Source organism: Paramagnetospirillum caucaseum, assembly GCF_000342045.1.
Taxonomy (GTDB): Bacteria; Pseudomonadota; Alphaproteobacteria; order Rhodospirillales; family Magnetospirillaceae; genus Phaeospirillum; species Phaeospirillum caucaseum.
In genome coordinates, this window is record NZ_AONQ01000016.1 from 1 (window position 1) to 57671 (window position 57671).

49 protein-coding genes (1 of these 49 running past the window's edge) are annotated in these 57671 nt (G+C 65.9%); 12 read left to right on the forward strand and 37 right to left on the reverse strand.

The features are described 5' to 3' along the window. Positions 1-391: YggS family pyridoxal phosphate enzyme (locus tag H261_RS07590; RefSeq protein WP_008616095.1), on the reverse strand; the 391-nt coding region annotated here is incomplete at its 3' end. 29 nt (positions 392-420) lie between these two features. Between H261_RS07590 and H261_RS07595 the strand changes: the two genes are divergently transcribed. After that, positions 421-1014: a thiamine phosphate synthase gene (locus tag H261_RS07595; RefSeq protein ID WP_008616096.1), complete on the forward strand. Its 594-nt coding sequence runs from the start codon at positions 421-423 to the stop codon at positions 1012-1014. Here H261_RS07595 and H261_RS07600 read toward each other — a convergent pair. Together H261_RS07600 and H261_RS07605 are read right to left on the reverse strand one after the other, a co-directional pair. After that, positions 1001-2527 carry a tetratricopeptide repeat protein gene (locus H261_RS07600; RefSeq protein WP_008616097.1) on the reverse strand — a complete coding sequence of 509 codons (1527 nt, stop codon included), beginning with the start codon at positions 2525-2527 and terminating at the stop codon, positions 1001-1003. The two genes, H261_RS07595 and H261_RS07600, sit on opposite strands and share 14 nt — an antisense overlap. Positions 2528-2594: 67 nt before the next feature. Next, on the reverse strand, positions 2595-3881 hold the full coding sequence (locus H261_RS07605) for a porin (RefSeq protein ID WP_008616098.1): 1287 nt from the start codon (positions 3879-3881) through the stop codon (positions 2595-2597). 345 nt (positions 3882-4226) lie between these two features. Between H261_RS07605 and H261_RS07610 the strand changes: the two genes are divergently transcribed. The 11 genes from H261_RS07610 to H261_RS07655 all read left to right on the forward strand — a co-directional run bounded on the left by H261_RS07610 (position 4227) and on the right by H261_RS07655 (position 19200). Next, the gene (locus tag H261_RS07610; protein WP_008616099.1) at positions 4227-4745 is read left to right on the forward strand and encodes a DUF3576 domain-containing protein; all 519 of its coding nucleotides are present in this window, start codon (positions 4227-4229) and stop codon (positions 4743-4745) included. A 70-nt stretch (positions 4746-4815) separates the two neighbouring features. Further along, positions 4816-7404: a leucine--tRNA ligase gene (gene leuS, locus H261_RS07615; RefSeq protein ID WP_008616100.1), complete on the forward strand. Its 2589-nt coding sequence runs from the start codon at positions 4816-4818 to the stop codon at positions 7402-7404. Then, positions 7391-7963: an LPS assembly lipoprotein LptE gene (gene lptE / locus H261_RS07620; RefSeq protein ID WP_040475955.1), complete on the forward strand. Its 573-nt coding sequence runs from the start codon at positions 7391-7393 to the stop codon at positions 7961-7963. Before leuS ends, lptE begins: the two co-directional genes overlap by 14 nt. After that, positions 7960-8982: a DNA polymerase III subunit delta gene (gene holA, locus H261_RS07625; RefSeq protein WP_008616102.1), complete on the forward strand. Its 1023-nt coding sequence runs from the start codon at positions 7960-7962 to the stop codon at positions 8980-8982. Before lptE ends, holA begins: the two co-directional genes overlap by 4 nt. Next, positions 8982-10037, forward strand: a complete 1056-nt coding sequence (locus tag H261_RS07630) for an SGNH/GDSL hydrolase family protein (RefSeq protein ID WP_008616104.1) — start codon at positions 8982-8984, stop codon at positions 10035-10037. The genes holA and H261_RS07630 overlap by 1 nt, the downstream gene beginning before the upstream one ends. Before the next feature lie 116 nt (positions 10038-10153). Further along, a complete protein-coding gene (locus H261_RS07635; protein ID WP_008616106.1) occupies positions 10154-14953 on the forward strand; it encodes an NAD-glutamate dehydrogenase in 4800 nt (1599 codons plus the stop codon). A gap of 30 nt (positions 14954-14983) precedes the next feature. Continuing rightward, on the forward strand, positions 14984-15562 hold the full coding sequence (gene gmhA / locus H261_RS07640; protein WP_008616115.1) for a D-sedoheptulose 7-phosphate isomerase: 579 nt from the start codon (positions 14984-14986) through the stop codon (positions 15560-15562). Positions 15563-15633: 71 nt separating this feature from the next. Continuing rightward, positions 15634-16068, forward strand: a complete 435-nt coding sequence (locus tag H261_RS07645) for an SxtJ family membrane protein (RefSeq protein WP_008616116.1) — start codon at positions 15634-15636, stop codon at positions 16066-16068. Positions 16069-16078: 10 nt separating this feature from the next. Then, positions 16079-16228 (forward strand): DUF5989 family protein, encoded by a 150-nt coding sequence (locus tag H261_RS25755; RefSeq protein ID WP_008616124.1) that lies wholly within the window; start codon positions 16079-16081, stop codon positions 16226-16228. A 12-nt stretch (positions 16229-16240) separates the two neighbouring features. Beyond that, positions 16241-18079, forward strand: a complete 1839-nt coding sequence (locus H261_RS07650) for a carbamoyltransferase family protein (RefSeq protein WP_008616126.1) — start codon at positions 16241-16243, stop codon at positions 18077-18079. A gap of 8 nt (positions 18080-18087) precedes the next feature. Then, on the forward strand, positions 18088-19200 hold the full coding sequence (locus tag H261_RS07655) for a radical SAM/SPASM domain-containing protein (protein ID WP_008616128.1): 1113 nt from the start codon (positions 18088-18090) through the stop codon (positions 19198-19200). Here H261_RS07655 and H261_RS24745 read toward each other — a convergent pair. The 34 genes from H261_RS24745 to H261_RS07820 form a co-directional block, all read right to left on the reverse strand. After that, a complete protein-coding gene (locus H261_RS24745) occupies positions 19100-20533 on the reverse strand; it encodes a hypothetical protein (protein WP_152426765.1) in 1434 nt (477 codons plus the stop codon). The genes H261_RS07655 and H261_RS24745 overlap by 101 nt on opposite strands. 21 nt (positions 20534-20554) lie before the next feature. Next, a complete protein-coding gene (gene cysC, locus H261_RS07660) occupies positions 20555-22456 on the reverse strand; it encodes an adenylyl-sulfate kinase (RefSeq protein ID WP_008616132.1) in 1902 nt (633 codons plus the stop codon). After that, the gene (gene cysD, locus H261_RS07665) at positions 22456-23352 is read right to left on the reverse strand and encodes a sulfate adenylyltransferase subunit CysD (RefSeq protein WP_008616134.1); all 897 of its coding nucleotides are present in this window, start codon (positions 23350-23352) and stop codon (positions 22456-22458) included. The genes cysC and cysD overlap by 1 nt, the downstream gene beginning before the upstream one ends. After that, positions 23349-24566, reverse strand: coding sequence for an O-antigen ligase family protein (locus tag H261_RS23275; protein WP_161625013.1), 1218 nt, complete (start codon positions 24564-24566; stop codon positions 23349-23351). Before H261_RS23275 ends, cysD begins: the two co-directional genes overlap by 4 nt. A gap of 44 nt (positions 24567-24610) precedes the next feature. After that, the gene (locus H261_RS07675) at positions 24611-24850 is read right to left on the reverse strand and encodes a glycosyltransferase (RefSeq protein WP_008616145.1); all 240 of its coding nucleotides are present in this window, start codon (positions 24848-24850) and stop codon (positions 24611-24613) included. Between the two features lie 76 nt (positions 24851-24926). Next, on the reverse strand, positions 24927-26627 hold the full coding sequence (locus H261_RS07680) for a heparinase II/III domain-containing protein (RefSeq protein WP_008616147.1): 1701 nt from the start codon (positions 26625-26627) through the stop codon (positions 24927-24929). After that, positions 26624-28216 (reverse strand): hypothetical protein, encoded by a 1593-nt coding sequence (locus H261_RS07685; protein ID WP_152426766.1) that lies wholly within the window; start codon positions 28214-28216, stop codon positions 26624-26626. Before H261_RS07685 ends, H261_RS07680 begins: the two co-directional genes overlap by 4 nt. Before the next feature lie 10 nt (positions 28217-28226). Beyond that, positions 28227-28988, reverse strand: coding sequence for a class I SAM-dependent methyltransferase (locus H261_RS07690; RefSeq protein ID WP_161625014.1), 762 nt, complete (start codon positions 28986-28988; stop codon positions 28227-28229). A 30-nt stretch (positions 28989-29018) separates the two neighbouring features. Then, positions 29019-30935, reverse strand: a complete 1917-nt coding sequence (locus tag H261_RS07695) for a glycosyltransferase family 39 protein (RefSeq protein ID WP_008616153.1) — start codon at positions 30933-30935, stop codon at positions 29019-29021. Positions 30936-30937: 2 nt separating this feature from the next. Beyond that, complete coding sequence (locus H261_RS07700) at positions 30938-31906, reverse strand: glycosyltransferase family 2 protein (RefSeq protein ID WP_008616155.1); 969 nt, start codon at positions 31904-31906, stop codon at positions 30938-30940. Next, positions 31899-33791, reverse strand: coding sequence for an asparagine synthase (glutamine-hydrolyzing) (gene asnB, locus H261_RS07705; protein ID WP_008616156.1), 1893 nt, complete (start codon positions 33789-33791; stop codon positions 31899-31901). Before asnB ends, H261_RS07700 begins: the two co-directional genes overlap by 8 nt. 2 nt (positions 33792-33793) lie before the next feature. After that, positions 33794-35719 carry an ArnT family glycosyltransferase gene (locus H261_RS07710; protein ID WP_152426767.1) on the reverse strand — a complete coding sequence of 642 codons (1926 nt, stop codon included), beginning with the start codon at positions 35717-35719 and terminating at the stop codon, positions 33794-33796. Between the two features lie 139 nt (positions 35720-35858). Further along, positions 35859-36536, reverse strand: a complete 678-nt coding sequence (locus tag H261_RS07715; RefSeq protein WP_008616158.1) for a class I SAM-dependent methyltransferase — start codon at positions 36534-36536, stop codon at positions 35859-35861. After that, the gene (locus H261_RS07720) at positions 36533-36787 is read right to left on the reverse strand and encodes a hypothetical protein (protein ID WP_008616159.1); all 255 of its coding nucleotides are present in this window, start codon (positions 36785-36787) and stop codon (positions 36533-36535) included. Before H261_RS07720 ends, H261_RS07715 begins: the two co-directional genes overlap by 4 nt. After that, positions 36787-37740: a phosphoglycerate dehydrogenase gene (locus H261_RS07725; RefSeq protein WP_008616160.1), complete on the reverse strand. Its 954-nt coding sequence runs from the start codon at positions 37738-37740 to the stop codon at positions 36787-36789. Before H261_RS07725 ends, H261_RS07720 begins: the two co-directional genes overlap by 1 nt. Before the next feature lie 14 nt (positions 37741-37754). Then, positions 37755-38834, reverse strand: a complete 1080-nt coding sequence (locus H261_RS07730) for an acyltransferase family protein (RefSeq protein WP_008616161.1) — start codon at positions 38832-38834, stop codon at positions 37755-37757. Then, the gene (locus tag H261_RS07735; protein WP_235062893.1) at positions 38822-39898 is read right to left on the reverse strand and encodes an AroB-related putative sugar phosphate phospholyase (cyclizing); all 1077 of its coding nucleotides are present in this window, start codon (positions 39896-39898) and stop codon (positions 38822-38824) included. Before H261_RS07735 ends, H261_RS07730 begins: the two co-directional genes overlap by 13 nt. After that, positions 39891-40610: an SDR family NAD(P)-dependent oxidoreductase gene (locus tag H261_RS07740; protein ID WP_008616163.1), complete on the reverse strand. Its 720-nt coding sequence runs from the start codon at positions 40608-40610 to the stop codon at positions 39891-39893. Before H261_RS07740 ends, H261_RS07735 begins: the two co-directional genes overlap by 8 nt. Continuing rightward, positions 40607-41686 carry a methyltransferase domain-containing protein gene (locus H261_RS23280; RefSeq protein WP_008616164.1) on the reverse strand — a complete coding sequence of 360 codons (1080 nt, stop codon included), beginning with the start codon at positions 41684-41686 and terminating at the stop codon, positions 40607-40609. The genes H261_RS07740 and H261_RS23280 overlap by 4 nt, the downstream gene beginning before the upstream one ends. Then, on the reverse strand, positions 41683-42453 hold the full coding sequence (locus H261_RS07750) for a 3-deoxy-manno-octulosonate cytidylyltransferase (RefSeq protein ID WP_008616165.1): 771 nt from the start codon (positions 42451-42453) through the stop codon (positions 41683-41685). Before H261_RS07750 ends, H261_RS23280 begins: the two co-directional genes overlap by 4 nt. Beyond that, positions 42450-43505: a Gfo/Idh/MocA family protein gene (locus H261_RS07755; protein WP_040475961.1), complete on the reverse strand. Its 1056-nt coding sequence runs from the start codon at positions 43503-43505 to the stop codon at positions 42450-42452. The genes H261_RS07750 and H261_RS07755 overlap by 4 nt, the downstream gene beginning before the upstream one ends. Further along, on the reverse strand, positions 43502-44590 hold the full coding sequence (locus H261_RS07760; RefSeq protein WP_008616167.1) for a Gfo/Idh/MocA family protein: 1089 nt from the start codon (positions 44588-44590) through the stop codon (positions 43502-43504). The genes H261_RS07755 and H261_RS07760 overlap by 4 nt, the downstream gene beginning before the upstream one ends. Further along, positions 44587-45663 carry a pyridoxal phosphate-dependent aminotransferase gene (locus H261_RS07765; protein ID WP_008616168.1) on the reverse strand — a complete coding sequence of 359 codons (1077 nt, stop codon included), beginning with the start codon at positions 45661-45663 and terminating at the stop codon, positions 44587-44589. The genes H261_RS07760 and H261_RS07765 overlap by 4 nt, the downstream gene beginning before the upstream one ends. 4 nt (positions 45664-45667) lie before the next feature. Next, a complete protein-coding gene (locus H261_RS07770) occupies positions 45668-47416 on the reverse strand; it encodes an ABC transporter ATP-binding protein (protein ID WP_152426768.1) in 1749 nt (582 codons plus the stop codon). A gap of 174 nt (positions 47417-47590) precedes the next feature. Then, a complete protein-coding gene (locus H261_RS23285) occupies positions 47591-48463 on the reverse strand; it encodes an FkbM family methyltransferase (RefSeq protein WP_008616172.1) in 873 nt (290 codons plus the stop codon). Between the two features lies 1 nt (position 48464). Beyond that, positions 48465-49589, reverse strand: coding sequence for a radical SAM protein (locus H261_RS07780; RefSeq protein WP_008616176.1), 1125 nt, complete (start codon positions 49587-49589; stop codon positions 48465-48467). A gap of 2 nt (positions 49590-49591) precedes the next feature. Further along, positions 49592-50695, reverse strand: coding sequence for an FAD-dependent oxidoreductase (locus tag H261_RS07785; RefSeq protein ID WP_008616177.1), 1104 nt, complete (start codon positions 50693-50695; stop codon positions 49592-49594). Beyond that, positions 50692-51585, reverse strand: a complete 894-nt coding sequence (locus tag H261_RS07790; protein ID WP_008616178.1) for an NAD-dependent epimerase/dehydratase family protein — start codon at positions 51583-51585, stop codon at positions 50692-50694. The genes H261_RS07785 and H261_RS07790 overlap by 4 nt, the downstream gene beginning before the upstream one ends. Continuing rightward, on the reverse strand, positions 51576-52121 hold the full coding sequence (locus H261_RS07795; protein ID WP_008616179.1) for a WbuC family cupin fold metalloprotein: 546 nt from the start codon (positions 52119-52121) through the stop codon (positions 51576-51578). Before H261_RS07795 ends, H261_RS07790 begins: the two co-directional genes overlap by 10 nt. A 2-nt stretch (positions 52122-52123) precedes the next feature. Next, positions 52124-53989, reverse strand: a complete 1866-nt coding sequence (locus H261_RS07800; RefSeq protein WP_040475964.1) for a B12-binding domain-containing radical SAM protein — start codon at positions 53987-53989, stop codon at positions 52124-52126. Further along, a complete protein-coding gene (locus H261_RS07805) occupies positions 53982-54899 on the reverse strand; it encodes an SDR family oxidoreductase (protein WP_008616181.1) in 918 nt (305 codons plus the stop codon). The genes H261_RS07800 and H261_RS07805 overlap by 8 nt, the downstream gene beginning before the upstream one ends. Beyond that, positions 54896-55561 (reverse strand): class I SAM-dependent methyltransferase, encoded by a 666-nt coding sequence (locus H261_RS07810; RefSeq protein WP_008616183.1) that lies wholly within the window; start codon positions 55559-55561, stop codon positions 54896-54898. The genes H261_RS07805 and H261_RS07810 overlap by 4 nt, the downstream gene beginning before the upstream one ends. Before the next feature lie 12 nt (positions 55562-55573). Then, positions 55574-56701, reverse strand: a complete 1128-nt coding sequence (locus H261_RS07815) for a hypothetical protein (protein WP_008616185.1) — start codon at positions 56699-56701, stop codon at positions 55574-55576. Positions 56702-57143: 442 nt separating this feature from the next. Then, positions 57144-57671, reverse strand: partial view of a TIGR04372 family glycosyltransferase gene (locus H261_RS07820; RefSeq protein ID WP_008616186.1) — the end only. The gene runs 669 nt beyond the window's last position; the window shows 528 of its 1197 coding nt (coding positions 670-1197); its start codon lies off the right edge, out of view — the gene reads right to left on this strand; it ends in the stop codon at positions 57144-57146.

The following is a 57671-nucleotide window of genomic DNA, read 5'->3' on the forward strand; positions in this document are numbered from 1 at the left end:
TCTGCGGTTCGCGCCCGGTATTGACCTGGATGAGGACGCGGGGCCGCCGGCCGCTGCGCTCCATCTCGTCGGCGACGGCGCGGGCCAGCTTGGGCCGGTCGATGGTCTCGATCATGTCGAACAGGGCGACGGCGTCGCGCACCTTGTTGCTCTGCAGCGGGCCGATCAGGTGAAGTTCCAGGCCGGGAAACTCCGTCTTAAGGCCAGGGAACTTGCCTTTGGCCTCCTGCACCCGGTTTTCGCCGAACACACGATGGCCGGCGGCCAGGGCTTCGCGCACCGCCTCGGCCGGATGGGTCTTGCTGACCGCCACCAGGGTGACGGGACGGCCGCGGGCGGCGGCCTCGATGCGGGAGTGGACGGCGGCAAGGCCGGCGGCGACGGCGGACAAGGCGGGGATTTCTCCGTTAGAATGCGGCCATGACCGTAGCAAACCGCCGCCCCCGACTCAACAAGCCCCCCCGCCTGCTGCTGGTGACCGACGACATCCGCCTGCCCGATCCCCTGGCCGCCATGGCGCGCCTGCCGCCGGGGGCGGGGGTGATCCTGCGTCATTATGCCGGTGAGCGGCGGGCCGGTCTGGCGCGCGATGTGGCCCGGCTGGCCCGGCGGCGGCGGCTTGTCCTGGTGGTGGCGGGAGACTGGCGGCTGGCGGCACGGCTGGGGGCGGACGGGCTGCATCTGCCGGAGGGACTGGCCCGTCATGGCCTGCTGGCCGGGGCATTGGGCTGGGTGCGGCGGCGGCGGCGCCTGCTGCTGGTGGCCTGCCACGGTATGGCGGCACTGGCGCGGGCGAGGATTCTGGACGCCGATGCCGCTCTGCTGTCGCCGGTGTTTCCCACCCGAAGCCATCCGGGCGCGGCGACCATCGGGCCGCTGCGCTTCGGCTTGTGGGTGCGCCGCGCCGGCCTGCCGGTGATCGCCCTGGGCGGCATGAGCCGCCGCCGTCTGCGCCGTCTGCCCCGCGGCGCGGCGGCGGGGATGGCGGCGATCGGCTCCCTTACAAAATCCTGAGGGCCTGGGCGATGGCGGCCGCCACCGGGCGCCAGTCACCGATGGCGGGCTGGCGGAACAGGCGTGCCGTGGGATACCAGGGGGAATCGCTCCGCCCGTCGAGCCAGCGCCATTCCGGGTAGGCCGAGGCCATCAGCCACAGGGGACAGCCCAGCGCCCCGGCCAGATGAGCGGTCGAGGTATCCGACGACACCACCAGGTCGCAGGCCCGCATCAGGGCGGCAGTGCCGAGAAACGCGCCGGCCGCGTCGCAATCCCCGGGCAGCGGGGTGAGGGGGAAAGGCGCCTGGCCCACCGGCCCGCCGCCGTGGACGCTGAAGAAATCCACCCGGTCGGCGACTTCCGCCAGCGGCGCCAGATGGGACAGCGGCACCGAGCGGAAGTGATCCAGATCATAATCCGGGTTGCCCTGCCAGTTGATGGCCACCGCCAGCCGCCCAGGGCGGCGGATGCGGCGGCGCCATGCCTCCACCGCGTCGCCGGGGGCGTGGAGATAGGGGACGCGGCCGGCCCCGAACGGTTCACTCGGCCACAGCAGCAGCGGCAGGCTGGCGATACCGACCTTGTGGTCGTGATCGGGCTCCGGCGTGCCCATGGCGTGGTAATCCAGGCGGGGATGGGTGGGGAAACAGACGCGCAGCATGGCGTTCAGCCGGGCCGGCAGCGACAGAACGACGCGGGCGCCCCGCTCCAGCAAGGGCAGGACAAAGCGGATATACTGGAACGTATCGCCAGCGTATTGATCCTGGTCGATCAGGATGACGCTGCCGTCCAGCCGGTCGGGCAGTCGGGCGAAGGGGCGGTCGTGCCGGGATTCGTAATCGGCCCAGCCGATGGCGTAATCCTCCTGGCGCAGGGCGGCGAAGCCCCGGTTGAAGCGGGCCTGCTTGTTGCCGGGGGCCAGCTCCACCGCCCGGTCGAGGGCGGCGCGGGCGGCGGCAACCTCGCCCTTCAGCAGATGGGCGTTGCCGCGATTGATCCAGGCGCCCACATGGCCGGGGATTGCGGCCAGCACCTGGTGGCACAGGTCCAGCGCCTCGTCGGCCCGGCCGGCCAGATGCAGGGCCGAGGCCAGGGTGGCGGCGATGTCGGGATGGCCGGGGGCCAGGCCCAGGGCCAGGCCCAGCTCGGCCACCGCCTCGGGATAGCGGCGGGCGGCCTGCAGCAACTCGGCCAGGGTCAGGCGGAAGGACAGATCGGCCGGCCCCGCGGCGATGGCATGGCGCAGCGAGCGTTCCGCCTCGTCCCGGTCGGCGGCGCGGCCCAGGGCCAGCAGAGCGCGGGCCAGATTGGCATGGGCGGCGGGGTTGGAGGCGTCGAGGCCGATGGCGCGGCGGATATCCCGCGCCGCCTCGTCGGGCCGGCCCAGCTGCAAACGGGCGCAACCCAGCAGATGCCACAGCCGGGAATTTCCCGGCTCGGTCCGCAGCAGCGTCTCGGCGGTCCGGGCGGCCTCGGCCGGCCGGCCCTGGCTCATATGGAGCACGGCCTGTTCGAAACTGGGGGCGGTCATGAGGGACTCACAAAAAGAAAGAGGGCGGCCGAAGCCGCCCTCCCCATGTCGAGATGTCGACGGCCTATTAGAAGGCCAGCGACAGACCGGTCATGGCAGCCCAACCGGAGTTGGAATACTGGCTGTTCACAGCGGCGGTGGCACCGGCGATGCCGTCGCGCTGGTCGCGGTACTCGATGTAGCCGACCGAAGCCAGGACGTCCACGCCCGGGCCGAGGTTGTACTTGCCCGAAGCCTGGTAGGCGTCGATGGTGTCGTCCTTGCCGTTACGCAGGGTGGTGTTCGACAGGCCGATCACCGACGAGTGGAAGTAGGCGAAGGACACGGCGTACGGGCCGGAAGCGTACTGCAGACCCACGTCGTAGGCATAGCCGCCGAAGTCGACGTCGACGCCGGCAGCCTGGGCACCCTTGATGGTGCCGATCTGCGAGGTGCCGCTCAGAGCCGCGGCGGTGTTGCCGCCGTTGCGACGGTCATCCGAGGCGCGCTGGAACGAGCCACCCAGGGTGAAGCCGGCATAGGACAGCTGAGCGCCGTAGGACTGCTGCGTGAAGGCGTTCTCGGCCTTGTTGGCAACGGCCTTCAGATCGACCCAGACGTAGCCGGCCGAAGCCTTCACGCCCACCGGGCCGAAGGTGTTGGCGTAGAGGGCGCCGCCGCCCCAGGCCTGCAGACGGTCGTTGCCGGTGCCACGGGAGTGGCCGCCGAGGGAGGTGCCGGTCGCGTTGCGGGCGACGTTCGGGACGTACGAGGCGCCCAGGGTCAGACCATAGAAGGACGGAGCCACGTAGGTGAGCTTCTCGGCCTTGTCGTCGCTGATGATGTTGGTGGTGTTGGACGACGAGGTGTAGCCGACGCGCTGGTTCATGCCCATCACGGTGCCCGGACGGGAAACCGAGAAGTTGCCCAGCATCATGCCGCCTTTGGTGAAGTTGGCAGCGGCGTCAGGAGCCTGGACGTGCAGCAGCGAGGTGCCGTTGGCGTGCATGCCGGCCAGGACCTTACCGAAGCCGCCTTCGATCCACGAATAGGCGTTGTCGATGCCGTCGGTGACGCCATCGGAGTGGCCGCCGGCTTCCATGGTGATCACGACGCCGACCTTCAGGCCGTTGTCCAGGGCGGTGCTGCCCTTGAAGTGGATCTCGTTGTCGCCCTTGACGTCGGCGTTCGAGCGATAGCTGGCGGCGGCCAGGCCGGCCTGCTCCTGGAAGGAGTCGTCCTGCCACACACCGACAACCCACCACTTGGAGTAGCCGCTGATGTCCAGCTTGATCTTCTCAGCGGCGGAAGCGGCGCCGGCGCTCATCATGCCGGCGGCGACCAGCGCGGTGCTGGCGAAAAGAATCTTCTTCATGGTATCTCCTCTTCTTTGGCCTTGCGACGACGACCCCCAATGGCCGCACCCGCTATCCAAATGAATGAACGAACGGTCGACATCACGCCATGGCCGGCGGCGACAGTCAAGCAAGGCGGGGCGGTGTCTGTATCGAAAACTCCGCACTGTGGCATCGATGCAACACAGGGGGGTGTCCGGGAGCATCCGGCGTTACCGCTTGCAGGGTGGGCGCCTCTCGTAGCATTCTTGCCTGTCGCGACGGCGGGAGCCTGCCGTCGGAGGATTTTCGCGTGCCAACAGGCCGCGCATCGGTGCGGCGGGGTGAAGACGGTGATGACGAGGAAGATTTCGGTGGGCGGGAAAATGTCGGTGAAGGGCCTGGGCGCCCTGGTGCTGGTCGGCGCGGCCCTGGTGCTGGCAGCCTGCGATCAGGGTCAGGCGGTCTACCCGACCAAGGAGAAGGGCGACGCCGCCCCGCGCATGTCCAACGAGAAGCGCGAGACCATCTTCGGGCCGGAAGGCCTGTTCGGCAAGAGCAAGTCGGATAACGAAGGGGTGGGCATCGGCGTCAACGCCTTCCTGTGGCGGGCGTCGCTCGATACCGTTTCCTTCATGCCGATCACCACGGCCGACGCCTTCGGCGGCACCATCATCACCGATTGGTACCAGCTGCCCGAGACGCCCAGCGAGCGCTACAAGGTCAACGTCTTCATCCTCGACCGGACGCTGCGCGCCGACGGCGTCAAGGTCTCGCTGTTCAAGCAGGTCCGCGATGGCACCGGCAACTGGGTCGATGTGCGCGTCGATCCCAAGATGGTCGTCGACCTGGAAAACTCGATCCTGACCCGGGCGCGCCAGCTCCGGGTCGTTTCGACCGAATAGAGCCGGTTCCCGGGCGGCGATGCCGCCCGGCGGCAACCGAGACATCCCACCAGCAGCAATGGACAGACCCATGTCGCGCCCGGAAGGCATCAGCGGCGACCGCTACAACGTCAAGGAAACCGAAGCCCGCTGGCAGAAGGCCTGGGAAGAGAAGCGCTGCTTCGAGGCCGAGATCGCGCCGGGCAAGCCCAAATATTACGTGCTGGAGATGTTCCCCTATCCGTCGGGGCGCATCCATATGGGCCATGTGCGCAACTACACCCTGGGCGACGTGGTGGCGCGCTACAAGCGGGCCAGGGGCTTCAACGTCCTGCACCCCATGGGTTGGGACGCCTTCGGCCTGCCCGCCGAGAACGCCGCCATCTCCAACAACGTCCATCCCGCCAAGTGGACGCGCGAGAATATCGCCGCCATGCGCGAGCAGCTGAAGTCCATGGGCCTGTCCTATGACTGGCGGCGCGAGGTGGCCACCTGCGAGCCCGAATACTACCGCCACGAACAGAAGATGTTCCTGGACTTCCTCAAGGCCGGGCTGGTCTACCGCAAGGAATCCTGGGTCAATTGGGACCCGGTGGAAAACACCGTGCTGGCCAACGAACAGGTGATCGACGGCCGCGGCTGGCGTTCCGGCGCCCTGGTGGAGAAGCGCCTGCTCTCCCAGTGGTTCCTCAAGATCACCCATTACGCCCAGGACCTGCTCGACAGTCTGGCGACGCTGGAGCGCTGGCCCGAGCGGGTGCGCCTGATGCAGGAGAACTGGATCGGCCGCTCCGAGGGCGCCCGGCTGATGTTCGACCTGGCGGGACGGGCGGATAAGCTGGAGGTCTTCACCACCCGCCCCGACACCCTGTTCGGCGCCAAGTTCGTCGCCATCGCCGCCAACCATCCCCTGGCCGGCGAGCTGGCGGCCGCCAATCCGGCCCTGGCCGGGTTCGTGGCCGAATGCAACCGCATGGGCACCTCGGAAGCGGCCATCGAGACCGCCGAGAAGAAGGGCTTCGATACCGGTCTCAAGGCCGTGCATCCCTTCGATCCCACCTGGACGCTGCCCATCTACGTGGCCAATTTCGTGCTGATGGATTACGGCTCGGGCGCCATCTTCGGCTGCCCGGCCCATGACCAGCGCGACCTCGACTTCGCCAACAAGTACGGCCTGGGCTGGACCCAGGTGGTGGAGCCCGCTTCCGACAAAGAGGCGGTGCTGGCCGCCATCGCCAAGGGCGAGGCCTATGCCGGCGACGGCAAGGCGGTCAATTCGAAATTCCTCGACGGGCTGGCGGTGGACGAGGCCAAGGCCGAGGCCATCCGCCGCATCGAGGAGATGGGCCGCGGCGAGCGCACCATCAACTACCGCCTGCGCGACTGGGGCGTGTCGCGCCAGCGCTATTGGGGCTGTCCCATCCCGGTGATTCACTGCGAGTCCTGCGGCACCGTGCCGGTGCCGGCCGAGCAGCTGCCGGTGGTGCTGCCCGAGGATGTCGGCTTCGACAGGCCGGGCAACCCGCTCGACCACCATCCCACCTGGAAGCACGTGGACTGCCCGTGCTGCGGCAAGCCGGCCCGGCGCGAGACCGACACCTTCGACACCTTCTTCGAATCCAGCTGGTACTTCGCCCGCTACACCTCGCCCGACCGGTCCGACGTGGCCTTCGACCGGGCGGCGGCGGATTACTGGATGAGCGTCGATCAATATATCGGCGGCATCGAGCACGCGGTGCTGCACCTGCTGTATTCCCGTTTCTTCACCCGGGCGCTCAAGGATTGCGGCTACCTGAACGTCAAGGAGCCCTTCGCCGGCCTGTTGACCCAGGGCATGATCTGCCACGAGACCTACAAATCCGAGGACGGCGCCTGGCTGTTCCCCACCGAGGTGGTTCCCGGTCCCGACGGCACGCTGGTGCACGCCGAGACGGGCGCCCCGGTCGCCGGCGGCCGCTCCGAGAAGATGAGCAAGTCCAAGAAGAACGTGGTCGATCCCGCCGGCATCATCGACGGCTACGGCGCCGACACCGCGCGGCTGTTCATGCTGTCGGATTCTCCGCCCGAGCGCGACCTGGACTGGACCGAGGCCGGCATCGACGGGGCCTGGCGCTACGTCAACCGGCTGTGGCGCATGGTCGCCGTCGCCGAGCTGCCGCCCGCCGGCACGCCCATGCCCGAGCTGTCGCCCGAGACCGTCAAGATCCGCCGCCTGCTGCACAAGACCATCGCCCAGGTGGGCGAGGATCTCGAGCGCTTCCACTTCAACAAGGCGGTGGCCCGCATCCGCGAGATGACCAACGGCCTGGGCGAATTGCCAGCCGGCGATGCCGGGGCCGCCTGGGTGCTGCGCGAGGGACTGGAGGCCACCGCCCGGCTGGTCGGGCCGATGATGCCCCATCTGGCCGAGGAGATGTGGCTGGCCCTGGGCGGGTCGGGCCTGCTGGCCGAGGCCGCCTGGCCGGTGGCCGATCCCGCTTTGCTGGTCGAGGACAGCGTCACCGTGGCCGTCCAGGTCAACGGCAAGCTGCGCGCTACCATCGAACTGCCCAAGGACGCCGATGCCGCCCTGGCGGAGCAGACGGCGCTTGCGCAACCCCCGGTGATTTCGGCAATGTCGGGAAAACCCGCGCGCAAGGTCGTGGTCGTGCCCAATCGGATCGTCAATGTGGTGGTCTAGAGCGCTTCTTCTCTTCGCTGTTCTGGCGCTGGGCCCGGCGGGCTGCGGCTTCAAGCCCATGTACGGCGCGCCGTCCGGCGCCGCGTCGGGCATCGACGCCAATCTGGCCGCCATCCGTATCGAGCCGATCAAGGACCGGATCGGCCAGCAATTGCGCAACGGCCTGCTGCAGCGCCTGTCACCGCGGGGCGAGGCCGCCGACTATGCCTACAGCCTGAAGGTCGTGCTGAGCGAAGGCGTCAGCAATCTCGGGTTCCGCAAGGATACCTACGCCACCGTCGCCAACCTGAGCATGTCCGCCCAGATCCAGCTGAGCGGCGATAATGCGACGATCCTGGGGGAGACGGTCACCACCACCGTCTATTTCGACCATCTGGGACCGCGCTACGCCAGCGTCGCCACCGAGCGCGACGCCCAGGAACGGGCCCTCAACCAGCTGGCCGACGATATCCGCAACCGCATCGCGGTAGCGCTTCAGCGCTACCAGGCCAATCCCAACGACGAGCGCTACCGCCGCCGTTCCCTGTTCGGCGGCGAAGGCGGCGAGGGCCGGCGGTGAAGCTGAGCGGGTCGCGGGCCGAGGCGTTTCTCAAGGCGCCGGACCCGTCCGTCCGCGCCGTCCTGGTGTTCGGTCCCGATCTGGGGCTGGTGCGCGAACGGGTGCAGCGGCTGATCCGCTCCGTGGTGCCCGATGCCGCCGATCCCTTCCGGGTGGCCGAGCTGACGCCGGCCGCCCTGAAGGAGGTTCCCTCCCGTCTGGCCGACGAGGCCGCTTCCATGGCGCTGGGCGGCGGACGGCGGGTGGTGGTGCTGCGTGACGCCGGCGACGGCCAGAGCGGCGCGGCGTCCTCGTTCCTGGCGCGGCCCATGGGCGACGCCCTGGTGGTGATCGAAGGCGGCGAACTGGGGCCGCGCTCCAGCTTGCGCAAGCTGTTCGAGGGTGCCGACAATGCCGCCGCCCTGGCCTGCTACGGCGACGAGGGCGGCTCGCTGGCCGGGGTGATCCAGGAGGAGCTGAAGGCCGCCGGGCTGATGGCCGAACCGGACGCCATGGCCTATCTGACCGAACATCTGGGCGGCGACCGCCGCCTGACCCGCGCCGAGCTGGGCAAACTGGCCCTTTACATGGGCGGGCCGGGGCGGGTGGGCCTCGAGGATGCCGTCGCCTGCATCGGCGACACCGCCGCCTTGGGGCTGGACGATCTGGCCCTGGCCACCGCCGAGGGCGACCATGCCGGGGCGCAGCGGGTGCTGGACCGCCTGCTGCGCGAGGGCGGCCAGCCGGTGGGCATGCTGCGCTCGGTGGCCCGGCACTTCCAGCGCCTGCATCTGGCCGCCGGATTGATGGCCCAGGGCAAGTCCACCGATCAGGCCATGGCCGCCCTGAAGCCGCCGGTGATCTTCAAGGCCGCCGAGCGCTTCAGGCGCCAGCTGTCGCGCTGGCCCGCCGACCGGCTGGGCAAGGCGTTGGACCTGCTGACCGAGGCCGAGGTGGATTGCAAGACCACCGGCATGCCGGCCGCCGAGATCGCCTCGCGCGCCCTGATGATGATCGCCCGGGCGGCGGCGAGGCGCTGATGGCCGGCCGCACCTCCCTCGGGCGCCTGATCGCCGTCAACCTGGGGATTCTCCTGGCCGGCCTGGTGATCGCCGAACTGGCGTTCGGCAGCTGGCTGTTCGGCCCCGGCTGGGGAACCATGAACATTCCCCGCGACGTCCGCCGGATCTTCGACGTCAGCGGCCTGTACGGCGGACCCAAGGACGCTGTCTACAGCCGCGACCGCTGGGGTCTGCGGGGTGTCTACGAGGACCCCGGCGCCATCGACGTCCTGACCATCGGCGGCTCGACCACCGACCAGCGCTTCATCGGCGACGGCCAGACCTGGCAGGATTACCTGTCCCAGGATCTGGGCGGCCGGGTGGTGGTCAATGCCGGTATCGACGGCCAGTCGACGCTCGGCCATCTGCGGGCCTTCGACCGCTGGCTGTCGCAGATTCCCGGCCTGAAGCCCCGTTTCGTCCTGGCCTATATCGGGGTCAACGACGCCCACCTGCAGGGCCAGCAGCAATGGGACGACATGGCGTCGCCCTCCGTCTGGCGCCGGGCCGGGCGCTACGTCGCCAACCATTCGGCCCTGGTGCAGGTGGCGACCACCATCCAGGGGACGCTGAAGGCCCGCAAGGCCCATGTGGTGCATGGCGGGACCGAGGTGGCGCGCGGCCCGTGGGTGGCGGGCCGGCCGCCCGATCCGGCGCAGGCGGCGGATGCCGCCTTGGTCGAGGCCTACGGTCAGCGGGTCACCGCTTTGATCGCCCGCATCCGGGCCGCCGGAGCCCAGGCGATCATCGTCACCCAGAGCCGCTCCGACTACCGGGTGGGCGCGGCCGGCCAGCCCCTGGGGCGGGGGATGGCCCCGGATTCCGTGAATTTCGGCTCGTGGGCCATGCAGACCGCCTTCAACCGCCGCGCCATGGCGGCCTGCGCCGAGGCGGGGGCGGTCTGTCTCGACCTGGGCCGCGACCTGGCCTTCGAGGACGGCGACTTCTACGACTGGGTCCACACCACGCCGGCGGGCAATCGCCGCATCGCCCAGTGGCTGGCCCCCCGCCTGGCGCCGGTACTGGCGCAATAATCCGCTGAGTCCTGATACTATTCGACGATATCTCCGTCTTGTACAAAGTGGAGATCGCCCCCATTCTTCCTGGGATAAGGCATGCACAGACATTGCCGGATCAAGGGGGGTGGGCCATGGAAATCTCCGCTTATCTGGATCGGCGCATCGCCGAGTTGTCCGAACCCTTGGCCAAGGCCGGCGCCGAACGCCTGATCCGCGCCTATGTGGCCGGCGTTCCCCTGGCCGATCTGGCCGAGGCCGACCCGGAGCTGGTCTACGGCGCCGCGCTCGGCCTGTTCGCCTTCATGCGCGAGCGCAAGCCGGGCGCGCCGTCCATCCGGGTGTTCGATCCCGATCTCGACCGCCACGGCTGGGTGTCCAGCCATTCGGTGGTGGAGATCGTCAACGACGACATGCCGTTCCTGGTGGATTCGGTGGCCATGGAACTGGCCCGGCACGGCATCAAGGTGCATCTGCTGGTTCATCCCGTGGTGCGGGTGGACCGCGAGCAATCGGGGATGCTGGCCGGCGTGGCGGACAACGGCGGCGGCACGCTGCAGGAATCGGTGATGCATGTGGAGATCGACCGCCAACCGGCCGATATCCAGGCCCAGCTGGCCGCCTCGCTGGCCGAGGTGCTGGGCCAGGTGCGCTTCGCCGTCGCCGACTGGCGGCGGATGCTGGACACCCTGTGGACCGGAATCGCCGAGTTCGAGGGCGCGGCGGCCAAGGTGCCCGCCGAGGAGAAGCAGGAGGGGCTGGCCTTCCTGGAATGGCTGGCCGACAACCACTTCACCTTCCTGGGCTACCGCCGCTTCGACCTCGCCAAGGGGGTCGCCGCCGACCCGGCCAGCGGCCTGGGCATCCTGTCCGACGCGCAGGCCCACGTATTCGACGACACCATGACCCTGGCCGACATGCCGGCCGAGCTCAGGGCCTTCGTCCAGCGGCCCGAGCCGCTGATGGTCACCAAATCGGCCCGCCACGCGGTGATCCACCGGCCGGTGCGCATGGATATCATCGGGCTGAAGCAGTTCGATTCCAAGGGCCGGGTGGTCGGGCTGCACGCCTTCCTCGGCCTGTTCACCTCGGCCGCCTATAACGACCGCCCGGCGCAGATTCCCCTGCTCAGGCGCAAGATCGCCCGGGTCGAGGCCCGCGCCGGTTTCAACCGGTCCGGCCACGACGCCAAGGCCCTGACCAACATCCTGGAGACCTATCCCAGGGACGAGCTGTTCCAGGTGTCCGAGGACGCCCTGTTCGAGACCAGCATCGGCATCCTGCACCTGCAGGACCGCCAGCGCGTGGCGGTGTTCCTCCGGAACGACGAGTTCGAGCGCTTCGTCTCCTGCCTGGTGTTCGTGCCGCGCGACCGCTACGACACGCCGCTGCGCCTGGCCATCACCGCCATGCTGGAAGAGGCGGTGGGCGGCACCCTGGACGCCTTCTACACCCAGGTGGCCGACCTGCCCCTGGCCCGGCTGCATTTCATCATCCGCACCAGCCCCGGCCATCTGCCCCGCATCGACGCCTCGGCGCTGGAGGCCCGCATCGCCGACGCGGCGCGCACCTGGCACGAGCATCTGGGCGACGCCCTGATCCAGACCCATGGCGAGGCCAGCGGGCTGGCCCTGTCGCGCCGCTGGGGCAAGGGATTCCCCGCCTCCTACCGCGAAAGCCACGGCGCCCTGGCGGCGGTGGCCGACGTGGGGCGCATCCAGGCGGCGGCGGGCGGCGACATCGTCCTCAATCTCTACCGCCCGGTGGAGGCCGAGCCGCGCCAGGGCAGGCTGAAGCTCTACCGCTCGGGCAATCCGGTGCCGCTGTCCGGCGTGCTGCCCATGCTCGAAGCCATGGGGCTGGTGGTCATCGCCGAGGTCCCCCACGAGATCATTCCCGAATCCGGCGGCGTGACCGTGTGGATTCACGATTTCGAGGTGGAAAGCGCCGACGGCTCGGCGCTCGACGTGGCCGAACGGCGCGAGCTGTTCCACGATGCCCTGGCGGCGGTGTGGCGGGGCGATTCCGAAAGCGACGGCTTCAACCGGCTGGTGCTGTCGGCCGGCCTGTCATGGCGCGAGATCATGGTGCTGCGCGCCTGCACCAAGTATCTGCGCCAGACCGGCATCACCTACAGCCAGGCCTATATCGAGCAGGCGCTGGGCGGCAATGCCGACATGGCGGCCGGGCTGGTCCGGCTGTTCCTCGCCGTCTTCGACCCCAAGGGGCAGTCCGGCGACGCGGGCGATGCCGAGGCGGTGCTGCTGGCCGGGCTGGACAAGGTGGTCAGCGCCGACGACGACCGCATCCTGCGGCGCTTCCTCAACCTGATCCGTTCCACCTTGAGAACGAACTACTTCCAGGCCGGCGCCGACGGCAGGCCCAAGGCCTATCTGTCCTTCAAGCTGGATTCCAGGGCGGTGGACGAGTTGCCGGCGCCCCGGCCCCTGGTCGAGGTGTTCGTCTATTCCCCCCGGGTCGAGGCCATCCACCTGCGCGGCGGCAAGGTGGCGCGCGGCGGCATCCGCTGGTCCGACCGGCGCGAGGATTTCCGCACCGAGATTCTCGGCCTGATGAAGGCCCAGATGGTCAAGAACGCGGTGATCGTGCCGGTAGGCGCCAAGGGCGGCTTCGTGGTCAAGCGACCGCCTGCGACAGGTGGGCGCGAGGCGTATCTGGCCGAGGGCATCGAGTGCTACAAGACCCTGATGCGCGGTCTGCTGGACCTTACCGACAATCTGACGCCGGAAGGGGTCAGGCCGCCCCCGGATGTGTTGCGCAAAGACGGCGACGACCCCTATCTGGTGGTGGCCGCCGACAAGGGCACCGCCACCTTCTCCGACATCGCCAATTCCGTCTCGCTGGATTACGGCCATTGGCTGGGCGACGCCTTCGCCTCGGGCGGGTCCCAGGGCTACGACCACAAGAAGATGGGCATCACCGCCAAGGGTGCCTGGGTGGCGGTCGAGCGCCATTTCCGCGAGATGGGCGTCGATACGCGGAGCGAGGATTTCACGGTGATCGGGGTGGGCGACATGTCGGGCGACGTGTTCGGCAACGGTCTGCTGCGGTCGCGCCATGCCGGGCTGGTGGCCGCCTTCAACCACGCCCACATCTTCCTCGACCCCGAGCCCGACCGGGAGAAGACCTTCGCCGAGCGCGAAAGGCTGTTCAACGCCGTCAAGGCCTGGCCCGATTACGACGTCTCGCTGATCTCGGAAGGCGGCGGCATCTGGCCGCGCACCGCCAAGACCATTGCCATCAGCCGGCAAGTCAAGGCCCGTTTCGGTATCGAAGCGGATAGCCTGACCCCCACAGAGCTGATCCGCGTTCTGCTGAAGGCGCCGGTGGACCTGCTGTTCTTCGGCGGTATCGGCACCTATGTGAAGGCGTCCAGCGAAAGCAACGCCGAGGCCGGCGACCGCGCCAACGATTCCTTGCGCATCAACGGCGCCGAGATCGGAGCCAAAGTGGTGGGCGAGGGCGCCAATCTGGGCTTCACCCAGCTGGGCCGCATCGAATACGCCATGAGCGGGGCGGGCGGCGAAGGCGGGCGCATCGACACCGACGCCATCGACAATTCCGCCGGGGTGGATTGCTCGGACCACGAGGTCAACATCAAGATCCTGGTCAACGACCTGGTGGCGGCGGGCGACCTGACGCCAAAGCAGCGCGACAAGCTGCTGGCCGAAATGACCGAGGAGGTGGGCGCCCTGGTGCTGCGCGACAATTACCTGCAGACCCAGGCCCTGACCATGCTGCAGGCCCAGGGGCCTGAGCTGCTGGATGCCGAGGCCCGCTTCATGCGCCTGCTGGAAAAGAGCGGACGGCTGGACCGGGGTATTGAATTCCTGCCCACCGACGAAGCGCTGACCGACCGGGCGGCCCGCAAGCAGGGCTTCACCCGCCCCGAACTGGCGGTGCTGCTGGCCTATGGCAAGATCTGGCTGTACGACCATATCCTGGCCTCGGAACTGCCCGATGACCCCTTCATGGCCATCGACCTTACCAACTACTTTCCGACGCAGCTACGGGATCGTTTCGGTCACGATATCCAGCGCCACCGGCTGCGGCGCGAGATCATCGCCACGGTGGTGACCAATTCCATCGTCAACAGGGTGGGCGGCGCCTTCGTCTCGGAACTGATGGAGACCACCGGCCATCCCCCCGCCCAGGTGGCCAGGGCCTATATCGTGGCCCGCGATGCCTTCCGCATGCGCGAGGTGTGGCGGGCCATCGAGGAGCTGGACGGCAAGGTCGCCGCCGTGGCCCAGACCGCCATGCAGCTGGAGGCCAACCGGCTGGTGGAGCGCGCCACCATGTGGGTGCTGCGTTCCATGCCGTCGCCCTTCGCGCTGGGGGCCGGCATCGCCGAACTGTCGCCCGGCGTCAAAGCCCTGGAAGGCGCGGTGCCGGGCATCCTGCCCCCGGATGCGGCGGCGGCGGTGCTGGCCCGCATCGAGCATTTCGTCGGACAAGGTGTGCCCCACGACTTGGCGCAGCGGGTGGGCAATCTGATCGTCCTGGCCTCGGCTGCCGACATCCTGCGCATCGCCACCCGTCAGGCTCTCACCATCGAGGCGGCGGGACGCCTCTATTTCGCGGTGGGCGCCCGCTTCTCGCTGGGCTGGCTGCGCGCTTCCGCCGAGAAACTGTCCGGTCGCGGCCACTGGCTGAAGCTGGCGGCGGCGGCCGCCATCGAGGATCTCTACGGCCATCAGCGCGACATCACCAGTGCGGTGGCGGCGTCCTATCCCGGCCTGGCGCCCGACGAGGCGGTGCAGGTCTGGCTGGAGGCCAACCGGGCGGCGGTGGAACGGGCCGAGACGCTGCTGGCTGAACTGAAGGCCGCGTCCCATATCGATCTATCCATGATCATGGTCGCCAACCGGCAGCTGCGCACCCTGACGGAATCGGGTGTTACGGCGCCGTAAGGAAATTCATTCCTGGATGAGGATTGTCCCATGAAATTTGCCGCTTTTCTCGACCAGCAGATCGCCGAGCACGCCGAGACCCTGGCGGTCACCGGAGCGGCGGTGCGCGAGCCCTTCCAGCATCTGGTCCAGGCCTGCATCGATTCCCTGGCCGCCGGTGGCAAGATCCTGTTCTTCGGCAATGGCGGGTCCGCCGCCGATGCCCAGCATTTGGCCGCCGAGCTGGTGGTGCGTTACCGGGTCAACCGCAAGGCTATCGCCGCCGTGGCTCTGACCACCGACACCTCGATTCTCACGGCCTGCTCCAACGACTTCTCCTACGAGGAGATCTTCTCGCGTCAGGTCGAGGCCCTGGGCCGGCCCGGCGACGTGGCCATCGGCATCACCACCTCGGGCAACAGCCCGAACGTGCTCACCGCCCTGGCGGTGGCCCGCGACATGGGGCTGGTGGCGGCGGGCCTCGCTGGCCGCGACGGCGGCAAGATGGTGGGGCTGGCCGATCCGCTGTTGATCGTGCCGTCCATGGTCACCGCCCGTATCCAGGAGATGCACATCCTGATCGGCCATGCGCTCTGTGACCAGGTCGAGGCCATGGCGGCCCCGGCTTGACGGTTTGCCAGCTTGGGGCCGGCTGTGGTAGAAGTCCGCCAGATTTCAGCAATCAGGCCTGACCCAGCAGCATGAGCAAGTCACAGGGTGCCATCGACGGCGGATCCCATGCCCGCAAAGTCGAGATGGGTTCGGACCGGTCTTTCGGGCTGGTTTTTGCCGTCGTTTTCGCCATCGTCGCGCTGTTTCCGCTGAAGGATGGCGGCGGGCCCCGGCTGTGGGCCGGTGCCATTGCCGCCGCCTTCCTCGTGGTGGCCTTTGTCTATCCCCAGGCGCTGAAGCCGCTCAACAGGCTGTGGTTCCTGGTGGGCGTGGCGCTGCATCATGTGGTGACACCGCTGGTCATGGGGCTGTTGTTCTTCCTGACGGTGACGCCGACCGCCCTGATTATGAGGGCCTTGGGCAAGGACCCGCTGCGCCTGGCCCGCGATGACAAGGCCGCCAGCTATTGGATCAACCGCACCCCGCCTGGCCCGGCGCCCGACAGCATGCGCCGCCAGTTCTAGGAGATTGCCCGTGAGTTTCCTCATCGAGCTTTGGCAGTTTTTGCGCGAGCGCAAGAAATTCTGGCTTTTGCCTATCCTGATCATGATGGTGGTGTTCGGCGGCCTGATCGTGCTGAGCCAGGGTTCGGCGGTGGCACCCTTCATCTACACCCTGTTCTAAAGGTTCCGGCCCTTGCGCATTCTCGGTCTGTCCGCCCTGTATCACGACAGCGCCGCCGCCCTGATCGAGGATGGGCGTATCGTCGCCTGCGCCCAGGAAGAGCGCTTCACCCGCAAAAAGCACGACGCCGCCTTCCCCGAGAACGCCATCGCCTATTGCCTGGCGGAAGCCGGGATCGGCCTGAACGACCTGGATCACGTGGTGTTCTACGACAAGCCGTTCCTCAAGTTCGAACGGCTGCTGGAAACCTATGTGGCCTTTGCTCCCAAGGGGTTCACCTCGTTCAAGACCGCCATTCCGGTGTGGCTGAAGGAAAAGCTGTTCCAGAAGGATTTGCTGGCGCGCGAGTTCAAGCGTTTTGCGCCCGATTTCGACTGGATGAACAAGCTGCTGTTCGCCGAGCATCATCTCAGTCACGCGGCCAGCGCCTTCTTTCCCTCCCCCTTCGAGGACGCCGCCGTGCTGACCATGGACGGCGTGGGGGAGTGGACCACCACCTCGCTGGCCATGGGTTCGGGCAACCGGCTGGAGATCCACAAGGAACTGCACTTCCCCCATTCCCTGGGGCTGCTCTATTCCGCCTTCACCTACTATACCGGCTTCAAGGTCAATTCCGGCGAGTACAAGCTGATGGGCCTGGCGCCCTATGGCGAGCCGAAATACACCAGGCTGATCCTCGACCATCTGGTGGATCTCAAGGAGGACGGCTCGTTCCGCCTGGACCAGTCGTATTTCGACTATTGCACCGGGCTGACCATGACCAACGGGCGTTTCTCGGCGCTGTTCGGCCAACCCGTGCGCAAGGCCGACAGGGAGCCGCTGACCCAGTTCCACATGGACATCGCCGCCTCCATCCAGGAGGTCACCGAGATCATCGTGTCCAAGCTGTGCCACGGCATCAAAAAGGAGACCGGGGCCAAGAACCTGTGCCTGGCCGGCGGCGTGGCGCTCAACTGCGTCGCCAACGGCAAGATCCTGCGCGAAGGCATCTTCGAGAACATCTGGATTCAGCCGGCGGCCGGCGATGCCGGCGGCGCCCTGGGTGCCGCCCTGGCCGGCTACCACATCCACAAGGGCCAGCCGCGCAGCGTGACGCCCGGCAAGGATGCCATGAAGGGCTCCTATCTCGGCCCTCTCTTCGAGCAGTCTGATATCGAGGCGCGGTTGACGAAAGCCGGGGCCAAATTCGAGGTGATGGGCGAGGATCAGGTGATCGAGGCCACGGCCACGGCCCTGGCCGACGAGAAGGCGGTGGGCTGGATGCAGGGCCGCATGGAATTCGGCCCCCGGGCCCTAGGTGGCCGCTCTATCCTGGGCGATCCCCGTTCGCCTTCCATGCAGAAGACGCTGAACCTCAAGGTCAAGTACCGGGAAAGCTTCCGCCCCTTCGCGCCCAGCGTGCTGCGCGAAGATGTGGCCGAATGGTTCGACCTGGACGGCGATTCTCCCTATATGCTGCTGGTGGCGCCCGTCTCCGAAAAGCACCGCCGCGCCATGACCGAGGACGAGCAGAGGCTGTTCGGCATCGACAAGCTGAACGTGCCGCGTTCAAGCCTTCCGGCGGTGACCCATGTGGATTATTCCGCCCGCGTACAGACCATCCACGCCGACACCAATCCGCGCTACCACGCCCTGATCTCGGCGTTCAAGGCCCGCACGGGGTGCGGCGTGGTGGTCAATACCAGCTTCAACGTGCGGGGCGAGCCCATCGTGTGCACGCCGGAAGATGCCTTCCGCTGCTTCATGGGCAGTGAAATCGAGGTCCTGGTGGTGGGTAATTGCTTCCTTCGGAAGGAAGAGCAGGACCCGGCGCTGAAGCTCGATTACAAGAACGCCTTCGAGCTGGACTGATCCCGTCGATGCTGAAGACCCTCAAGCGATCCCTGGGGTGGCGGCTTCTGCTGGAAGGCAACCGCCTGCTGGGCCGCTCGTGGGCGCCCTCGCCGCGCCGGGCCATCTTCATCGAACCCACGTCGACCTGCAATCTGGGCTGCCGCTTCTGCACCTATGAGATGGAATTGCGACCGCGCCAGACCATGGATCTGGAGATGTTCGAATCCTTCGCCATCCAGGCGGAACGGATGGGATTCTCCCAGGTCTACCTGACACCGCAGACCGGCGACGTGTTCATGGACAAGGGCCTGGAAGAGAAACTGGCGGTTCTTGAAGGCCTGCCCGGCATCCAGGGCGTCGGGTTCTTCACCAATTTCGTTGCGGCAACACCCGAACGTCTGGCCGGGCTTAGGCTCTTCTCCAAGGTCAGCGGCATCCAGATCAGCCTTTATGGCGCCGACGAAGCGGGTTTCTTGGCGATCACCCGCCGTACGGCCAGCCAGTTCCAGCGCCTGCTCGCCAATCTCGATGCCTTGATCGCCCTGCTGCCCGATTGGCCTGGGCTGCTGCCTGGGCTGACGCTGCGGGTTGGAGATTCCTTCCGTCTCGACGGCTGGACCGGTCCGCTGGCCGAACGGGTGCTGCATCTGCGCGACCGCTTGGGCGTGACGCTCAATACCGATACCGATTACGACGATTGGTGTGGCCGGATCACCGAAGCCCATGTGGAGGGGCTGGACATCACCATCCGCCAGGGACGCCCGGTCTACAACCGGGGGGCCTGCATCAAGGCGCTGGGCCAGCCGCTGATCCGTGTCAACGGCCAGGTGGATGCCTGCGCCTCGCGCGATACCATGGACATGCTGGTGCTGGGTGACCTGAAGGTCGAACCGCTGGCCACCATCCTGTCGTGGGACAATCCCCGCTATAGCTCGCTGCTGGAGGGCATGGACAGGGGGGATTTTCCCAAGGTCTGCCGCGACTGCGCCGTCTACCGTTCGGTCTACGATCCGCGCTGGGCCGAGGGACGCAGCGACGTCATGAGCCTGGGGCAGGCCCTGGATCTGATGAGCGGGCCGTCCGGGCCGACAGCCAGTGGAACAGCAATGCCGGGCCGATCAGGCAAAGCGCCACCTTGACGGCGTTTCCAAGGTAAAGGGTGGAATGCTGGTCGAAATCCACCATCCAGCCGGTCATGGCGAGGATGGATGTGGCGAGTGCGGGGGGACCGCGCCTCGCCGCCAAGGCCAGCCCGGCTAGGCCAGCCACCACGACGGCGCCGAACACCAGAAGCATCGGCTTGCCCCCGTGCAACAGCGGCTCCCCCAACAACGTTATGGATGCGGAATGATGGCTTCTGGCCAGGTCTTGGGGCGGGAACAGGCAATAATCGACGGCATAGGCTCCACCCTGGGAATAGTCCGGCTTGTCGGGCCAGATCTGGCGCGGAACGAGAATTCCGAACAGGTAACCGGGATCAGGCGGATTGCGCCCCTCCATGCTGGCCAAGCTGGCGGCATTGGCCGCACTGGTCAGGCAGAACATGGTTTCCGCCTGCCGCAGAGCAACCTTGCTTCTCAGGCTGCGGAACGCCCCCTCCACCGGATTGTTGATGCCGTAATTTCCGCGTTGGAAGCCAATCAGGGCGACACTGGCCATGCAGAGAATTGCCACGGCCATCAGCAGCCAAAGGCCTTGGCGGAGTGTCCGCAGGCGTTGGCAGGAAACCAGGATCAGGCACGAGGGCAGCACCAGGGCCAATGGCTTTATCCCGTCCCCGATGAATTCCACCCAGGACACCAATGTCACACCGGCAAGAAGCAGCGCGCCACCGGGTAATCCCGCCGCCCACCACCGAGCGGCCTGGGCGATGGCGAAGGCCGCTAGCGGCAGCAAGAGGAAGGCAAGCTGTTTGCCCACCTCTCCCGCCGGGGCGTCCCCGCCCTTGATCAGACGGTGGGTAGCGAGCACAACCGCAATCATGCCGAGCAAGGCCAGAATTTCGGTCTTTCGCGGGAGTGGCGGCGTATTTGCTGCCACGCCCGGAAGGCCGGCGATCACGGTGGAGGCTGCGAGCAGGCAAAGCGCGAACTGGACGACTATCAGCTCCACCGCCGAACCATAGGCAAGGACAACATTCATGACGACGAGGATGTCAGTCGCTTGAGCTCGCCTAGCATATTCGGTCGCATAGACCATGGGATCGTCAATGGGTGCGGCGCCCCCCAGGGTCTCCACCATCACGGCTCCGGCGATGGAATAGAACACAAGGATGAGGTTTGGCAGGATGAATAAGGCGGAACTCAGGACAAGCCCGTTGCCTTTACGCCATTGTACGACGGTGAGAAGGCCCAGGATTGCCAGGGCCAATGCCCGCACCAGCCAGGGCGACACCGGCCAAAGCAGCGGTGTGGCCAGGAGGACAAGAACAACCGCCATTACGAGAAGGAAGGAAGATCTATTCTTGGTCATGTCACTTCCGGACCGGGGCGATCAGCCAGCAATGATGCCCTTCATGCGCAGCAAGGTCACCACAGAATCGGCCAGGGCCATGGGACTGGAGGCCTGGGCATCGAGGCGCAATTCAGGGCTCTCCGGCGGCTCGTAGGGGGAATCCACCCCGGTGAAGTGCTGCAACTGCCCGGCACGGGCCTTGCGGTAGAGCCCCTTGGAATCGCGCTGCTCGCAGACGGCCAGGGGCGCATCAACAAAGATCTCGACCATCTCGCCCGGGTCCAGCATCTCTCGCACCATGGCGCGGTCCGCCTTGAACGGCGAGATGAAGGCGGCCAGCACGATCAGTCCGGCATCGACGAACAGGCTGCCCACCTCACCGACCCGGCGAATGTTTTCCACCCGGTCCTCGTCGGTGAAGCCCAGGTCCCTGTTCAGGCCGTGGCGGAGATTGTCGCCGTCCAGCAGATAGGTATGGTGGCCCATGGCGTGCAATTGCTTTTCCACCAGATCGGCGATGGTGGACTTTCCCGATCCCGACAAACCGGTAAACCACAGAAGGCAGGCCTTGTGGCCCTTCAGGGTGGCATGGGCCGGCTTGTCCACGGTGAGGGCCTGCCAGTGGATGTTCTGGGCGCGGCGCAGCGCGAAGTCGATCATGCCGCAGGCCACAGTGGCGTTGGTCACCTTGTCGATCAGGATGAAGCCGCCCAGGCCGTGCCCGCGCCCATAGGGCTCGAACGGCACCCGCTGATCCAGTGCCAGGGTGCAGACTGATACGTCGTTGAGGCCGAGGCGGGTGGCCGCCAGCTTCTCCAGAGTATTGACGTTGACCACATGTTTGATGTGGGTGATGCGGCAATTGGCGGTGCGGGTGCCCAGGCGCAGCAGGTAAGAGCGTCCGGGCAGCATGGGCTGTTCGGCCATCCACACCACATGGGCGGAGAACTGATCGGACGAGGCCGGGCGGTCATCGACCGCCGCCAGCACGTCGCCGCGCGAGATATCGACATCGTCGGCCAGGGTGACGGTCACCGCCTGTCCGGCGCTTGCTTCGTCCAGCGCGCGGGCGCCGCAAAATACGCCGGTCACTTTGCTGGTGCGTCCCGCCGGCTCGACGCTGATCTCCTGTCCGATCCGAATGCGACCGGCGGCGATGGTTCCGGCATAGCCGCGGAAATTCTGGTCCGGGCGGATGACGGTCTGTACCGGCAGGCGCAACGGCCTACGGGCCTCGGGCCGCGGAGGCTCGGCGGTCTCCAGGAAGGGGAGCAAGGCGGGGCCGCGATACCAGGGCGTTTCGACCACCGGAGCCAGCAGATTAGCGCCGGTCACCGCCGAGACGGGAATGGCGGTGATCCGCTCCAGACCCACCGAGGCGGCGAAACCGGCGAATTCGGCGGCGATGGCGTCGAACACGACCTGGGAATAGCCCACCAGGTCCATCTTGTTGACGGCCAGCACCACCTCGCGGATACCGGTCAGCGCCACCAGATAGGCGTGGCGTCGGGTCTGGGCCAGGACGCCCTTGCGGGCATCGACCAGCAGCACCGCCAGTTCCGCGGTGGAGGCACCGGTCACCATGTTGCGGGTGTACTGCTCATGGCCGGGGGTATCGGCGACGATGAAATTCCGCCGTTCGGTGCCGAAATAGCGGTAGGCAACGTCAATGGTGATGCCCTGCTCGCGTTCGGCCTGCAGGCCGTCCACCAGCAGCGAAAAGTCCAGTCCGCCGCCCGGCATGGTGCGGCGGCTGTCGCGTTCCAGTGTCGCCAACTGGTCGTCGGTCAGGCTGCCGGAATCGTGCAGGATGCGGCCGATCAGGGTGCTCTTGCCGTCGTCGACGCTGCCGCAGGTAAGGAAGCGGAGCAACGCGCGGTCCTGGATGTGGTCGAGATGATCGGAGAACGCCCGGGCGTCCATCTGGGTGAGATCGATCATCAGAAGTAGCCTTCCTGCTTCTTTCTTTCCATGGAACCGGCCTGATCGTGGTCGATGATGCGGCCCTGGCGCTCGCTGGTGCGGCTGGTCATCATTTCGCGGATCACCTCTTCCAGCGTGGTCGCCGAGGATTCCACGGCACCGGTTAAAGGCCAGCAGCCGAGCGTGCGGAAACGCACGCGCAGGTTTTCCACCGTTTCGCCCGGCTTGAAATCCATGCGATCATCATCAACCATCAGCAGATTGCCGTCGCGGCGGACGATGGGACGCTCGGCGGCGAAATAGAGGGGCACCACCGGGATGCCCTCGCGCCGGATGTAGAGCCAGACGTCCAGCTCGGTCCAGTTGGACAGCGGGAAGACACGGATGCTCTCGCCCGGGGCCACCCGTCCGTTGTACAGGCTCCACAACTCGGGGCGCTGGGTCTTGGGGTCCCAGCGGTGCTGGGCGTTGCGGAACGAGAAGACCCGCTCCTTGGCGCGGCTTTTTTCCTCGTCGCGGCGTGCGCCCCCGAAGGCAGCATCGAAGCCGTATTTATCCAGGGCCTGCTTCAGGGCCTCGGTCTTCATCACGTCGGTGTGCACCGCCGAGCCGTGGCTGAACGGCCCGACCCTCGCCTGCACCCCCTCTTCGTTGACATGGGTGATCAGGTCCAGGCCCAACTCACGGGCGCGTTGATCGCGGAAGGCGATCATCTCGCGGAACTTCCAGGTGGTATCCACATGCATCAGCGGAAAGGGTGGCTTGGCCGGGTAAAACGCCTTCATGGCCAGATGCAGCATCACCGCGCTGTCCTTGCCGATGGAGTACAGCATCACCGGGTTGCGGGCCTGGGCGGCCGCATCGCGGATGATATGGATGCTTTCGGCTTCCAGGTGGTCGAGATGGACGGTCATGGGATATCTCGTTGCTTCAGGCCTGACAAGGTGAAAGCGGCGATGAACCATAGGCCGGCTTGCCACCAGCTCTGCCATATGCCGTAGGACGTTGTGCCGATGGTCAAGGCCGCGCAATAGATGCCGCAAGCAATAGCACGACCGGTTCGGTCCGCTGAGTCCAGCCGATCGATCCCGGCCAGCACCCGGACTAGGAATGCTCCCGCCAGCAATGCGCCAAAGACCCCCAGCTCCAGCCAGATTTGCAGTATCCCGTTGTGGGGATGCAGCGGCAACATGGACTCGGTAATGCCCAAACGAGGCTGGCCATTGTCGAAGGTACGCCACAACTGTACCTCGTCATCGGCGCCGGGCAACTGACGCGATGCCTCCATCCCCCAGCCAATAATCGGCTTCTCAGCGATATGGCTCCCAGTGAAGCCCCAAATGGTTGTTCGGTGGTGGGACGACAGCGGTAGCCACGTCCAATGCTGGAAGGTGTAGTGAGGTGAGGGCATATTGGCGGCGCCGATGGGCGCGACGATCCACAGCGCAGCCACTGCTGCTATCACGAGGTGGATGCCGCGTCGTGGCCATGCCATCACGATTGCGCCGGCGGCAAGCCCCGTGAGGGCGGCCAGGCGGGTGGACAGGCTGTCGCTGCTGAACATGGCAAGCAGCGCAATCGCCGATACAACCAGCGGCCAACGCGGCTTGCTATGGCGGAACTGGGCCATGCAGGTCGCGGTGCAGAGGATCAAGATGGTAGCGCCGCGATTGAGCGGGCTTTTGATACCAACCAGAGGGCGATGTTTCGCCTTGGCGATCAGGGAGGAAATGCCCCGGTCGGTGAGGTACTCGGCGGTGAGCAGCGCGGCCCCTGCCAAACTCCCGGCCATCAGGTACCAAGCCAGTCGCCGCCGATCCTTCTGGTCAAGGTCGAGGGCGGCGGCAACCAGGATCAAGCCTCCGATGGTGGATAGCGCCTGCTTGGCCGCTCCCGCCAAGGCTTCGCGGGGGTCGATGGCCCACAGGGCCGACACCGCGGCCCAAACGGCCAGCAGCAGCGGTAGCCAAAGTACGGCGGCGGGCAGGTTGCCCCAACTTCTCTCGCGAATGACCAGCGGAAGGCAGGCCAGGGCGGCAACGGCGCCCAGAGGGGCCAGGCCCAGCGGCGCAAAGATACCGACCAAAGGCAGCAGAAGCGCCGATACCGCTAGGGCTGTCGCGGCCAAGCTGTGAGGTGTCATAGCCTTCACGTCTCTGGCTTTTGGGGCGGTCAGGGAAACAGATTGTAGCGGGAGCCGAACACCACGTCGGCGCGTCCGTCCAGGATGGGGCCCCGCAGCTTGGGATAGTCGTTGGGGCTGTATTCCGGATCGGCGTCCTGAACGAGAACGATATCGCCCTCGAGGCCCGACCCTTTGCGGTTGGCGGCCAATAGGTGTCCGACGATGGTTTCTAGGGTCCGTTCCTCGTTGTAGCAGGGAATGACCGCCGAAAGCGTTTTGAAATCCATCGGAACCCTTGGCGATCACTGTGGACGAAGGCTTGCTTCTATAGGCTTCCATCCTGGTTTTGGCAAGGCGGCTCGATCAGACCGCCGTCACCGAGATCCTGCCGTTCCAAGGAAGCCCAGACCGTGTGTGGACAAGGATGGCGAAGCAGGATGCCGCCCGGCCATAGGCGGACCAATACGTCATCCCTTCCAGCGTAAACGGCGCGTCGGCGGTCATCAGCAACCGTCCGACCGGGGTGGTGATCATCACGCCCTTTTCCTCCAGGCGGGCCGGGAACGGGGTCACCAGCCGCCGGGTGATCCGGTGCATGCCGTGTCCGTCGAGGCTATCGCTGATCTCCAGCCGGCCTCCGGCGAAGATCCAGGACCGCCCGGCCTCGGACACGCCCTGGGCGCGAAAACCCTGGTGCGAGAGTTTGACGACATCTCCCGCCTTGGCCAGGCAAGGCGCAGCCCTGCCCAGGCGGCGGCGAAAATCGGCGTCGTAATAGGGACGGTTGGGGGGGTAGGGATCGGCGCCGTCCACCTGAAGCAGGCCATGGACCTCCGCCGAGCGGTAGCGGGCCGCCTCGCCTGTTTCGCCATAGGCCCCGCGCCCCGGATCGATGAAGACGGGCTGGCCGCGCCAATGCAGTTCGGCGGCGCCCAGATCCTGGTGGGCATGACCGGGCATGGCGGGCCAGCCCTGCGGCGAGGCGTGCCACAGGCCGCTCCATGGGCCGAAATCACCCCGCACCCAGCCCTCGGCCCGTAGCAGGCCCGGATCGGATGAAGGCGCTCCGTCGCGCATGGCCGTGACCGCCACCCGTTCCTCACCGGACAGCCAGGCGCCCCAGCCTTGCTCGAGCCCGCCGCCGGGCAGCAATCCGTCCAGGAATTCAGGGGGGCAGTCCGGGGAAATGTCGCCCACCAGCGGCAGTCCGCCGGGCAAGGCCAGATGGGGCAGGATTCCCAGACCCCGCAGGACGATGGCTTCCAGCTGGGCCGCCTCGGGCCGTCCATGCCGGCTTGCGGCCAGTTGGCACGACAGGTAGTTGCGGGTGAGCAGCAGATGGTAATGGCTGGATTGTTCGTTGAGGATGCCGGAGGGGCCGAACAGCCGTCCGGCCTCCGTCAGCAGGATGGCAAGGCCCAGCTTGGCGCAACGCTCCCAGCCGAGCGCCAGTCCGATCAGGTATAGGCCGCGACCGTTGTTGGCCAGATGGTTGCCGGTGTAATGCTGGCCGAAATACTCGAGGCGGGCGGCGATGGCCGGCGGGTGAGCCGCCAGCAGGGCGCCGGCACCCGGCGGCAGGGGGTGATGGCGGCTGTAATCCAGCAGGTTGGCGGCGCGCTCGGCGGCGGTGTAGGGATGCCAGGCCCAGGACTCGTCCGGTCGCCCATGGCGCTCCGCCCAACAGGCGAACAGACGCGCTACCCAGGCGGGGTTGGCCGAGGGGCCCAGCAGGGGCAGCCAGGCAAAGCGATGCACCGCCAATCTGGTCTCAAGGTCGGCCCAGTCCTGGAACAAGGCGGCCTCGCCGCCCGGCTCCAGGGCCAGGGTCGCCCCCGGAAGGGTGAGGGCGAGCGGCCCCTGGGGCAGGGGTTGCGGGGCCTCGGTCAGAGTGACGGGCGGCGCAGTCCCCAGATCGAAGGCGCCGTCATCGAGATAGGGTGGCCGGTGAGGAGTAAAGGGCGGTGCTCCACTGGTGCGGCCCAGCACCCGCTCCAACAGCCAGCGGCGCAAGGCAGGGTCGTCGGCCAGTTGCCGCACCTTGCGGCGCAGGGCGCCGATCATGGCGTTCCCCCCGTCAGCCACTGGCGCCATGCTGCGGTCCCGGCGGGGATGAAGACATCGCTTTCGGCCAGCCCCGCCACCGGACGGGCCATGACCACCGCCTCGGCCAGCCCCTCTGCGTCGGCGGCGGGAACCGGCGGTCGGTCGGGCAGGATATCGTTGGCCAGAATCCCTTCCGGCAGGAAACGCACTACCGGCAGCCCGGCCAGCAGCGCTTCCAGCCCCACGGTGGTGGCGGCAAAGACCACGGCTCTCACCGCTCCAACTTGAGGCAGAGAGCCGGATGCAGCCTCCATGCCGGGTTCCGGCTTAAAGCCCACGGGGGTCATGGGGTGCTCGCGCACCAGCACGCGATGATCGGCGGCGCCCAGACGGCGTCCGGCGGCGATCATCTGGCGCGCGATATCCGTCTGGGCGGGCAAGGCCAGGAACACCGGACCGGCGGGGTCGAAGGGGAGCGGCGCGGCGGGAGCGAAGCGCCAGACTCCGCCGATGACCAGATGGGAGGCGGGAATGCCCCACTCCGCCAATCGTCGGGCGGCGGCGGGACCGACGGCGCTGATGCGGTCGGGCAGTTCGAGGGCCGGATCATTCAGGGAATGGGCGGCGTGGTTCAATTCGTGGCGACCGATGGTGGCGTGCTGGCACCCGATCGTGGCGATGCCGCGCCGGCGGCAGGCCGCCGCGAAATCGCGCTCCCAGCCGTGATTCTCCCACGGCCAAGCGACGACCGCAGGCTTGGCGGCGTCCAGCCATCGCCTTTGGCAATGGATCTGCCAGCGGATCATCGCCGCTTGTCCTCCCCCGCTTTCCAGGGCTGCGGCCCGACGCAGCAGCCATGAGTGGGGCCCGTGGCAGCGGGGCCGCCAGCGGGCGGACCACAGCCGTGTCAGGGCGTAGAGCGGTGAGCCGAAGCCATGCAGCGACAGGGTGCGGCCCCCGTCCTCGAGCGCCCGTGCCCGCTCCGGCAGGCAATCCACGTGCAGCATGCGGCCCAGGGACGGGATGTTCTGCATCAGGGGGCCGAAATAGGCGTCGAAGCCGTCGGTCCGGCTGGCGGGATGGCCATAGACCAGCAGGACCGGCGTTCCCGGTCGGGTCAGACGGCGCTGTCGTCGCAGTGCGATTGCGGCCATGGCCATGCGCAGGCCGACGCGCAGCCTGGACGCTAGGCCACGCAGGGCCAAAAGGTACTCACGGCGGTGTAGTGGCGGTGGCTCTCCCTCGGCCCGTACACCGGGCAGGGCCGCAAGATGGCGAAAAAGCCATGGATCGTCGCAGACCACCGCGACATCCTCGCTGCCGGCGGCCAGATCGCCAACCACCAGGGTCCAGGCCAGCATCAGGCCGAGATCGGAGATGGTTCCGGCGGCGCTGGGGGCATGGGCAAGCCGGGCATCCCCGCTTTGCCCGAGAGTGCGGGCCAGATCCAGCCAGACAGGGGCAGCCCGCTCGAAGGCGGCATCCAGGGCGGCAGCCATGCCGGGCAGACGGCGTGCCGGATCGGCAAGTGCCGGTGTTGCTGCTGCACACCAGCGCCGTCCACCGATTGTCGCGGTCGCCGTGGACGTCACCAGCAGGACCGGCATGACGCGACTCCTACCCAGCTTTCCGCTGCGCCACTAGCAGCAGATTCTTGCCGAAGGGTGGGCGGATCAATGTTTCGATGGTGCGGGTGATCGGAATCCCGATCCGGTCGTAGAGGGCGATCTGCTTGGGGTTGAATTCGATCTTGCCCAGCCAGCGGTTCATTACCAGCCAGGGTAGAACCCCCAAAAGGTCGAAATAGCGGTTCTCCAGGACCGTCATCCCCGCCTTTTCCATCAACTCGGCCAGCCCGGGGCGCTGATAGCGGCGGAAGTGGCCGTAGAATCGGTCCAGTTCGCTGAATAGGAACATCATGGCGGGAACGAAGATCACCAATTTCCCGCCTGGCCGCAGGGCTTGCCGGATGGAGTTGACCACGGCGAGGTCGTCCTCGATGTGCTCGAGCACGTTGATCATCACCACGGTGTCCAGGCTTGCCGCCTCGGCCTTGACCGACCATTCCTCGCACATGCGCGGAATCACCGTGATGCGCTCTTCTCCCGTGAAGCGGGCCTGCAGGTGGGCGAACAGCGGGGGCGAGGGCTCGACCACGTCGATATGCCGGACGGTCGGAAGACGCAGCAGATCGGCGGTGAACGACCCGATGCCAGCCCCAATCTCGGCCACCTGCCCCTGGACGTGGGGAGAGATGGCGTCGACGATCCAGGTTCGATAGCGATGAAGACTGGCAAGAATCTCCAGATCCTCGCCGCTGTACTCCGGCGGCGGCGGAAAGGTCAGATCGTCATCGTCGAGGGGGCCCACATGGGTCATGATCGGTTCCTGCATCACACGCGCCGGTTCTTAGCGGATTTTCCCATTGCCCGCCATATCCGGCTGACAGTGGATCTTGAACACATGCAATGGGATGGTGGCTCCCATCCCGCCCAGGGTGCGTGATTCGATCAGCCGCCCGTCCAGCACCGTCACCGTTTCGGCCAGCCCGAGAGCTCTCAGCTGGTCCATCCGCTTTTTCAGGACAGAGGCATCGGACCCGTCACCGAGGCGGCCACCGACGGCCAACACATGGGTTCCGCCGGCCCGGCACAGTCCAGCGAGAAAACGCCGGATCTCGTCACCGGCGGGACTGAGGTCGACCAGGGCCTGATTAGTGGGGTGGGCGTTGTAATAGGGCACGGTGAGCAGATAGTTGAGGAAGCGCGAATCGTGGATCACTCGCGCCTCACTCCCCAGATTGGTGTTGATCCAACGCACGGCGTCGTAATAGGAGACCGATTGTGCAAGCCGTTGGTCGCGGGAAGCCCCCTTCCACAGGTCGCGGGCGAAGCGTTGGGCATAGATTGCTTGTCCGGCCAGTTGCAGGCCGATGGCCAGGATGAAGGCTGCAATTATCGCCTGGCGCGCCGGGCGATTGCGGGTCAGCCGTTCGGCCGCCACCGAGGCGGCCAGCAGCAGTACCGGCAGAATCGGCAGGAAATGGCGAATCCGTTGGGAGGCGCCCAGGAAGAACCACAGGCCGCCGAACACCAGCGCCACGGCCAGCATGCGCCAGAGAATCCGGGCCCCGGGCGTATCCCGCCTTGTCCACGCGGCCCCCAGCGCCAGGGGCAACAGTGCCATGGGCAGGGCGCCCAGGCCGACTCTCGCCGAATCCAGGGCAGGTGGTGGCGTGAAGGTGGCCAGGAAGGGATAGACCAGCAAGGACCAGGGTGTGCGCGAAAGGGCCAGTTCCCCCTCGTTCCAGGTCCGCTTGTGCCAGGCATGGAACTCCAGGGGCCACACGGACGGGTCGGAAGGGGGCAGCCAGGGGCGGAGCGTCGGGAACAGCGGGTCGCCCATATGGAGCCAGTTCCAGCCGTACCATTGGAAACCGGCCAGCAGGGCGGTCGCAGTGAAAACCAGGGCCAACCGCCAGCGCCATGCCGGCAACAGCAGAACGAGTCCTAGGGCTACGGCGAACAGCAACCCGGTATACTTGCTGGCGACGAAAAATCCAGCGGCCACCCCGGCGACGGCGGCGTGGCGCACGCAGCCCCGTTCCACGGCACGGGCGGCGGCCAGGGCACCGATGATCACCAGCAGTCCCAGCTTGACTTCCACCTGCCCGGATCCCGCGCCATAGATGGTGGCGGGCAGGGTGGCGAAGGCCAGGGCGGTCATGGCCGACCAGTTGCGGTTCAGCCAGATTCGGGCCAAAGCGTAAAGGACCAGGACCATGCCCGCCGACAGGGTGGCGGCCCAGGCGGTCATCATGATCTCGCCGCCCAGGGTGAAGGCGGCGGTATAATGCATTTGAGTCAGGAGGGGAACGGCACCGTCGATGGCACGGGCGACGAACACGATCCGCCCTGCTTGGGCGAAGTCGCGGGCCAGGGCAAAATGATAGGCCAGGGAATCGGCATCAGTCGGCGGGCTGATCGCTTCCAGCGCCAGCATGGCGGCAGATCCGGCTGCCGCGAGAATCAGCAGGGGATGCAACCTGCCGCCCTCGGTCAGGGACGGGGCGGAATCGGTTTGGCTTAGCAGCAGGCAGCCAACCATTCCAGCCAGCAATCCACCGGCAACCATTCCGGCATTCAGGTGGCCCGAGGTGCCGATCCAGAACATCAACCAGCCCCAGATCCCCTGACCCAGGGCGAAGGACCAAGCCAGCGCCTCGGCTTGGCGTAGGTTACGGATCAGTCCCAGCAGGCGAAGTGCGATGGCTCCCCAGCCCAGGCAGCCCGCCAGCAACAGGGGAAGGCCAAGGGCAGCGGTCATGCTCACTGTCCCGCCAAGGTCAGAAGCCGTGCGGCCATGGTGTCGAACTGGACGAGATAGCCGAGGAAAACCCCCACGACCCAGAACCACAGGGCCATGGCCGATGTGTGGGGAAAGGCGGCGAAGGTCTCGGGGATCAATCGGCTGGCGGCACCCAGCGCCGCCCAGGGGCGTTTTTGTCCGCGCAGGGCGTTGGCTGCCTCGTAATGGATCACCGCCAGCCGCTGGGCCGCCACCAGCCATGGGTGGACGGCGCGGCCCGTCAGGGCGCTCCGGTTACGCTCCAGCACCGCCAGGGAGCACCGGCGGCGACGCTCCACGTTGGCGGTGATGCCCTGGGGATTGCTGTGATAGCGGGTCAGCGCCCCGGCAAAGACCGTGAAGCTCCCCTTGGCCGCCAGACGCAGCCATAGGTCGTAATCCTGGGCGGCCCGCAGGGAGATTTCGAACCCGCCTGCCGCCACCACCGCGTCACGGCGCGCCACCACCGTCGAGGTGGCGACGAATCCGCGCAGGAACAGGGCAGAGAAAGGATCGGCGGCGGCCCGGAAATGGCGGGCGCAGTCGAACACCACGCTGCTTCCATCCGGTGACAGCACTTCCATGTCATGGGAGGCGAACAGCAGCTCGGTTGCCTCGAGATGGGACAGGCTGGCAGCCAGCTTGCCCGGCAGCCACTCGTCATCGGCGTCGAGAAAGGCCAGCCAGCACCCCTCGGCCTGGGCAATGGCGGCATTGCGGGCGGCACCCGCGCCGGCATTGTCCTGGCGCAGCACGCTCAGCCGGGTATCGCCGAACAGCGGGCGGCAGGCTTCGGCGGCCTCGAAGGTGGCGTCGTCCGAGCCGTCATCGACGACGATGACCTGCCGGGGGAGGCGTGTCTGGGCCGCGATGGAGGCCAGGGCGCGACCGATGGTGCCGGCATTGCGGTAGGCGGGAATGATGACGCTGACGTCGGTGGTCTCAGCCATCGACGAAAGCCTCCAGACCGCCCTGGGGGGCAGCGGCAAGGCGGTTTTCGCCATGGATGAGGATGGTCAGCTCCAGCATCAGCAAAGCATAGACCCGGTGGGCATGGCGGGAGGGGTCGGCCAGCAGCCGCTGAATGCCGGCGGCACTCCACCAGCCACGCTCCAGCGCCCGGCGCGAGGTCAGCAGGCGCCGGGCCGGTTCCGCCAGTCCGGCCCGCAGCCAGCTCGGCACCGGTGAGGCGAAACCCTGCTTGGGCGCGTCCAGGATTTCCGGCGGCAGGAAGGGCGCGGCCATGGCGCGCTCCAGTCCCTTCTGGCGTCCGCCCGGAGTCCGGATGTCCGGCGGCACAGCCAGGGCGGCCTCCACCAGCCGGTGGTCGAGGAAGGGAACCCGGCCCTCGACACTGGCGGCCATGCTGGTGCGGTCCAGCAGGGTCAGCAGGTCCTCGGGCAGGTAGGTCATCAGGTCGGCGTACAGCATGCCGGACTGGCGCGGGCCGTGGAAATTGCCGAAATGGGCGGCCTGGGCGGGTGGCGGCGGGACCATGCGATTGCCGACCAGGGCGCGGATGGGCGGCGGAAACAAGGTGGAATGGTCGTGGAGATAGGCGCCGGGATCGCCGGCGAATTTCTCCGACCGCGCCAGGCGCCAGGCGGTCATGGGGTCGATCAGCCCGGCCAGCGGCTCGGCCAGGCCTCGGCGCAGGACTTGGGGCAGCCGCAGATAGCGGGCCTCGACCGGCAGCTGGAAGTAACGGCCATAGCCGGCGAACAGCTCGTCGCCGCCGGTGCCGTTCAGGGCCACCCGCACCTCGTGCCCCAGCACGTCCTCGATCAGCTGGTTGGGCAGCAGGCTGGCGTCGGAGAGTGGCTCGTCGCAGGCCCAGGCCAGCCGGGGCAGGTGGGCGGCCACGTCCGTCATGGACAGGTCGAAGCAGGTATGGCGGGTGCCGTAGCGCGCCGCCACCAGCGCGGCCAGCGGGCTCTCATCCGCCGGGGCGCCCTGGAAGCGGACGGTGTAGGTGTTGAGCGGACGGTCCAGCCGCCGCGCCGCCAGGGCCACCAGAAGGCCGGAATCGATTCCGCCGGACAGCAGGGCGCCCAGCGGCACGTCCGAACGCAATTGCAGCCCGACGGCATCATCGAGCAAGGCGGTCAGGTGTTCACGGATGGCATCCGCCCCGTCCGGCAGGTCCGCTGCGGGAGCGGGACGCCAATAACGCTCCAGCCGGAGGGCGCCATCGGCCTCCACGGTCAGGCGATGGCCGGGGGGCAGCTTGTGGATGCCCTGCCACAAGGTGTCCGGGGCGGGCACCCAGCCATGGGCGAGATAGCTGGAAACGGCAACCTCGCACACCCGTGGCTCGACCAGGCCGGAAGCGAACAGCGCCTTGACCTCGGAGGCGAACACGATGCCGCCGCCCGCCAGACGGCTCCAATAGAGCGGCTTGATGCCTAAGCGGTCGCGCACCAGCACCAGCCGGTGCGGTTCGGGCTCGTAGAGGGCAAGGGCGTACATGCCGTTGAGGGCGTGGACAAAATCCGCACCCAGGGAATCGGCCAGGGGCAGGACCGGCTCCATGTCGCCCTTGGTCTGGAAGGCGTAACCGGCGCAGTCCGGGCGGCGGCGCAGTTCCTGGTAATTGTAGATCTCGCCGTTGCCCATCAGGACCCGACGCCCGCCGGCCTCGACGATGGGCTGGCCGCCCGTGTCCAGATCGATGATGGCCAGGCGGGCGAAGCCGCACTGGTAACGGCGGTCAGGCGAGGTCCAGGTGCCGGTGCCGTCGGGACCGCGATGGCGCATGGCCGTCAGCATGGCGGCAATATCCGCGTCACGGGGGGCAGTCTCGCGGGGCAGGAACAGTCCGGCCAGTCCGCACATGATCAGCCTCCCGCACGCAAACGGCGGCGCAGGGCCTCGCGGATTTCCACCCCGTCGTAGACATCGGCGAATTTGTCGGAAAACAGGGGCTGTACACTGTCGAGAGCCGGAACGATATGCTTCGCGATGCGGTCACCCGAGAGAACGGCCGTCCGCATTTCCGCGCGGGCGTCGGCATTGCGTCGGTTCTCGAAGCGTGATTGCACGATGACATAGCGGATGTCGGCCTCGTCCAGCTTGGCCAGGAACTCCGCCGTCGAATAGGTGGGTAGCTTCCCGGTCATCCAGGCCTTTTCCTCGCCCGGCAGCCAGATCACCGCCGAGGTCGTCGGGCAGGTGGCGAAATGCGGCTGCAGCATGCTGAGATAGCGTTGGCCCGGCTGCAGACGCTCGGTCAGATATTTGCAGGCCAGGTAGTGGCTGCCGTCCATGGTCGGGGTCGTGGTCAGATAGGTCTCGACGCTTTGCAAGCCGAGGGCCACCGGCAGTCGAAGCACGGTATAGATGCCGACGAACATGGACTGGGTGGCCGCCAGGACCAGGAAGAGGGTCGCCAGTCCCAGACGGAGGGGACGCGACGCTCCCGCCTCTTCCCACAGTGACGCGGCGCCCAGGGCGGCCAGGCCGGCCAGCAGCGGGAACAGTGGCGCCAGAAACCGCACCTGCTGGGAAATCAGGTGGAACCAGCCAAGGTAGAAGCCCAGCGCGACCGCCACGGCCGGAACGACATCGCGCGCCCGACGGCGCCCCAGAAAGGCGAAGGGAACCAGGGCCAGGAGGTAGGGGGCGCCGAGAATGACACCGTCGAAATTCCGGAGGGGATCAACGGAGAACGCCCAGGGTGCCTCCAGGTGGGACAGCAGATCACGTCCGACGCCGTACTGCTCCCTGGCGTCTTCCATGAAGGCGGGGCCCCCTTTGTTGAAGACGGGATTGAGCAGGGGAAACAGCGGGTTGCCGGTCATGGCCAGATTGCGCGCCAGATGCGGGACGAAGATCGCCAGCGTCACCAGAGGCCCGGTCAGCCAAGGGCCGATCTTCATCCGTCGCCGGAACAGATCCCAGAGCATGATGGGAGCAAAGGCACCTGCATAGAGCAGGGATGTGTATTTGACGTGGAAGGCTCCGGCCAGCATCAGGCCGAACAGGCAGGCCAGGCCGTAACCGCCTTGGCGGCGAAGCAGCATGTAGGCCAGCAGCGCACCGCCGCAATACAAGGCTTGGGCCACTTCGACCTCAAGCGTGGCCATCTCCCAGACGACGACGCGGACGCTAAGGAACATCAGGGCCGCGGCCAATGCCGTCTTCCGACCGCCGCCCAGCCGCCGGGCCAGGGCCGCCGTCATCATGGCGGCGCCCAACCCCAGCAGGCCGTGCATCATCTGAGCAGCGCCGGTGCCGGAAAAGACCAGGGCGAAGCGCGCCAGATTCTCCACCAGGATGGGGAAAAAGTTCCGGTTGTGCCAACCCCAGGCGATCTCCATCCATCCCTTCGCCACGTCGTAAAGCGGGATGGACAGGTGGTACATCAAGCTGTCGTAGTCGTTGGGCGGTGCCAGACCCTGGAGCAGGGCTGACAGAGCGATGCCCAGGATCAGCACCCAGAGCAATGCTTCGAACCGATGGCCTGCGGATCCCCTGACCGAGGCAGTGACAAGCCCGCGCCACGCAGCCCAGGGCATGGCCCGCAGACCCGGTATGGCCCCCAGGATGAAGGCACCCGCCACCAGCCCCATGCCCAGCGGGTCCAGCCGCCAATGCCCCACGGCGAAGACCGCCAGATGGAGGCCCAGCGCGGCCACGGCCAGGCCGAAAGCCAGGCGCTCCAGATCGTTCAGCACCGCGTCACGGTCGAGCTTCGTTACGACGGTCCAACCGCAACCGGTCAGGATGACGCCTACAGCAAGGATGAAAAGGAATGCCGTCATGGACCTATTCCTAAAAACCGGCCCATCACGGCGAGCTTGCCCACAAAATAAGATTGGGATTTGGCGAAGTAGGCAAGGTTCACCGAGGCCATCCAGGCGATACCGGCCACGGCGATCCAGGAAGGTTTGTCATGATTTCTCATCGTTCCACGCACCAGACGTTGGTCATCACACCGTCCACTGGCACCGAGGCCGAGGCCGAGGCCGGGTGGAGATAGCCGTAATGGCTGGTCCGCCGGGCGCCGGGGGTCAGGCGGCGCACCGTCTCCAGCGCTTCGGCGGAATTGATCAGGACATAGGGCAGGGTAGTGGAGGCGTAACGTTCATCCTTGCCGCCGAAATCCATGCGAAAGTACGAGCGGGCCTTGTCCTCGATGGTCGGGCCTTCCGTCTCGCGCAGATCCATCAGCAGACAGCCGGCGGTATGGGACCACGCCTGGGCAATGGTCCGGCGCCAGCCCTCGTGCAGATGCAGGATGCCGAGAACCAGGACTAAGTCGAAGGTTTCGTCGCCCAGGCAGGCCCAATCGGCGTCCTCGGTGATGGTCTGGAAGGTATGGCCGGGATGACGGGCGCGGGCGCGCTCGATCATGGCGGGATTGATGTCGATACCGGTATAGCGGAAGTCCTTCAGGTGCTCGGCCAGGACCGAGGCGAACCCGCCCTGGGCGCAGCCCACGTCCAGGACCCGCATCCCTTCCCGCATGCGGTCCTTGAGGAAGAACCACTCCGAGGCGTAGACCTGCCCCGTGTTGGACCGTTCCGTGTCGAAGAAGTCGAGAACCCCGTCAAGGCCCCAGGCATCGGCGTTGTTCATTCGTCCTCCCCGGCCTCTAATTCCCGCACCCGTCTGGCCGCCAGAGCATATTTCAGCGCCTCGATCTCTACCAGACCCTCCAGGACGGCGATCCGCTCGACCGCCTCCACTCCGCGAGCCGCCTCTATCACCCGGATGGCGTAATCGGGCTTGAGACCCAGTTTGGCCAGCCGCCGCGCCAGGGTCAGGACCAGCCGGTCCTTGTCCGCCAGCATCGTTTCTGAATCGATATGATCATAGGGATTGCTCATCAGCCTTGACCCGCGAAATCCAGGGGGTCGCGTCCGGCGTCCAGGCCGGCGATGGCGGCGCGGCCCATGGCCAGCACAGCCTCCTCGGCGGAACCGCCGATATGGGGGAGCGCCAGCATGTTGGGCAGGCGAAGGAGTTCGAGGTCGGTGGGTGGCTCCTCGGCGAAGACGTCGAAGGCGGCCCCGGCCAGATGGCCGCTCATCAGCAGGTGCTTGAGGGCGACCTCGTCGACCAATCCACCACGGGCCAGATTCAGCAAAATCGCCCCCTCACGCATGGACGCCAGCTTTTCCGCCGTCATCATCCCTCGGGTCGAGGCATCGAGCGGCAGGTGCAGGGTGACGATATCGGCGCGGGCCAGCAACTCGCCGAGGCTCACCGGTCGCACCCCGTGGGCGGCGTAGAAGTCCGGGAAATCCTTGATGTCATGGGCCAGCACCGTGCAGCCGAAGGCGCGCAGCAAGATAGCGAGGTCCTTGCCCACATGGCCGCAGCCGACGATGCCCACCACTCTTTCCGACAATTGCCGACCCATCAGCTGGCGCCACTGGCCGCCTCGAACCAGGGTGTTGGCCTCGGGCACATGGCGCAGAAGGGCGATGGCGGCGCAGATGGTCAGTTCGGCCACCGAACGGCGGTTGACGCCGCCGGTCCAGCCCAGGCGTTTGTCCAGCCGGCTCATGGCCGCCAGGTCGATCATGTCGAGGCCGACGCCGTACTTGCCCACCACCTTCAGCCCGGGAAGGCGCGACAACACGCTCTCGTCGAGCTTTTCCAGGGCGGTGATGGCCTTGGCGTGACCGTCCAGGAAAGTCACCAGGGCGTCGCCGGACAGCGACAGCCCCGCATCATTGAACGTTACGATCTCGTATCGGCTCATCAGTTCCGCCCGCAGGACCGGATGGCGGGAGAACGAGCGGGATGCCACGGCAACGCGGTCGGTGCGGTTCATCAATCCCCCAGCCTTCAAACCGTGATCAAGGCGCGGCGCCGGGCGGCGTGGGCGACCCAGGCATCGGCCCAGCGGCGTCCCAGACGAACGCCCGGCTTTTCGATAACCCTGTATATCAAGGCGGAAAGGACCAGCGAAAGGCCGACTTGCACCAGGAAGGCAAGGTAGGGATCGGCGGCCAGTGCCGGCCACAATTCCAGGCTTGCTGGCCGCATCAGGCTATGCAGCAGGTAGACCGAATAGCTGATCTCGCCCAGCAGCACCAAAGGCCGCCACGACAGATGGGTCGAACGGTTGAGTGCCAGGAACAGCAGCAGGGCGATGGCGAAGCCGGCGAAATGGGACAGCCAGTGGCGGGCGAAGGCCTGGGGATAATAAAGAGCCCAGCAGATGCCCAGGAGCAACAGGATCAAGGCACCCGCCGCCCGCCACTGGCGGGCCGGGGCGGGGGCTGCCAGACGGCACCAGGCCCCGAACAGCATGAGCAGCATATAAAGGCCCCAACCCACGGGCAGACCCACTCCGAACTGGCGGCGGATGAAGGCGGCGGCGAGCAGGGCGATACCCAGGCTCGCCACCAGCCATCCCAGGCGCTCGGGTGTCTGGAGAATGCGGCAGAGGAACAGCAAGGTGCACAGGACGTAGAACACCATCTCCACCTGAAGGGTCCAATAAACTCCCAGCAGGTCTTCGACGCCGAGGAAGCGCTGACCGAGGGTGACGTTGACGGCGATGGCGGTCCAGCCCGGCGGACTGGGCAGAATGAACAGCGCCAGTATGATCGAGGCCCAATAGGCGGGATAAAGGCGCATCACCCGCGACACCGCGAACCGCCGAAGATGGGAATCGGGATGGCCGAGCAGGCTGGACGGCACCACATAGCCGCTGATCAGGAAAAACAGCAGCACCCCGGTCTGGCCGTGCTGGAACAGCCAGTCCAGGCCACTGACGATCTGGGCGCCCAGCGGGTCGGCGGGAACCGGCATGAGATGGGCCAGCATTACCATGCAGGCGGCGATGCCACGCAGGCCATCGATGGACGTGATCCTGAGGCCGTGATCCGGATTGGTCGGAATTTGCTCTAGGAGATGCACCGCACCTGCTCCAGATACTGGCCGCAGAGGGCCTTGAAGCCGTCATCGGCCCGGTGCACGCCCCGGACGATCCGGCCCTCGGCATCGGGCAGGATAAGGGTCACCGAGCCGGCCCCGGTGTTCTTCTTGTCCTTGGCGAGCGCCGCCAGGACGCGGTCGAGCGGCACCGGATGAGCCTCGAAGCCCTGGTAATTACGGGCCAGCACCCCATGCGCCGTCCGCCAATGGTCTTCCGTGCCGATGCCCATCCTCCAGCTCATCCAGTTGGCCATGTCGAGGCCGATGGTCACCGCGATGCCGTGGGGGATGGAGAAATCCGTGGCGGCTTCCATGGCGTGGCCGAAGGAATGGCCCAGGTTGAACACCAGGCGCGGGCCGGTATCGAACTCGTCCTTCTCGATATAGCCTTTCTTGATCTCCAGCGAGGCGCGGATGGCCGCCTCCATGGCCTTGGGATCGGACAGCATGGAATCGTAACCGGCGGCGAAGCGGGTGAAGGCCTCGGGGCCGGCGATGGCATGGACCTTCAGCATCTCGCCGATGCCGGAACGGATATCACGCTCGTCCAGGGTGGCGAGAAAACGGGTGGAGAGATGAATCTCCGAGGGCGGCGTGAAGGTGCCCAGGATATTCTTGGCCGCGCCGCAATTGATCGAGCTCTTGGAGCCGATGCAGGAATCGCATTGGGCCAGCAGGGTGGTGGGGTAGAAGGTCCAGGGCACGCCGCGCAGCATGGTGGCGGCCAGGAAGCAGGTGATGTCCTGGATGATGCCGCCGCCCATGGCCACCAGTCGGTGGTCGCGGCGCAAACCCTTGGCAACCAGATGCTCCACGTAGGATGGGAAGCGTTCCAGTGACTTGGCGGATTCGGTGGCCTCGATCCTGAGCACGCTGGGACCGGCCAGCACTTTGTCCAACTCGGTCGCGTAAAGCTCGGCCACCCGCCCGTCGATGATGACGTGGAGATTGGAGGGATCGGCGGCGTTCAGCCGCTGGGCGGCGTCGGGCTCGACATGGACGCAATAGGCGCCCTTGTGAGACTGGATGACCATCGGATCAGACATTGGTGAAACCCCCGTCGATGGCGATGGTCTGGCCGCTGATGAAGGTGTTTTCCGGCCCCGCCAGCCAGGCGACGAAGGCCGCCACCTCTTCCGGGGTCCCCAGGCGCCTGGCCGGAACCTGGGCGACCAGTTCGCGGATGCCGTCCTCGCCCAGCACGCGCCGGGTCAGCTCGGTGTCGATGAAGCCGGGCGCCACGCAATTGACCAGCACGCCGTTTTCCGCCACCTCGGCGGCGAGGGCGGCGGTCAGCCCGGCGAGGGCGAATTTTGAGGCGGAATAGCTACCACGTTGCGCTTTCGAGATGATCCCCCAGATGGAGCCCATATTGACGATACGGCCCCAGCCCCGCTCCCGCATGCCCGGTGCCAGCGCCTGCATCAGCAGCATGGGGGCGGTGACGTTGACCTGCTGGATGGCCAGGAAATCCGCCGGATCGATCTCGGCGAAGGGGGCGATCCTGTTGATGCCGGCATTGTTGACCAGGATGTCGAAGCCCTGTCCGGCCACAGATGCCGTGAAAGCCGTGGTCGCCTCGAGATCGGAGAAATCCACGGCCAGATAGCCGCAGCCCTCGGGGGCCGCGCCATCGGCCCTGGTGCCGGTCACCGTTACCTGGGCGCCATCGGCGGCCAGACGCAGCGCGATGGCCTTGCCGATACCGCGCGTGCCGCCGGTGATCAGGGCCTTGCGGCGCGAGAGGGGAAGGGTCATGCCACCTTCTCCACCACGATGTTCCAGCCGAAGCCCATGAATTGTCCCAACCACAGTTCCAGTGCCGTCTCCGGCACGAATTCCGCCGCGCCATAGACCAGCTCGGCGCCGGGATGGGGCCGGTGGCCCAGCGCCTTCAGCACCGCGTTGCGCAGCTGGGTCAGTCGCGGAATGGCGAAATTGTCGAACTGGAAGCTGTTCTTGCGCAAGGACACCACGCGGAAGGCCCGCAGGGCCTGCCTCAATTCGGTCTCGGAATAAATCCGGGTGAAGGGATTGCGGGTCTGGCCGAACTTTGGCTTGCCCTCGGTGACCCGACCCACCCATTCGGCCTCGGGCCAGCGGAACATCTCGCCCGAGAACAGGCCGCGCGGCACGATATTGGCCCAGAACACCGCCGAATGGCGGGCATAGAGCATGAGCACGGCCTTGCCGCCGGGCTTCAGGACCCGGTGCACCTCGGCCAGGGCCTGATCGGTGTCGCTGGAATGGTGCAGCACGCCGTTGGAATAGACGATGTCGAACACCCCGTCCCGGAACGGCAGGTTCTCGGCGTCGCCCTGATAGGCGCGGCCCTCGTCGCCCTTGACCAGCGAGAGGCGCAACGCGGTGGAGATGGCGCGCTGGGGCGTGATGTCCACGGCGGTGACCGAGGCGCCATGGCGCTTGAACAGGCAGGAATGGCCGCCGCCGCCGGGGCCGATCTCCAGGACCTGGCTGCCCGCCAATTGGGCCAGGGGCATCTCGACCACCGGCAGCAGGCCGCGCCGCCTGAACAGATCCTCGGTGAGGTCGAGAAGATGCTCGAGGCGCTCAGGCGTCAGGCCCTTATCGGTGGGGCCGTAAAGCTGCTCGTAGAGATCGCCCCACCAGGCGCGGATATTGCTCTTGGCCTCGCTGGCGATGGACTCGGGCGGCAGCAGGGCAGCGATGTGGCGGTCCTGGTCCACGGGGAAGCGGGCGCCGCAGCCGCAGGCCAGATCCTCACCGGATAGGGCCAGGGCACCCTGGCGGCACACCGGGCAGCGCAGCGCCCCGGCGGCGTCGCGCTCCAGCAGGGTGCGCCAGCCGCTCAATACTTGCCCCACAGCACGTCATCCTGCATGGCCGCCTCGACGATGCCGATATCGTGGGGGCTGTCCACGGAATAGCTGGGGCGGAAGGGATAGGGGGCGATGTGCTGATGGAAGCCATGGTCGTAGAGCCGGTTGGAATCACACGCTTCCTTGATCTCCAGCGGGCTGGGGGGAAGATTGGTGAACAGCTTCAGGAACTCCCACTTGAAGCCGAAGATGCCGTAGATACGCCGGGCGCCTAAGTCCGGGCCGAAGGACTTGCAATGGGGGATGGGCTGGCGCGAGGTGTAGAGCACCCGGCCCGACAGGTCGGAAATGATCTTCAGCGCGTCGGGATTGCGGAACTGGGCCTCGTCGACGATGTCCATGGCCAGCATGGTGCCGCGCACCTCGCCCGGACGCTCCTCCATGGGGGCGATGGTGGCTTTGATCATGTCGGGATGCATCATGGGCTCGTCACCCTGGACGTTCAGCACGATGTCGTCGTCGGCCACCTCGATGCCGCATTTGGTGGCCGCTTCGGCGACCCGGTCCAGGGCGCGGGTATGGCTGTCGCTGGTCATGATCACCGGATAGCCCTTGCTCTCGGCAAAGGCCCGGATCTCCTCGTCGCAGGTGCAGATGGCCAGCACGTCGAAGCGGGGGAACAATTTGGCCCGCTCGAAGACGTGCTCGATCATGGGGCGGCCCATGATGGGAAACAGCGGCTTGCCGGGAAAGCGGCTGGCGGCCATGCGGGCGGGGATGAGGCCGATGATCTTGGTCATAGAGGAGTCTCCGGCGGGCAATCGGTGAGGCGCCAGCGTGCCTTCCAGGCGGGATCGGCGCAATAGATGCGATAGACCAGCTCCATGGTCTTCAGGGCGTCGTCGCTGGACCCGGCCAGGATGGGGCCGCCGTTGAGAATCGCCTCGGCGAATTCGGCGATTTCGTCCTCCCAGCTGGGGTCCCGGTTGTAGCGGGTGGTCTGTTCCTTGGGATCGCCCTGGTCGTCGTCGCCCGCCCACAGCACGGTCAGGGTCTCGGCACCATAGCTCTTGGAGCCCGACAGGATGCCCGACAGGATCAGGGCGCCCTTCTCACAGGTTATTTCGAGATTGAAACGATGTCGCCACTGGGTGGCAGTGGAATGCAGCATGGCGACGCAGCCCTGGTCCGAGCGCATCAGCGCATAGGCATTGTCCTCCACATCGTGCTTCCAGAAATCGTTGGAGACGATGCTGCTGACCTCATGGAATTCGCCGCCGAAGAGGCGCATCAGATCCACCATGTGGATGCCCTGGTCGAGCAGGATGCCGCCGCCGGCCACGCTCCGCTGGGTGCGCCAGTCTGATTGCTGTCCGAAGCTGATGAACTGGCTCTTGCCGTAGACGCCGCGCATGTTGAGCACGCGGCCCAGCGAGCCGGCCCGCACCAGGGCCAGCGCGTCACGCACCGAATCATGATAGCGGTGGTTGAAGCCGTATTTGAGCCGCAGACCGGGATGGCGGGTTTCGGCGGCGATCACCCGGCGGATATCGGCCACGTCGCGGCCCGGCGGCTTCTCGCAGAAGACGTGCAGGCCGCGCTCCAGCCCGGCGATGGTGACGTCGGCGGCCACGTCGTTGGTCAGGCACACCAGCAGGGCGTCGAGTTTTTCCGCCTCCAGCAGGCGTTGAGGGGTGCGATAGTGGCGCACACCGTCCTCCATCACGCCTTCCGACTCGAAGGCGCGGTCGCACACCGCCACGGTTTGCATGTCGGTGCGGCGGTCGATCACCTCGCGGCGGCGCCTGCCCACCACGCCGTAACCCGCGATGCCGACCCTCAAGGGTATCACGGCTTGGGAGTCCGGTAGAGATCGGACACCGTGTCATTGGCGCGGCCCAGCCGGGTGGACTGTTCGTCGGAATCCACCGTGACCCAGGCGCCGCCCGCCTCGTCCGAGCGGTAGAAGGAATGCCACAGCTTAAGGCTGGCCAGGCAATCCTCGCGGCTGACCTGGAAGGGACGCACGCCGTTCAGCGCGGCGACCAGGCCTTCATAGACGGCGATGTGGCCGAAGCCGTAGGCGTCGGGGATCTTTTCCGAATACTCGGCGCAGGCATTGGGATCGGGGGTGAAGACCTGCAGCTCGTTGACCGCCCAGCCGCCCAGCTGGGCCAGGCCCTTGGAGCCGACGATGGACAGCGAGGCCTCGAAATCGTCGGGCCGGGCGGCGGTGGTCACTTCCAGCGAGCCCACCGCGCCGGAGGGGTAGGTGTAGGTGGAGACCACGGTGTCCTCCACCTCGATTTCGGCGCCCAGCGTACGCATGGTGGCCGACACCGATTCCACCTCGCCACCCAGATAGCGCAGCAGGTCGATATGGTGGATACCCTGGTTGGAGATGGCGCCGCCGTCATGGCTGAAGGTGCCGCGCCAGGGGGCGAGGTCGTAATAACGCTGCGGCCGGCACCAGCGCAGGCGCACGTTCATGATGCGGATGTCGCCCAGCTCGCCGTTCTCCAGCGAGTGCTTGACCTTCTGCACCGCCTTGTTGTGGCGGTTCTGGAACACCGGGAAGATCTGCCGGCCCTGGCGGGCGGCGAGATCGTAGGCGGCGTGCAGTTGCTCGGGCCGCATGAAGGTGGGCTTTTCCACGATCAGATGCTTGGAATAACGCTCCATCACCTCCATGGCGTGCTCGAAATGCATGCCGGACGGGGTGATGACGGCCACCACGTCGATCTCGGGCATGCTTTGCAGCATCTCGTGGTAATTGGTGAACCACTTGACGCCGAATTCGTCGCCATAGGCCTTGGCCTTCTCCGCCACCAGATCGCAGACGGCGACGATGGTGCCGCCGTCCACCTTGGCGATGGACCGCAGGTGATGGCCGGCGACGCGGCCACAGCCGATCAGGGCAACCTTGACAGCGCTCATGTCCGCACACTCTCCTCGATACGGGTGATGACCGGCCCGAACAATTCCGGCGTGGTTGCCGAGAAGCGGGAGAAACCCTTAAGACAGGGTTCCGCGAAATCCTTGCGGTAATACACCAGATCGGACAGCGCCGCATGCACCTTCTCCGCGTGCGCGCCGAAGGCCACATGCAGGAAGTTGCCGCCGCCCCGCAACGTGCGCAGGCCCAGGGCTTCCATACGGTCGAGGAACAGGGTCTTGCCGGCGGAAAGCCGCGTCACCGAGGCCTCCATGGCGTCGGCGTGGTCCAGCATGCGCTCGAACACCGCCACCGCCATGGTGCCGGTCTCGTACATGGGCCGCACCTTGTGCAGCGCTATCGCCACCTCTTCCGAGGCGATGGCGTAACCGATGCGCACCCCGGCCATGCCCCAGGCCTTGCCGGTGGAGCGCGCCACCACCAGGTGGGGATGGCGGGTGATCAGGGGCACCACGCTGTCGGCATGGAAGGGATGATAGGCCTCGTCCACTAAGATGATGGCGCCCACCTCACCGGCGGCGGCGATGATCGCCTCCAACTCGTCGGGAGGGATGATGGTGCCGGTGGGGCTGTCGGGATTGGGCAGGCAGACCACGCGGGGCCGTTCCTTGGCAATGGCGGCGATGATCCGCTCGGGCGGAAGGGCGGGACCCTTGTCCGAAGCCTCATACTCGAGCCCGACGGTCCGGGCGCCGTACATCTTCGAATAGACCGGATACATGGCGAAGGTGGGGACGGGGTGCAGCACTTTGTCACCCACCGAGACATAGGCCTCGAACACCGAGCGGATCACCCCGTCCGAGCCGTGGGCCAGGCACAGGTTGTGCGGCAAGCAGCCCACCCAGGCAGCCAGCTTGGCGTAAAGCCTGGCGGCTTCGGGATAGGTGAAGAAGGTCTCGGGCGGCAGGCTGGCCACCACCCCGGCCACCACCTTGGACAGTTCGGGATCGGTGTTCTCGTTCTTGTCGAGCCACAGCATGGCGGGGTTGCGGCTTGCGTCCTTGGTCCAGTCGGGACGGGACACCTCGGCGAGCTGGGGGCGGGGATGGATCATGGGCTCAACTCGCTGCTTGTTCGTCGATTACGCCATGCGACGCCATGGCCACCAGACGGGCAAAGCGTGGATTGATCTGCCGCAATTCGGCAAAGCTGCCGATCGCCGAAACTCGGCCATCCTCGAGAAAGATGATCTTGTCGCAGCGGGTCAGGGTACTGAGACGGTGGGCGATAATGACGATGGTCTTGTGCCCGGCCAGGGAGAAGATGGTTCTGGACACTTCCTGCTCCGTCTCGATGTCGAGGGCCGAGGTGGGCTCGTCGAGCACCAGCACTTCGGGGTCGCGATAAAGAGCGCGGGCGAGGCCAAGTCGCTGACGCTGCCCGCCGGAAAGACCGGCGCCGCGTTCCCCAAGGATGGTGGCGTTACCCTCGGGAAGGCTGGCGACGAGATCGTCCAATTGGGCCATCCGAAGGGCGTTGTCGACCCGCAGTTCATCGATCTGGCCGGAATCCACGGCGAAAGCCACATTGCGGCGGAGGCTGTCATCAATGATGAAGATGTCCTGGGGGACGGTTCCCAGATTCCGGCGCCAGCCGCGGATGTCGTCCGCGATATTCTGCCCATCCACCCGGATCTGGCCGGAGGTCGGATCGAGCAGGCCGAGGAGGATGTCGGCCAGGGTGCTCTTGCCGGCGCCAGAGGGGCCGACAAGCCCCACCACGTCACCCCGGTTGATTTCCAGATTGACCGAATCGAGGACCAGCCTGTCGGTTCCAGGATAGGCATAGGACAGGGATTCAACCCGGATTTCCCGCTCGAAGGGCATGCGGTCGGCCTTGGTGCTCCCCTGATCGAGCCTTTCATCCTCGGCGATGAAGCCGCTGAAATCCCGGCTGATCAGTTCGGCCGCCGGCAGAGAGATCCTTATTTCGCCGAGGGACACGAACAGGCGATTCAATTGGGGGATCATCCTGAAACCGGCGGCGGCGAACAGGCCGAGGGCCGCCATGATTTCGCCGCCGCTGCGGTCCTGCAGCAGCATGACGACGATCACCAGGGTCATGGTCGAGATCATCACAACTTCGATCACCATGCGCGGTAAGTCGCGGACTAGATTGACACGGGTCTGAATGCTCATCAGCCGCCACAGGATGCCGCTGAGCTTCTGGAGGTAGACCCCGTGCGATTCATCCACCTTGATCTCGCGGATGGCGCCGAAGCATTGCTGCAGGCAGCGCTGGCGCTGGGTGGCCAACTCGGTCTGGCCCGCGCCCCATGCCTTGAGACGGTGACGGATCAAGTAAAGGGGCAGGGCCAGGGCCAGGGCCAGGATGGAGAATACGCAAAAGGTCATCAGCGGCTCGACCGAGAACAGCACCGCCAGGATGGCGATGATGATCAGCAGGTCGGTGACGATACGGACCATCCCGAGGACGACGTTGGCGAAGAAGCTGGGGATCTGGGCCGTCAGGTTCAGCGTCATCGCGGGGACGCTGCGCCGGATCAGCTCGGCGTAGGGCATGAACAGGTAGCTGCGCAACAGCGAGCGGGCCAGGACGATCTCGGTGTCGCGGCGCAGTCGCATATTGATCACCGAGGAGATCGCCATCAGGACGTTCTTCAGGACGAAGATGGCGGTCATGCCGATGGCCATCACCGCCAACACCTGGTTCGGCGAGGTTAGGGAGAAGAGTCCGGCAATGGCAGCGATCACGGGCGAATCGCCCATACCCGAGGGGTCGGCCAGCAGCTTGATCAGAGGAAAAACCGCGCCGATCCCCACCGCCTCCAGGACGGTTCCGATCACCAACAGGAATCCGATCAACGGCAGCCGCCGCCGCGTTCGGCGGTCGATGAGCCTCCAACATGTCTTGAACGTAGGGAACAATATACGACTCTCGTCGAAGGGGCCGGGATGGCTCGGTGGTGTTCAGAAAACCTACTAGCATTCCATCCAGGCGCAAGTGGTCCGGCTCATCGGCTATCCCCGAACCAGAATAACGTTCTCGACCGGGTGGTGCTTCTCGCCCTCGCGATTCTCGCGGGAGAGCCAATTGGAGCGCCGCGACGAGACCGTGAAGCCACGTTGTTCCAGTTTTTCAACGATGGCCACGTTGTCCGGCAGGTCGGTGCGGATCTCGACCAGGACGCTGCGCAACCGGGGGTCCTGGGTCAGACGTTCCGCCCCGTCGAAGATCAGCGGTTCGATGCCGTCCACGTCCACCTTGAGGAAGGTCGGAGCCGGCAGGTTCCAGGTATAGACCAGGTCGTCAAGGGAGCAGCCGATCTGCAGTTGGCGCACCGCCGCGCCCTCTGCCGGCTGGCCGAACTGGTTGAAGGCACCGCCCTTGGTCATGGCGTGCACCGCCAGACGGTCCAGCGCCAGGCCGCGGGTCAGCGGCACCGGGCAGGGTTCGATCTGGGCGCCCAGCCCATTGAGGACCACGTTCTCGGTGAGGATGGCGAAATTCTGCGCCTCTGGCTCGAAGGAAATGACCTTGCAGCCGGCGACCTTGGCGGCATAGAGGGAGTAGAGGCCGACATTGGCCCCCACGTCCCACAGAATGTCGTCGGCCCGGATGCCGTCGAGCCAGGTCACGGTTTCCGGCTCCTCGGTGTAGAAGGTCTCGGCGCGCCACACCAGGCGGCCATGGCCGCCACGGCACCACAGGGGACCCTTGGCGGTTTCGATCCGACACACCGGGCGGATCTTCTGCACGATCTCGGTCGCCAGATAACCGGCACCATTGACGCCGGTCACTGACAGAAACAGATCCGCCAACAACCGTGCGAAATATTGCTTGCGGGACCGGGCGACATCGGACCCCATCGCCGAAGAATCGATCTTGCTCACGTCAGTCCTCATAGCAGCTGCGGCAGACCGCGGGGATGCGGCCTTCCAGGTGGGCGCGCCGGAATTCCCGCCACGCCGCGCCATTCCATTCTTCCTCAAGCCGGTTGGCATCGCCGAGATCCGACGTTTCCGGATTGCCGATGATGCAGCACGGCACGATGCGAAGGTCAGACGAGACATAGCCCCGCTCGAACGGCCACGGGCACAGTTTGGCCGGTTCGGCGGTGCTGTATTTCGAGGTCACGCTCCAAAAGCGCACGGCGACCCCCAGTTCCTCGCCTCGGCGCATCATGACGTCGGCCTTTTCCGCCAAGCGCATGTAATCGACCGTCTGGGCGTCGTTGCGGCGGCGCCAATCGGGATCACCCCAATCGACCATGGTGGTGGAAAACGCCATGGAGGTGAACCCCAACCGCGCCGCCAGCGGGACGAAATCCTCTAGCTGGTGGTGGTTGGCCTTCTGCACCACCGTCCACATCTTGGTCCGCTCGATTCCCTGTTCCGCGCAATAGGCGTTGATCAGGCGGCAATTGTCCACGACCCGCTCGAACACCCCGCCCGCCCGGACGCTCTCGAAGGTCTCCTTGTCGGCACCGTCGATGGAGATCTGGATCTCGTTGACCCCGGAATCCACCAGCTTGCGGTAATTGTCCTTGAGATGCAGCAACGAGGCGTTGGTGGTGGTCCGCACCCAGATGTTGCGCTCGCGGGCATAGCGGATCATGGCGAAATAATCATCGCCCTGCATGGTGGGCTCGCCCATGCCCTGCAGCTTGATCTCGACCAGGCCCCATTGGGAATCGATCAGTCGCTTGAAAGCATCCAGGTCCATGTCGGCGGCGCGGCGACCCTTGGGCCAATCGCTGACCTGGCACATACCGCAACGGAAATTGCACCGGCTGACATTTTCGATATCCAGCCGCGGCGGCATATAATCCGCGTGTTCCGAGCGCCGGCTGGACGCCAGGAAACGCTTGTAATTTTCCCGCCGCCGGGGATCGCCCGCCAGGCACAGTTCCCGTTCGTCCAGGAATGCGGCGATATTGGGAACCGGTTCCGGCGCCGGAAGCGAGGGGACTGGCGCCCCCTCCTCCGGTCGGTAGCCGGGTGCCTGGACATCGGTCATCGTCAGAAGCTCCTGAACATTTCCAGCGCCTGTTCGATGATGTTGCCGACATCGATGTAACGGTAGGTGCCGGCACGGCCGATCGAATAGACATCCTTGGGCAGGGCGTCGAAATATTGCTGGGCGCGATCCTGGTCTGCCTTCATGGGGAATGGATAGTACTTATTGTTGAAAGACGGGATCTCCAGGCCAAGCAGCGTGGTCGGCGAATCATAATGATAGAAGTTCTTGTATTCCACGATGCGGGTGAACGGCTCCTGGTTCGCGTAATACAAGAAGTAAACGTTTTCGGGGAACACCTTCTTGACGGGCAGCACGATCTTGAAGAAATCGCGGCCCATCCAACGCAGCGGACCGAATGCGTTGTTCATCAACACCTCGGGGAAGATGGTGCTGATGATGATGTCATAGGTGTGCCATTCGCCCGCCACCTTCACCCGACGATTCTCGACGTCATATTCCTCGATGGGCGTGTTCAGGTGAACCTTGGTGTTCCGTGTGGAGATATCGAAATAATCGTCATAGCCGTTCATGGCCTTGGGGTAGCCCGAGATGGCCTCGGTCCACGCACCCTTGGGGCCGGTCTTGATGGCGACGCCCTTGGGCGTGAAGCCGAAATCGGTGATTTCGGTGTTGGAATCGATCTGCCACATCTTCTTGGAATAGCTCTCGACGAACTTTCCATAAAGGGTCGGCCCCACCGACATCAGCCAATATTCTTCGAGATTCTTGGCGCCTTCCGGACCGGGACAGTCCTTGAATTCCTCAAGGATCTTCTCGCGATCGGGCATTTCTTCGACTTCGTCGCGGTGGATGGGGAAATGCCAGAAGGACTGGTCCTTCTCGATATATGTCAGGAATTCATGGCCGTCCGGATAGCGGCGCATGGGGATGTGCTGGTTCAAGAACTCGAACACCTCTTCCTTCTTGGTCAGGAAGTGGCGCGGGCCGATGGTGTAGGGATGGCCGCCATAGACGAGGGTGCGGCAGCCGCCGCCCAGAACCGGCCCCTTCTCGATCAGGGTGACGTCGTAGCCCTTGTCGGTGAGCATGTGGGACGCGATGCAACCGGCGAAGCCACCACCGATGACGAGGATCTTGGTCAAATTCTGTCTCCTTTGCCTTCGCTTGCGCGTGCAAGCACATAGCGGCGTACGATATCGGCCGTGGTTTTCGGCTCGAAACCGATGAGTGCACGCAGGGGTTCGATGGAAATGTGAAAAGATGGTTTTGCCGTCTGGCCGACGACGATGCTTGGCACGGTCCCGGCGGTTTCCGCCACCAAAGCGGCCAGATCGCGAATGGTCATGGGCATGGCCGCGCCGATCGCACACACACCGGCGCCTGATCGCCCGCGCGCCGCCGCAGCGACGCATGCCTCGGCCAGCCCGTCGATGTCGATCACATTGTTGAATAATCCATCGGGATTGAAGATGGACAGCGGCCGACCGGCGCACGCATCGTTCACCAGGCGGCCAAGCCACGGCTTGTAATAACCCGGCCCGACCACGCCGGGCAGGCGTAGCGAAAGGCTGGGAAAGGCCGCCACCTGTTCCGCCAGGACCTGTTCCGCCAACAGCTTGGTGGTCCCGTAAAGGCCGGGGTCGCGCAGCGGCGTGTCGCTATCCACCACCGGGTCGTTGATCGCGCCATAGACCGACAGGGTCGACAGATGGACCACCATGCCCGCCCCGGTGCGGGATAAATGGCGGGCCAGGGTCAGGGTCCCCCGTACATTGGACGCCACGAAGGCCTCGGCGCTGAGGTCGGCTTCGAGGTGGGTATGCGCCGCGGCGTGGATCACCAGATCGAACCGCCTGTCGGGCAGACGGCAATCGGGATCGGCCAGGTCGGCCTGCACCGTCACCGCCCCGTCCCAATGCGGGCGTGACTTGCGGTAGAGCGCGGTTACGCGATGGCCCTGCGCGGCGAAGGTCCGTGCCAGGCCGCCACCGACAAATCCGCCCGCACCAGTGACGAGAATGTTCAGGCCCATGGCGCCTCGCAGACCCGGCGGCGCAGGTCAGACATCCAACGGTCCTGGGCGTCCTGGCCCACCGGCGCCCAGGATGGAAGTTCGGCATCACAGGCCGGATCGAAGGGGCCGGGCTTGCTTTCGTGATAGACTGCGTCCTCGGACAACACCAAGACCGTGTGCCAGCTGCGCGGCGCGACCCGCGCGATCGTTCCGCCACCCGGCGCCAGGCGGGCGACATGGAGGATGCTGCCCTGATCATCGAACTGCACCATGGCCACGCTGCCACGGATCACATGACAGGTTTCGCCCTTGGCGTGGTGGCGATGCGGGCGGGCATAGCCCGAGGCACTTTCCACGATCACCATGTCGTGAAACGGATCCTGGGGATCGCGGTGCAGGCAAAGCCGCGCGGCTCCGCCGGCGCGTCGGGCGGCCTCGGCCAGGGTGTCGATCATGATGCTATCGACCTGGGGCGTGGCCGAGTCGCAGAAAAAGGAAAGCGTCCTTGCCCCCTCGGCACGCCGGAATCCGGGAATGGTCAGAATCTCGTCCATGCCTAGAGCTTCAGCTTGGAGAGGATGCGCGGCTTGTCGCGGTTGCGGAAGTCAAGCGTGGTGAGGTCTTCGGCTGCGAGGCCGAACGCGTGGAAGCGGTCGCGCCAATAGGGCGAGCTGTCCAGTCGGCGCTGAAGGCGTTCGACCACGACCGGATCCACGCGCCCGTCCCTGCGATATTGCAGGAAACCCTGGAAATACAGCGAAAACCCGTTCTCGGGGGAGATCACGTCACCCAATACCCGGAGATGCGCCATCAACTGCTCAATCTTCACCCGACGGGTCTCATGGAAGATCCGGTGGAAATTGAGGTGATAGTTCATGAAGAACCAGATGTCGGTCAATTGCTCGCCGGTGGGGATCGAATCCATGGGAATGGAGGAGAACGCCTGCTCGAAATCCGGCGTGCCCAGCGCCAGACCCTGTTCGATCTCGGTCTGCTTGCCGTAGGCGCCGCCGTTGAAACGGATGTCCTTGTCCACCGCCTGGATCAGGCCCTGCGCCACCATGGAATCATAGAGCGGGGTGTTGGGCAGAGGCTGCAGCTGGGAACAGCGATACCAATCCAGGTCCATGGCCCGGGCGACATTGATGGTGTCCAGGATCATGGACATGGTTTCGCCGGGGAAGCCAATCATCAGGAAGACGCTGGCATGAATGCTTTCATAGCGCCGCAGGACTTCGGCCGCTTCCAGGAACGTCTCGGGTGTGCCGGGCTTGCGGACGCTCTTCAGGATCTCTCGGTTGCCCGATTCCATGCCGATGTTCACGGCGATGCAACCGCTTGCGGCGGCGGCGGCAATGACCTCGTCGGTGCAGGAAGCCGCCAGAACGCCGTTGGTGGCGTCCCAGGTCAAGTTCAGGTTGCGCCGGGTCATCTCATTGAATAACTCGATTGCCCGACCGTGATCCTTGAGCAGGTCGTCATCCAGCCACATGACGTGGGTGACGCCACGCTCGTTGGTCAGATACTCCAGCTCGTCCACCACCGAGGACACGGAACGCTGCCGCACGCCCTTGCCATTGAAGTTGCGTACCGAGCAGAAGGTGCACATGGCACGGCAGCCGCGGTTCGACAGAGCGGTGGCGAAAATGGTTTCCTGGGGCTTGAAGCAATAGAAGGCGCCGATGGTGCCGTGGCGCGAATATTCCTCGATGGGCACCAGATCATAGGCGGGCAGGGTGTCGAGATCGTCGCCGTCCGGACGCAGATCGCGGTTGAAGGCCAGATGGCGGCCCGGCCCATCGTTCAGTACAACCTGGCCCAGATCCGCCGAAGGACGCTTTTTATTGATCGCGTCGATCAGGATTGGAAAGGCGACCTCGGCCTCGCCGCTGACGGCGGCGCAAGGGGTCTCGAGATCGTCCAGGATGCGATGCAAATCGTTGGTCACATGCACGCCCCCCACCACCGTCGGCACCTTGGCTTCAGCGATGGCGGCACAGACCCGGCGCAGCGACGCATGGGTCATGGTGAACATGCAGGTGACGCCACAGAGGTCGGGCGGGTAGGCGGCAATCTCGGCATCCAGCAGGTGCCGCCAGGTGCCGTCGAAATCAAAATCCTCGGCTTTCTCCACCTCGTGGCTGTGTTTCAGCAGCGCGTGATTGAGGTTGAGGATGCGGACCTCAATGCCTTTCTTGCGGAGAACCTGAGCCAGCAGCATCAGGCCATAGGGCGGGTAATTGGTGTAGCGGCCGCGCTGGGCGGTGTCAAAGCGGAACAGGCCGGCATCGGCATCGGGCGGCGTGACCAGCAGCACCCGACGGATGGCGCGTTGCGGCCAGATCCGGTCGAACATCGCTTCGGCGTGTTCTTCGCGGGAGTGCGCGTCCTCGATACTGTCGAACGCAATGCTGCTAGCCATTTACAATCCCTTCCGGGCTCGTGCTGGAACGCCACCGATCCAGAATCTTGACTTTGTCGCGAACCGCGTCGCGCGGCGCAGTGAAATCCATCCCAAGCAAGGACCGGATGCGGCTGTTGCGCAGCCAGGATTTCCGAGGCCGCTTCTCCGCGAAGGGAATATCCGCGAAACGAGCCACCTCATACATCATTTGTCCGCCGAAAACACTATCTTCGGCGATCCAGCCTGCCAGTTCGGCCCGCGTCACCGGCGGGTTGGCCACGCCATGCAGAATACCCGTGACCGGGTGGTCGGCGAGTTCCAGCAGAAGACGGGCGGTGTCCCCGACAGCGGTGACGGAAAGCAGGTTGTCGGACGCCATGCGCGCCTGCCCTGACAGCAAGGTACGATAGGTCTTGGAGACAACGCAATTGTCATCCACCCCAGGACACACTGTCGCGCCCGTACGCAGGATAAGCCAATTTCCCGGTCGCTCGAGCAGGTGGCGCTCTACCTCCACCTTCTGCCGTCCGTATTCGGTGGTCGGCGTCGTGGCGTCGTCCTCGGTATAGCCACCCGTCTCGCCGTCGAAGACCATCTCGGAGGAGACGAACACCACGCGCGCGCGCGCCGCAAGCGCTTCCTCGTGCAGGCGTATGGCCGCCGTCACATTCACCCCGCGGGCAGCGGTGGGATCGCGGCTCACCACGTCGGGGGAGGTCATGGCACCAAGCACGTAGGCACAATCGCCGGCCCCAAGGTTGGGCACCAGATCGGCAAGCCGGCCTTCGACCATGTCGAACGACCGCAAGCCCGCGCCGCCGGCGCGGCTGGTGGCGACGACCGTCCGTCGCGCGGCACGGGCGAGAGCATGCAAGGGTCGACCGATGCTGCCGGTGGCGCCAACGATGATGATCCGCCCTTGGGTCATTCGAAATAGATGAATCCCAGGTCGCCCCGATACCCCGCCAGATCCGCGAACCACGCCCATTCCTCGGGCGTGTGGAACGTCTGGCAGGTGAGCTGCCAGTACAGGAGATTCGCCTTCTCCCGCTCGTTTCGGTACGATTCCACACACAGCCAGCGCCGTTCCCGACCGACCCGCTGCATTTCCCGCAACGCTGCGAACAATTCGAAATTGAACAGGTTGTGGAAGGTGTTGATGGAAAAAACGAAGTCGAAATGGCCATCGGGCCAGGGCAGCGGCTTGGCGCAGTCGCCGGCTTTCAAGAACGGTCGCACCTCCTCCTTGGCGTTATCGATGCCATAGGCGGAAATGTCGATGCCGGCGATCTCGATCCCAGGAACCGCTTGGGTCAGCTCGTACAGCAGAAAGGCCTTGCCGCAGCCGATGTCCAGGATGCGGTCGCCCGGCTTCAGGCCGTAATGCCGGGCCATGGCCTCGGCCACCGGGCGCCAGCGTCCGTCATAGCGCATGCCGCCATAGCCATGGCGGCGGTCACCGTCCCAATAATCGAAGCCCCATTGCTTGGCCACGGTGGCGCATTCGGCCTTGTCGTGTTCCACCACCCGCTGGACGTAGTCGCGCTTGGTTTTGGTATGGAGGGATTCAAGGAAGTCGACGACGGCCATGGCGATTGTGCCTTATTTCAGATTGCCTGGTACCGTAACCCCGGCATGGGCCAGGAAGGCATAGTCCAGGGGAGCCTCGGATGCGAGGAACGGGATGACCTCGCGCGCGGCCACGGTTTCGGTCCTTCCGCTGGGTGCGAAGCGGGGCAGGCCGTTGTCGAGGGACACCAGCGGGAAACGGGCGCGGAGGGCGTTGCGTCGGCGCTTTACCGCCAACCGGCGGAAGATCCCGGTCGCCGCCATGTCGTCCGGCGCGATGGCCAGGTCCGACAGCGGGCCGCTCTTGGGGACGAAGGCATAGAAGAGACGCTTGGCGATGGCGTCGAAGCCGGCGGCGTCAAACTCGTGGAACAGGGCGGCTCTGCTGCCGTGGCGGGACGTACCGCCTAAATGTTCGAACAGATGGGCGCTGGCGCCATCGCGCTTGAGCATCTGATTTGAAATTCGAAGGGCAAAACGCCGGGCGTCCTGGGACATCTCGACCAGGCAGTGCTCGGAGAGCACCACGTCGACGGCAAACGGCATGGTGCCTGTCAAGGTCAGGAACTGCCACCATGGGACATGGGTGATGACCTTGGTCGGGTCGTCACGCAGTGGCCCGGCATCCGGCACGGCGAAGTCGAGGACGGAATCGCCAGCTAACGCGCCGTACAGCCTGTTCTGCCACAAGTAGAAGCCTTGGGAGTTGTCCATGGCGATGAGGCGGTGACCGGCGCGGCAGAGAAAGGCGCCGAGATAGGCGCTACCGGGGCCGAACTCGAAGACGGTCAAGGACTTCTTGCCGACTTTCCCAGCCCAGCCATTAACGAGGCGCAGAGTCTCGATGGCCGACAGTGTCGCCAGCCAGGGCCGGATCGGTCGCTGGAAATGGGTGGCGGTAAGAGTGAGGACCACTTCGCTGACATCGCGGATCAGCTCAGCCTCGTCGATGCTCAGCACGACGCCATCGGCGAGCAGGTTGGGCGCGGAGTATTCGTGCATGGCATCGACATAGCGCAGCAGCTCGATTTCCTCGCGCACCACAACGGGATAACCGTAATCTTGAAAGGTAACGGGGCCGAATGCCGAGATTTCACGGGCACTCAGCCGCGAGCGCGCTGTCCGCTCCTGGGAATCGTAGTCTTCAATGGAAAGAAACATCAGCGGCTCCGGTCTCAAACAAACTTGCCGTGGTCGGAATCGATTGTTAGAGCGTGATGGGGTTAGGTTGACACACTTCGTTGCTCCATGCGGGGCGGCAGACCGCGAGGCGCACCCCGCAGGCCGATGCGGCGCATCGGGCAAGGGGTGGAACGTAGCGGATGCCCGCCGCATGGGCAATCCGGAGGAACGGGCCGATTTGCGACCCCTGCTGCGTCAAACACCTTGACCGTAGCCCCGCTACGCTCGGCGGTGTTTTCCTGGCAGCGTCTCGCAAATCGTCACCGTCGAAGCGTATCAACCTAACCCCATCCCGCTCTAGGGGGGCAGCCCATGGGGAACATGGCGCATTCGTCCAAGAACTGGGGCAGTTCGCGCCCTTAGTATCCGATTCAAACCAGCCCATCAAGGCGGATGCGCCGGGCCAGGTTTTGACCGGGGGTCAACTGGCCTCGATCAAATGGCGGTATTTCAGCGCGAAGCTCGGACCGATGTCGGGGCCATACTCCACGACCTCGGGGACTTCCGCCCAGAAACGCTCCTTGTAAAGGCGTTGCAGCCGGGCGGCCTCGGGGTCGGGCGCGCGACCGTCCAGACGGTCGAACATGTCACGGCACAGATCCAGGATTTCCTCGTCGGTATTGTCCACCGGCCAGCGACCGGTGCGGGCATAGAACTCCGACTGGTCCCAAACCCACGGTTCCTTGTTGGCTCCGGGATTGCAATTGAACATGCCCTGGCGATGCAACTCTGCAAACGTCATCAGTTCGCCGGTAGGCTCGCGGATCAGCTTGGGCACCAGCAAAGAGATGGGGTTTCCGGGCATGGCCATATAAGGGAGGTTGTTGGCCATGGCGACCGGCCTGCCGAACAACGAGGGAATGGAAATGGTTCCGGTGGGCGAACCCAGAAGGAACAGGCACTTGCCCAGAAGGTAGATATCGCCAAAATCGCTACGAAACTTCGAGGC

Excerpts from the sequence above, each read along its gene's own strand:
- H261_RS07595 (WP_008616096.1), top strand. The coding sequence starts at position 421 with ATGACCGTAGCAAACCGCCGCCCCCGACTCAACAAGCCCCCCCGCCTG.
- H261_RS07600 (WP_008616097.1), bottom strand. The coding sequence starts at position 2,527 with ATGACCGCCCCCAGTTTCGAACAGGCCGTGCTCCATATGAGCCAGGGC.
- H261_RS07605 (WP_008616098.1), bottom strand. The coding sequence starts at position 3,881 with ATGAAGAAGATTCTTTTCGCCAGCACCGCGCTGGTCGCCGCCGGCATG.
- H261_RS07610 (WP_008616099.1), top strand. The coding sequence starts at position 4,227 with ATGTCGGTGAAGGGCCTGGGCGCCCTGGTGCTGGTCGGCGCGGCCCTG.
- leuS (WP_008616100.1), top strand. The coding sequence starts at position 4,816 with ATGTCGCGCCCGGAAGGCATCAGCGGCGACCGCTACAACGTCAAGGAA.
- lptE (WP_040475955.1), top strand. The coding sequence starts at position 7,391 with ATGTGGTGGTCTAGAGCGCTTCTTCTCTTCGCTGTTCTGGCGCTGGGC.
- H261_RS07630 (WP_008616104.1), top strand. The coding sequence starts at position 8,982 with ATGGCCGGCCGCACCTCCCTCGGGCGCCTGATCGCCGTCAACCTGGGG.
- H261_RS07635 (WP_008616106.1), top strand. The coding sequence starts at position 10,154 with ATGGAAATCTCCGCTTATCTGGATCGGCGCATCGCCGAGTTGTCCGAA.
- gmhA (WP_008616115.1), top strand. The coding sequence starts at position 14,984 with ATGAAATTTGCCGCTTTTCTCGACCAGCAGATCGCCGAGCACGCCGAG.
- H261_RS07645 (WP_008616116.1), top strand. The coding sequence starts at position 15,634 with ATGAGCAAGTCACAGGGTGCCATCGACGGCGGATCCCATGCCCGCAAA.
- H261_RS07655 (WP_008616128.1), top strand. The coding sequence starts at position 18,088 with ATGCTGAAGACCCTCAAGCGATCCCTGGGGTGGCGGCTTCTGCTGGAA.
- H261_RS24745 (WP_152426765.1), bottom strand. The coding sequence starts at position 20,533 with ATGACCAAGAATAGATCTTCCTTCCTTCTCGTAATGGCGGTTGTTCTT.
- cysC (WP_008616132.1), bottom strand. The coding sequence starts at position 22,456 with ATGATCGATCTCACCCAGATGGACGCCCGGGCGTTCTCCGATCATCTC.
- cysD (WP_008616134.1), bottom strand. The coding sequence starts at position 23,352 with ATGACCGTCCATCTCGACCACCTGGAAGCCGAAAGCATCCATATCATC.
- H261_RS07675 (WP_008616145.1), bottom strand. The coding sequence starts at position 24,850 with ATGGATTTCAAAACGCTTTCGGCGGTCATTCCCTGCTACAACGAGGAA.
- H261_RS07680 (WP_008616147.1), bottom strand. The coding sequence starts at position 26,627 with ATGATCGGCGCCCTGCGCCGCAAGGTGCGGCAACTGGCCGACGACCCT.
- H261_RS07685 (WP_152426766.1), bottom strand. The coding sequence starts at position 28,216 with ATGCCGGTCCTGCTGGTGACGTCCACGGCGACCGCGACAATCGGTGGA.
- H261_RS07690 (WP_161625014.1), bottom strand. The coding sequence starts at position 28,988 with ATGACCCATGTGGGCCCCCTCGACGATGACGATCTGACCTTTCCGCCG.
- H261_RS07695 (WP_008616153.1), bottom strand. The coding sequence starts at position 30,935 with ATGACCGCTGCCCTTGGCCTTCCCCTGTTGCTGGCGGGCTGCCTGGGC.
- H261_RS07700 (WP_008616155.1), bottom strand. The coding sequence starts at position 31,906 with ATGGCTGAGACCACCGACGTCAGCGTCATCATTCCCGCCTACCGCAAT.
- asnB (WP_008616156.1), bottom strand. The coding sequence starts at position 33,791 with ATGTGCGGACTGGCCGGACTGTTCCTGCCCCGCGAGACTGCCCCCCGT.
- H261_RS07710 (WP_152426767.1), bottom strand. The coding sequence starts at position 35,719 with ATGACGGCATTCCTTTTCATCCTTGCTGTAGGCGTCATCCTGACCGGT.
- H261_RS07715 (WP_008616158.1), bottom strand. The coding sequence starts at position 36,536 with ATGAACAACGCCGATGCCTGGGGCCTTGACGGGGTTCTCGACTTCTTC.
- H261_RS07720 (WP_008616159.1), bottom strand. The coding sequence starts at position 36,787 with ATGAGCAATCCCTATGATCATATCGATTCAGAAACGATGCTGGCGGAC.
- H261_RS07725 (WP_008616160.1), bottom strand. The coding sequence starts at position 37,740 with ATGAACCGCACCGACCGCGTTGCCGTGGCATCCCGCTCGTTCTCCCGC.
- H261_RS07735 (WP_235062893.1), bottom strand. The coding sequence starts at position 39,898 with ATGTCTGATCCGATGGTCATCCAGTCTCACAAGGGCGCCTATTGCGTC.
- H261_RS07740 (WP_008616163.1), bottom strand. The coding sequence starts at position 40,610 with ATGACCCTTCCCCTCTCGCGCCGCAAGGCCCTGATCACCGGCGGCACG.
- H261_RS07750 (WP_008616165.1), bottom strand. The coding sequence starts at position 42,453 with ATGACCAAGATCATCGGCCTCATCCCCGCCCGCATGGCCGCCAGCCGC.
- H261_RS07760 (WP_008616167.1), bottom strand. The coding sequence starts at position 44,590 with ATGAGCGCTGTCAAGGTTGCCCTGATCGGCTGTGGCCGCGTCGCCGGC.
- H261_RS07765 (WP_008616168.1), bottom strand. The coding sequence starts at position 45,663 with ATGATCCATCCCCGCCCCCAGCTCGCCGAGGTGTCCCGTCCCGACTGG.
- H261_RS07780 (WP_008616176.1), bottom strand. The coding sequence starts at position 49,589 with ATGACCGATGTCCAGGCACCCGGCTACCGACCGGAGGAGGGGGCGCCA.
- H261_RS07790 (WP_008616178.1), bottom strand. The coding sequence starts at position 51,585 with ATGGGCCTGAACATTCTCGTCACTGGTGCGGGCGGATTTGTCGGTGGC.
- H261_RS07795 (WP_008616179.1), bottom strand. The coding sequence starts at position 52,121 with ATGGACGAGATTCTGACCATTCCCGGATTCCGGCGTGCCGAGGGGGCA.
- H261_RS07800 (WP_040475964.1), bottom strand. The coding sequence starts at position 53,989 with ATGGCTAGCAGCATTGCGTTCGACAGTATCGAGGACGCGCACTCCCGC.
- H261_RS07805 (WP_008616181.1), bottom strand. The coding sequence starts at position 54,899 with ATGACCCAAGGGCGGATCATCATCGTTGGCGCCACCGGCAGCATCGGT.
- H261_RS07810 (WP_008616183.1), bottom strand. The coding sequence starts at position 55,561 with ATGGCCGTCGTCGACTTCCTTGAATCCCTCCATACCAAAACCAAGCGC.
- H261_RS07815 (WP_008616185.1), bottom strand. The coding sequence starts at position 56,701 with ATGTTTCTTTCCATTGAAGACTACGATTCCCAGGAGCGGACAGCGCGC.